Annotated in this window: 53 protein-coding genes and 1 pseudogene (2 of these 54 running past the window's edge); 27 read left to right on the top strand and 27 right to left on the bottom strand. The window is 72.9% G+C overall.

The window, feature by feature from the left end:
* The 3 genes from BM076_RS36810 to BM076_RS38330 form a co-directional block, all read right to left on the bottom strand.
* Window positions 1-525, bottom strand: the 5' portion of a protein-coding gene (locus BM076_RS36810; protein ID WP_177246633.1) for a glycoside hydrolase family 3 N-terminal domain-containing protein. The gene continues 300 nt to the left of window position 1, outside the view; 525 of the gene's 825 nt are visible here — the first part of the coding sequence; the start codon lies at window positions 523-525; its stop codon lies off the left edge, out of view.
* A 203-nt stretch (window positions 526-728) separates the two neighbouring features.
* A complete protein-coding gene (locus BM076_RS27145; protein WP_093716332.1) occupies window positions 729-1934 on the bottom strand; it encodes an LLM class flavin-dependent oxidoreductase in 1206 nt (401 codons plus the stop codon).
* Between the two features lie 155 nt (window positions 1935-2089).
* Window positions 2090-2173, bottom strand: coding sequence for a putative leader peptide (locus BM076_RS38330; protein ID WP_360721400.1), 84 nt, complete (start codon window positions 2171-2173; stop codon window positions 2090-2092).
* Between the two features lie 76 nt (window positions 2174-2249).
* Here BM076_RS38330 and BM076_RS27140 point away from each other — a divergent pair, with 76 nt between their 5' ends.
* Together BM076_RS27140 and BM076_RS27135 are read left to right on the top strand one after the other, a co-directional pair.
* Window positions 2250-2672 carry a YjbQ family protein gene (locus BM076_RS27140; protein WP_093716331.1) on the top strand — a complete coding sequence of 141 codons (423 nt, stop codon included), beginning with the start codon at window positions 2250-2252 and terminating at the stop codon, window positions 2670-2672.
* Window positions 2673-2929: 257 nt separating this feature from the next.
* A complete protein-coding gene (locus BM076_RS27135; RefSeq protein ID WP_093716330.1) occupies window positions 2930-4159 on the top strand; it encodes an extracellular solute-binding protein in 1230 nt (409 codons plus the stop codon).
* A gap of 69 nt (window positions 4160-4228) precedes the next feature.
* Here BM076_RS27135 and BM076_RS27130 read toward each other — a convergent pair whose 3' ends face one another.
* On the bottom strand, window positions 4229-5290 hold the full coding sequence (locus BM076_RS27130; protein WP_093716329.1) for an ATP-dependent DNA ligase: 1062 nt from the start codon (window positions 5288-5290) through the stop codon (window positions 4229-4231).
* A 77-nt stretch (window positions 5291-5367) separates the two neighbouring features.
* On the opposite strand from BM076_RS27130, the gene ligD reads away from it, so the two are divergent.
* Window positions 5368-6396, top strand: a complete 1029-nt coding sequence (ligD, locus tag BM076_RS27125) for a non-homologous end-joining DNA ligase (protein WP_093716328.1) — start codon at window positions 5368-5370, stop codon at window positions 6394-6396.
* Between the two features lie 198 nt (window positions 6397-6594).
* Here ligD and BM076_RS27120 read toward each other — a convergent pair whose 3' ends face one another.
* Entirely contained in the window at window positions 6595-8430 is a 1836-nt protein-coding gene (locus BM076_RS27120; protein WP_245796418.1) for a glycoside hydrolase family 35 protein, read from the bottom strand.
* A 155-nt stretch (window positions 8431-8585) separates the two neighbouring features.
* On the opposite strand from BM076_RS27120, the gene BM076_RS27115 reads away from it, so the two are divergent.
* Window positions 8586-9614: a LacI family DNA-binding transcriptional regulator gene (locus tag BM076_RS27115; RefSeq protein ID WP_093716327.1), complete on the top strand. Its 1029-nt coding sequence runs from the start codon at window positions 8586-8588 to the stop codon at window positions 9612-9614.
* A 140-nt stretch (window positions 9615-9754) separates the two neighbouring features.
* On the top strand, window positions 9755-14341 hold the full coding sequence (locus BM076_RS27110; protein ID WP_093716326.1) for an endo-alpha-N-acetylgalactosaminidase family protein: 4587 nt from the start codon (window positions 9755-9757) through the stop codon (window positions 14339-14341).
* A 94-nt stretch (window positions 14342-14435) separates the two neighbouring features.
* On the opposite strand, the gene BM076_RS27105 is transcribed toward BM076_RS27110, so the two are convergent.
* Genes BM076_RS27105 through BM076_RS27095 form a run of 3 tightly spaced genes read right to left on the bottom strand, consistent with a single transcriptional unit; the run spans window position 14436 to window position 16426 of the window.
* Window positions 14436-15341 carry a MauE/DoxX family redox-associated membrane protein gene (locus BM076_RS27105; RefSeq protein ID WP_093716325.1) on the bottom strand — a complete coding sequence of 302 codons (906 nt, stop codon included), beginning with the start codon at window positions 15339-15341 and terminating at the stop codon, window positions 14436-14438.
* A 9-nt stretch (window positions 15342-15350) separates the two neighbouring features.
* Entirely contained in the window at window positions 15351-15980 is a 630-nt protein-coding gene (locus BM076_RS27100) for a cell wall protein (RefSeq protein ID WP_093716324.1), read from the bottom strand.
* A gap of 23 nt (window positions 15981-16003) precedes the next feature.
* Complete coding sequence (locus BM076_RS27095) at window positions 16004-16426, bottom strand: RlpA-like double-psi beta-barrel domain-containing protein (protein ID WP_093716323.1); 423 nt, start codon at window positions 16424-16426, stop codon at window positions 16004-16006.
* A 347-nt stretch (window positions 16427-16773) separates the two neighbouring features.
* On the opposite strand from BM076_RS27095, the gene BM076_RS27090 reads away from it, so the two are divergent.
* Window positions 16774-17799 carry a GlxA family transcriptional regulator gene (locus tag BM076_RS27090; protein ID WP_245796416.1) on the top strand — a complete coding sequence of 342 codons (1026 nt, stop codon included), beginning with the start codon at window positions 16774-16776 and terminating at the stop codon, window positions 17797-17799.
* A gap of 99 nt (window positions 17800-17898) precedes the next feature.
* Window positions 17899-18513, top strand: a complete 615-nt coding sequence (locus BM076_RS27085) for a DJ-1/PfpI family protein (RefSeq protein WP_093716321.1) — start codon at window positions 17899-17901, stop codon at window positions 18511-18513.
* 39 nt (window positions 18514-18552) lie between these two features.
* Here the strand turns inward: BM076_RS27085 and BM076_RS27080 are convergent, their stop codons facing one another.
* Complete coding sequence (locus tag BM076_RS27080) at window positions 18553-19092, bottom strand: Lrp/AsnC family transcriptional regulator (RefSeq protein WP_093716320.1); 540 nt, start codon at window positions 19090-19092, stop codon at window positions 18553-18555.
* Window positions 19093-19303: 211 nt separating this feature from the next.
* On the opposite strand from BM076_RS27080, the gene BM076_RS27075 reads away from it, so the two are divergent.
* A complete protein-coding gene (locus tag BM076_RS27075) occupies window positions 19304-20803 on the top strand; it encodes an FUSC family protein (protein WP_093716319.1) in 1500 nt (499 codons plus the stop codon).
* 83 nt (window positions 20804-20886) lie between these two features.
* Window positions 20887-21927: a lactonase family protein gene (locus BM076_RS27070; protein ID WP_093716318.1), complete on the top strand. Its 1041-nt coding sequence runs from the start codon at window positions 20887-20889 to the stop codon at window positions 21925-21927.
* A gap of 110 nt (window positions 21928-22037) precedes the next feature.
* Here the strand turns inward: BM076_RS27070 and BM076_RS27065 are convergent, their stop codons facing one another.
* From BM076_RS27065 to BM076_RS27040, 6 genes are all read right to left on the bottom strand, one after another.
* Entirely contained in the window at window positions 22038-22925 is an 888-nt protein-coding gene (locus BM076_RS27065) for a sirohydrochlorin chelatase (protein WP_093716317.1), read from the bottom strand.
* A gap of 98 nt (window positions 22926-23023) precedes the next feature.
* Window positions 23024-24004, bottom strand: a complete 981-nt coding sequence (locus tag BM076_RS27060) for an N-acetylglucosamine kinase (protein ID WP_093716316.1) — start codon at window positions 24002-24004, stop codon at window positions 23024-23026.
* 2 nt (window positions 24005-24006) lie between these two features.
* A complete protein-coding gene (locus BM076_RS27055; RefSeq protein ID WP_093716315.1) occupies window positions 24007-24846 on the bottom strand; it encodes a phospholipid scramblase-related protein in 840 nt (279 codons plus the stop codon).
* Between the two features lie 26 nt (window positions 24847-24872).
* Complete coding sequence (locus BM076_RS27050; RefSeq protein ID WP_093716314.1) at window positions 24873-25550, bottom strand: uracil-DNA glycosylase; 678 nt, start codon at window positions 25548-25550, stop codon at window positions 24873-24875.
* Between the two features lie 93 nt (window positions 25551-25643).
* Window positions 25644-26756, bottom strand: a complete 1113-nt coding sequence (locus BM076_RS27045) for a WD40/YVTN/BNR-like repeat-containing protein (RefSeq protein ID WP_093716313.1) — start codon at window positions 26754-26756, stop codon at window positions 25644-25646.
* 192 nt (window positions 26757-26948) lie between these two features.
* Entirely contained in the window at window positions 26949-28043 is a 1095-nt protein-coding gene (locus BM076_RS27040) for an NADH:flavin oxidoreductase/NADH oxidase (protein ID WP_093716312.1), read from the bottom strand.
* 150 nt (window positions 28044-28193) lie between these two features.
* Here BM076_RS27040 and BM076_RS27035 point away from each other — a divergent pair, with 150 nt between their 5' ends.
* The 4 genes from BM076_RS27035 (at window position 28194) to sigJ (ending at window position 31250) form a co-directional block, all read left to right on the top strand.
* Window positions 28194-28559, top strand: a complete 366-nt coding sequence (locus BM076_RS27035; protein ID WP_093716360.1) for an ArsR/SmtB family transcription factor — start codon at window positions 28194-28196, stop codon at window positions 28557-28559.
* An 83-nt stretch (window positions 28560-28642) separates the two neighbouring features.
* Complete coding sequence (locus BM076_RS27030; protein WP_245796414.1) at window positions 28643-29119, top strand: hypothetical protein; 477 nt, start codon at window positions 28643-28645, stop codon at window positions 29117-29119.
* A 125-nt stretch (window positions 29120-29244) separates the two neighbouring features.
* A complete protein-coding gene (locus BM076_RS27025) occupies window positions 29245-30057 on the top strand; it encodes an SDR family oxidoreductase (protein WP_093716311.1) in 813 nt (270 codons plus the stop codon).
* A 17-nt stretch (window positions 30058-30074) separates the two neighbouring features.
* Window positions 30075-31250 (top strand): RNA polymerase sigma factor SigJ, encoded by a 1176-nt coding sequence (gene sigJ / locus BM076_RS27020; RefSeq protein ID WP_093716310.1) that lies wholly within the window; start codon window positions 30075-30077, stop codon window positions 31248-31250.
* Between the two features lie 39 nt (window positions 31251-31289).
* Here the strand turns inward: sigJ and BM076_RS27015 are convergent, their stop codons facing one another.
* The 6 genes and pseudogenes from BM076_RS27015 to BM076_RS26990 form a co-directional block, all read right to left on the bottom strand.
* Entirely contained in the window at window positions 31290-32684 is a 1395-nt protein-coding gene (locus BM076_RS27015) for an FAD-dependent oxidoreductase (RefSeq protein ID WP_093716358.1), read from the bottom strand.
* Between the two features lie 147 nt (window positions 32685-32831).
* Entirely contained in the window at window positions 32832-33491 is a 660-nt protein-coding gene (locus BM076_RS27010) for a TetR/AcrR family transcriptional regulator (RefSeq protein ID WP_093716309.1), read from the bottom strand.
* Between the two features lie 207 nt (window positions 33492-33698).
* Window positions 33699-34373 carry an HAD family hydrolase gene (locus BM076_RS27005; protein WP_093716357.1) on the bottom strand — a complete coding sequence of 225 codons (675 nt, stop codon included), beginning with the start codon at window positions 34371-34373 and terminating at the stop codon, window positions 33699-33701.
* Between the two features lie 128 nt (window positions 34374-34501).
* Complete coding sequence (locus BM076_RS27000; protein ID WP_093716308.1) at window positions 34502-35440, bottom strand: M56 family metallopeptidase; 939 nt, start codon at window positions 35438-35440, stop codon at window positions 34502-34504.
* Window positions 35441-35605: 165 nt separating this feature from the next.
* Window positions 35606-36205 (bottom strand): DUF5134 domain-containing protein, encoded by a 600-nt coding sequence (locus tag BM076_RS26995; protein ID WP_093716307.1) that lies wholly within the window; start codon window positions 36203-36205, stop codon window positions 35606-35608.
* A gap of 453 nt (window positions 36206-36658) precedes the next feature.
* Window positions 36659-37558 (bottom strand): annotated as a pseudogene (locus BM076_RS26990) (DMT family transporter); the annotation flags it as partial.
* Between BM076_RS26990 and BM076_RS26985 the strand changes: the two are divergent.
* On the top strand, window positions 37557-38984 hold the full coding sequence (locus BM076_RS26985; RefSeq protein WP_093716305.1) for an aminotransferase-like domain-containing protein: 1428 nt from the start codon (window positions 37557-37559) through the stop codon (window positions 38982-38984). The pseudogene BM076_RS26990 and the gene BM076_RS26985 sit on opposite strands and share 2 nt — an antisense overlap.
* Before the next feature lie 102 nt (window positions 38985-39086).
* Entirely contained in the window at window positions 39087-39620 is a 534-nt protein-coding gene (locus tag BM076_RS26980) for a GNAT family N-acetyltransferase (RefSeq protein ID WP_093716356.1), read from the top strand.
* Window positions 39621-39638: 18 nt separating this feature from the next.
* On the opposite strand, the gene BM076_RS26975 is transcribed toward BM076_RS26980, so the two are convergent.
* Entirely contained in the window at window positions 39639-40310 is a 672-nt protein-coding gene (locus tag BM076_RS26975; protein WP_093716304.1) for a glycerophosphodiester phosphodiesterase, read from the bottom strand.
* A gap of 264 nt (window positions 40311-40574) precedes the next feature.
* Between BM076_RS26975 and BM076_RS26970 the strand changes: the two genes are divergently transcribed.
* From BM076_RS26970 to BM076_RS26955, 4 genes are all read left to right on the top strand, one after another.
* Window positions 40575-41972, top strand: coding sequence for a DUF6421 family protein (locus tag BM076_RS26970; protein WP_093716303.1), 1398 nt, complete (start codon window positions 40575-40577; stop codon window positions 41970-41972).
* A 23-nt stretch (window positions 41973-41995) separates the two neighbouring features.
* Window positions 41996-42754: an SDR family oxidoreductase gene (locus BM076_RS26965; protein WP_093716302.1), complete on the top strand. Its 759-nt coding sequence runs from the start codon at window positions 41996-41998 to the stop codon at window positions 42752-42754.
* A complete protein-coding gene (locus BM076_RS26960) occupies window positions 42733-43848 on the top strand; it encodes a threonine aldolase family protein (protein WP_093716301.1) in 1116 nt (371 codons plus the stop codon). Before BM076_RS26965 ends, BM076_RS26960 begins: the two co-directional genes overlap by 22 nt.
* Before the next feature lie 86 nt (window positions 43849-43934).
* Window positions 43935-44540 (top strand): transglutaminase-like domain-containing protein, encoded by a 606-nt coding sequence (locus BM076_RS26955; RefSeq protein WP_093716300.1) that lies wholly within the window; start codon window positions 43935-43937, stop codon window positions 44538-44540.
* A gap of 64 nt (window positions 44541-44604) precedes the next feature.
* Here BM076_RS26955 and BM076_RS26950 read toward each other — a convergent pair whose 3' ends face one another.
* Window positions 44605-45354: a lysophospholipid acyltransferase family protein gene (locus tag BM076_RS26950; protein WP_093716299.1), complete on the bottom strand. Its 750-nt coding sequence runs from the start codon at window positions 45352-45354 to the stop codon at window positions 44605-44607.
* A 159-nt stretch (window positions 45355-45513) separates the two neighbouring features.
* Window positions 45514-45921, bottom strand: coding sequence for a DUF4395 domain-containing protein (locus BM076_RS26945; protein WP_093716355.1), 408 nt, complete (start codon window positions 45919-45921; stop codon window positions 45514-45516).
* Window positions 45922-46039: 118 nt separating this feature from the next.
* Between BM076_RS26945 and BM076_RS26940 the strand changes: the two genes are divergently transcribed.
* The 5 genes from BM076_RS26940 to BM076_RS26920 all read left to right on the top strand — a co-directional run bounded on the left by BM076_RS26940 (window position 46040) and on the right by BM076_RS26920 (window position 50689).
* Window positions 46040-46453 carry a thioredoxin family protein gene (locus tag BM076_RS26940; protein WP_093716298.1) on the top strand — a complete coding sequence of 138 codons (414 nt, stop codon included), beginning with the start codon at window positions 46040-46042 and terminating at the stop codon, window positions 46451-46453.
* 227 nt (window positions 46454-46680) lie between these two features.
* Window positions 46681-47220 carry a flavin reductase family protein gene (locus BM076_RS26935; RefSeq protein ID WP_407640719.1) on the top strand — a complete coding sequence of 180 codons (540 nt, stop codon included), beginning with the start codon at window positions 46681-46683 and terminating at the stop codon, window positions 47218-47220.
* 200 nt (window positions 47221-47420) lie between these two features.
* The gene (locus BM076_RS26930; RefSeq protein ID WP_093716297.1) at window positions 47421-48206 is read left to right on the top strand and encodes an electron transfer flavoprotein subunit beta/FixA family protein; all 786 of its coding nucleotides are present in this window, start codon (window positions 47421-47423) and stop codon (window positions 48204-48206) included.
* A gap of 75 nt (window positions 48207-48281) precedes the next feature.
* Window positions 48282-49244, top strand: coding sequence for an electron transfer flavoprotein subunit alpha/FixB family protein (locus tag BM076_RS26925; RefSeq protein WP_093716296.1), 963 nt, complete (start codon window positions 48282-48284; stop codon window positions 49242-49244).
* A 149-nt stretch (window positions 49245-49393) separates the two neighbouring features.
* The gene (locus tag BM076_RS26920) at window positions 49394-50689 is read left to right on the top strand and encodes a DUF6986 family protein (RefSeq protein ID WP_093716295.1); all 1296 of its coding nucleotides are present in this window, start codon (window positions 49394-49396) and stop codon (window positions 50687-50689) included.
* 143 nt (window positions 50690-50832) lie between these two features.
* On the opposite strand, the gene BM076_RS26915 is transcribed toward BM076_RS26920, so the two are convergent.
* Window positions 50833-51822, bottom strand: a complete 990-nt coding sequence (locus BM076_RS26915) for a LacI family DNA-binding transcriptional regulator (protein ID WP_093716294.1) — start codon at window positions 51820-51822, stop codon at window positions 50833-50835.
* 176 nt (window positions 51823-51998) lie between these two features.
* Here BM076_RS26915 and BM076_RS26910 point away from each other — a divergent pair, with 176 nt between their 5' ends.
* Window positions 51999-52967 carry an ROK family protein gene (locus BM076_RS26910; RefSeq protein ID WP_093716293.1) on the top strand — a complete coding sequence of 323 codons (969 nt, stop codon included), beginning with the start codon at window positions 51999-52001 and terminating at the stop codon, window positions 52965-52967.
* Window positions 52968-53317: 350 nt separating this feature from the next.
* On the opposite strand, the gene BM076_RS26905 is transcribed toward BM076_RS26910, so the two are convergent.
* Together BM076_RS26905 and BM076_RS26900 are read right to left on the bottom strand one after the other, a co-directional pair.
* A complete protein-coding gene (locus BM076_RS26905) occupies window positions 53318-53575 on the bottom strand; it encodes an NUDIX domain-containing protein (RefSeq protein WP_093716292.1) in 258 nt (85 codons plus the stop codon).
* A gap of 46 nt (window positions 53576-53621) precedes the next feature.
* The gene (locus BM076_RS26900; RefSeq protein WP_093716291.1) at window positions 53622-54206 is read right to left on the bottom strand and encodes a TetR/AcrR family transcriptional regulator; all 585 of its coding nucleotides are present in this window, start codon (window positions 54204-54206) and stop codon (window positions 53622-53624) included.
* A 155-nt stretch (window positions 54207-54361) separates the two neighbouring features.
* Here BM076_RS26900 and BM076_RS26895 point away from each other — a divergent pair, with 155 nt between their 5' ends.
* Window positions 54362-55894 carry an MDR family MFS transporter gene (locus BM076_RS26895; protein ID WP_093716290.1) on the top strand — a complete coding sequence of 511 codons (1533 nt, stop codon included), beginning with the start codon at window positions 54362-54364 and terminating at the stop codon, window positions 55892-55894.
* A 113-nt stretch (window positions 55895-56007) separates the two neighbouring features.
* Window positions 56008-56233, top strand: partial view of an NUDIX hydrolase gene (locus BM076_RS26890; RefSeq protein ID WP_093716289.1) — the beginning only. The gene runs 809 nt beyond the window's last position; the window shows 226 of its 1035 coding nt (coding positions 1-226); its start codon is at window positions 56008-56010; the stop codon falls past the right edge of the window.

Here is a 56233-nt window from a genome sequence, read left to right as displayed (position 1 = left end):
GTAGCCGAGTTCGCCGCGCAGGATGCCGGTGACGGCGGGGCCGCTGAGGGTGGCGGGCAGGCCGCCGTCGCCGGGGACGGGGGAGTGCCCCGCGGTGATCGCGCGGACCCCCGCCGCGGCGCCCTCGGCGAACGGCCGCAGGCTGCCGGTGCCGGTGAACGGCCCCAGGGCGGCGGCCACTCCATGCGTCTGGAGGTCGGTCACGAAGACCCGGGTCTCGTCGGCGCGCACGCCCGGGCGTACGGCCAGATGGAGATTGGCGCCCGCTTCCACGAGTTCGGCCGCCGCGGCGTTGCCGCCGCCCGGCCGGTGCGGGCCCGGGTGTCCGGTGAGCGCGTCGGGGACCGACGCGCGCAGCGTCTCGGACGCGGTGCGGGCCGCCTCGCCCCTGGCGTGCACGGCCACACCCGGGGTGCCGCGTTCCAGGCCGCGCAGGATCCAGTCGGGGAGTCTCCCGTCCGCGCTGTCGACGGCGGGCAGCAGGCACGAGTCGACGAGCACGGCGAGCCGGTGCGACGCGTTCACGCGGTGGTCCCCCTTCGGGGAGCGACAGTGGGAGATATCCCGAGGCCCGGTGAATGGTACAGACCAATGCCCCGGCCGGGCAATCACCCGTGGTCCGGCGGGCGTCGGGCGGCGCCCGCCAGGCCGGGCCAGGCCCGGCCTGGTCGGGGCCGATCGGTCACGGACCGACCGGCCCCGCCGTCCCCGCCGCTCCGGCCCGAGCCTCAGCGACCGCCGGACAGCAGCAGCGGCGCCCCGCCGGGAGCGGACGGCGGACGCCCGTTGGCCGCGGGCACACCGGCCAACGGCGACGTCCGCGCCTCCAGCAGGCCGCGCGCCGCCAGCTCCGGCATCACGCCCTCGCCGAACCAGTACGCCTCCTCCAGGTGCGGATAGCCGGACAGGATGAAGTGGTCGATGCCCAGCGCGTGATACTCCTCGATCCGGTCGGCGACATCCGCGTGACTGCCCACCAGGGCCGTACCGGCGCCGCCGCGCACCAGCCCGACGCCCGCCCACAGATTCGGCGAGATCTCCAGCTTGTCCCGCTGCCCGCCGTGCAGCGCCAGCATCCGCTGCTGGCCCACCGATTCGCTGCGGCCGAGCGCCTGCTGCGCGGCTGCCACGGTGTCCTCGTCGAGGTCGGCGAGCAGCCGCTCCGCCGTCGTCCACGCCTCGCCCGCCGAGTCCCGCGCGATCACGTGCAGCCGGATGCCGAACCGTACGGTCCTGCCCTCAGCCTCCGCGAGCGAGCGGATCCACTCGATCTTCTTCCGTACCTGCTCCGGCGGTTCGCCCCAGGTCAGATACACATCGGCGTGCCGGGCGGCGACCGGACCCGCGGCCGGCGACGAACCGCCGAAGAAGATCTCGGGGCGCGGTTCCGGCGGCAGCGCCACCAGACCGCCCGCCACCTGGAAGTGCTCGCCCTCGAAGTCGAACGGCTTGCCCTCCCACACCCCGCGCACCACCGAGAGGAATTCCGCGGTGCGGGCGTAGCGGCTGTCGTGGTCCAGGCGGTCGCCGTACCGCTTCTGTTCCGTGGAGTCGCCGCCGGTCACCACATTGAGCAGCAGCCGCCCCCGGCTGATCCGCTGGTACGTGGCCGCCATCTGGGCCGCGAGCACCGGCGAGATCACCCCGGGCCGGAAGGCGACCAGGAACTTCAGCCGCTCGGTGTGCTGGGTCAGCGCCAGCGTCGTCAGCCACGCGTCCTCGCACCAGGTGCCGGTCGGCGTGAGCACGCCCTCGAAGCCCAACTGGTCGGCGGCGCGGGCGATCTGGGCCAGGTATTCGATGTCGGGCGCGCGGATGCCGGAGACCGGGGTGATCCGGGAGCGCTTCACCCCGCCGTCGGTGTAGGCGTGCCGGTCGACCAGGGTGCGGCCGTCGCCGCCGGTGGGGAGGAACCAGTGCAGATGTACGGACATCGGTCGGACGCCTTTCGGTAGGCGCAGAAGGGCGCGGGGCGGGAACACCGCACGAAGCGGGGCGGGAACACCGCACGAAAAGGGAGCAATCGCTGAGAAAGCTGCGAGGAAGGGCGCGAGGGGTCAGCGGAGCGGGAGGACGCGGCGCGAAGCCGTCAGCGGCCGCGGCAACACGCGGCCGAGGCCACCCGCAGCAGGTCGATGTGACCACGCGAGGTGAGCAGACAGGGTCGCGGCATACCGGCGACGGTAGCCACGCGTCCGCCGGACGGTCAATGCCGTCTCACGTCGCGGATGGTGAGTGACCATGGACGTATGGCCGACCACCTCACCTCACGTGTCCTCGACATCGCCACCGGCTCCACCGAGACCGTCCACGACCTGACGGACGCCTGCGCGTCCTTCCTGCGCGAGGCCGCCGCGGGCCGTGACGGGCTGCTCAACGTCTTCGTCCCGCACGCCACCGCCGGAGTCGCCGTCATCGAGACCGGCGCGGGCAGCGACGACGACCTGCTCGCCGCGCTGCGCGACCTGCTCCCCGCCGACGACCGCTGGCGGCACCGGCACGGCAGCCGCGGTCACGGCCGTGACCACGTGCTTCCCGCCTTCGTGCCGCCGCACGCCACACTGCCGGTGCTGGCCGGCCGGCTGGAGCTGGGCACCTGGCAGTCGGTCGTCCTGGTGGACACCAACGTCGACAATCCGCACCGGCAGGTCAGACTGAGCTTTCTGGGCTGACCGGAATTTCCCGAGAAGTATCGTCCGCACCACTCATATCCGCCGTAAAAGGTGGATATGAGGGGTGCGGTTTCTCGTATACGAGATGATTCCGAGGCGCCGTCGCTCGTTGTTGTGCCGCCCTCACCTGGGGTGTTGACCTTTGGTCAGGTAATGGTGAAAACTCAGGGCGCTAATACGGGGCAAGTAATATACGAGGGCGGTAAAACGCGGTGCGGCGGCGACGATTCCTGGGCTTAGCGGCGTTCGGCGGCTCGATGGCACTGGCGGTGTCCACACTCGGCGGGTGCGGCACCACCTCGCCGTCGAACAAGGACATCACCTTGCACGTGGTCGCCACCGACTACAGCGGCTTGAAGACCGCGAGTCCGGTGGCCCAGACCTGGAACAGCCTGGCCCGTTCCTTCGAGGAGCGGAATCCGCACATCACGATCGATGTGCAGTTCGTACCTGTGGTGAGCGCGGACACCGAGGTCGCGACCATGGTCAGGGACGGCAGGGCGCCCGACCTCGCACAGCTGGACTCCTACAGTCCCTTCATCGCGGACAACGACCTGTACAGCGCGGACGACCTGTTCCCGATCAGCATGCAGTCGGCGTTCATCCCGTCGCTGGTCGACGCCGGTTCCGTGGACCGGGTCCAGTACGGCATCCCGTGGGTCGCCTCCACCCGCATGTTCTTCTACAACAAGAAGCTCTTCGCCCAGGCGGGGATCAAGCACGCCCCGGAGAGCTGGGACGACGTGCGGCGGGACGCGGTCAAGCTCAAGGACAACGGCGTCAAGGTCCCGGTGGGACTGCCGCTCGGCCCGCAGGAGGCCGAGGCCGAGACGATGATGTGGATGCTCGGGGACGACGGCGGCTACACCGACAGCGTCGGCTCCTACAGCCTGGACTCGGTGCGCAATGTGGACGCCTTCAGCTGGCTGAAGAAGAATCTCGTCGAACCCGGGCTCGTCGGGCCCAAGGACCCGGCGAAGACCAGTGTCAGCGACGCTTTCAGCGACTTCCTCGCCGGCCGGACCGGCATGCTCGACGGCCATCTGACGCTGCTTCCCTCGGCGAAGGCGGCCGGTATCGACGTCGGAGTGGTGCCGCTGCCCGGCAAGACGGGTCCCAGCTCGCAGGCGCTCGCCAACGCCGACTGGATGATGGCGTTCCGGCAGAACGGCCACCGCGACGCGGACGCCAAGTTCCTGCAGTACATATACAGCGAAGCGAATTTGTTGAAATTCCAACAGGAGTACAAGCTGCTCCCGGTCACCGTGGAAGTCGCCGAAGCGGTGCGCACCAATCCGGAGTACCGCGATCTGGTTCCCTTCCTGGACCTGCTGTCGGACGCGGCCTTCTATCCGGTCGACAAACCGTCCTGGGGTCCGGTCAGCGCCGCGCTCAAGAAGGCCATAGGGCAGGCCGTGCACGGCGATCCGAAGGCGATACTCGTCGGCCTCCAGCGTGACGCCCAGATGCGCGACAAGCAGCACTGAGCGCGGTTACCGGCACTGAGCGCGGTTACCGGCACTGATCCGGCCACCGGCGCCGACCCCGGTCACGGGTCACGCCCCGAGGACCTCCGCCAGGTCGTAGCCCACCGGCTCCTCCAACTGCGCGTACGTGCAGCCGTCGGGCTCGCGGTCCGGCCGCCAGCGGCGGAACTGCGCGGTGTGCCGGAACCGGTCGCCCTGCATGTGGTCGTAGGCCACCTCGACCACCCGCTCGGGGCGCAGCGGGAGCCACGAAAGATCCTTCTTGCCCGTCCACCGGCTCGGGCCGCCGGGCAGCCGCCCCTCGGCCTGCGCCTCCTGGCTGGTCCACTCCTGCCACGGGTGGCCCTCGACGGAGTCCATCCGCAGCGGCGCCAGCTCCGTCATCAGCTCCTCGCGGCGCCGCATCGGGAAGGACGCGCAGACGCCGACGTGCTGCAGACGCCCGTCGGCGTCGTACAGGCCGAGCAGCAGCGAACCCACCACCGGGCCGCTCTTGTGCAGCCGCATCCCGGCCAGCACGCAGTCCGCGGTGCGCTCGTGCTTGACCTTGACCATGACGCGTTCGTTCGGCCGGTACGGCAGATCGAGGGGTTTGGCGACGACGCCGTCCAGACCCGCGCCCTCGAACCGGCCGAACCACTCCTTGGCCGTCTCGATGTCCAGCGTCGCCGGCGCCGTGTGCACCGGGGCGCCCGCCCCGCGCAGCGCCGCCACCAGCGCCTCCCGCCGCTCGCGCTGCGGCACGTCGAGCAGCGAGGCGTCCCCCAGCGCCAGCAGGTCGAAGGCCACGAAGGACGCGGGCGTCACCTCCGCCAGATGGCGCACCCGCGAATCGGCCGGGTGAATACGTTCCAGCAGCGCGTCGAAGTCCAGCCGGCCGTCCCGCGCGATGACGATCTCGCCGTCCAGGACGCAGCGCTGCGGGATCCGCTCCCGCAGCGCCGCGACCACCTCGGGGAAGTACCGGGTCAGCGGCTTGCCCGAGCGGCTGCCCAGCTCGATCTCGTCGCCGTCGCGGAAGACGATCGCGCGGAAACCGTCCCACTTGGCCTCGTAGAGCATGCCGGGCGGGACGGCGGCTGCGGACTTCGCCAGCATCGGCCGCACAGGGGGCATCACCGGAAGGTCCATGCGGCAAATTGTGCTCGGCCCGGGCCCGGCGCGCCCGCCGACGGGCGGCGCCGGTCCGTACGGCCTAGCGTGGACGCATGGCCGAGACGCTGGAACTGACCGTCGGCGAGCGGGTCGTGCGGGTGTCCCATCCGGACAAGGTGTACTTCCCGCGGCGCGGATTCACCAAGGCCGACCTGGTCACCTACTACCTGACCGTCGGCGACGGCATCCTGCGCGCGGTCCGCGACCGGCCGACCACCCTGGAGCGCTACATCCACGGCGTGGAGGGCGACTCCTTCTTCCAGAAGCGGGCGCCGAAGAATCTGCCCGACTGGATCCCGACCGCGCGGATCGCCTTCCCCAGCGGCCGCTACGCCGACGAGATCTGCCCCACCGAGACCGCTGCCGTGCTGTGGGCGGCGAATCTCGGCACCTTCACCTTCCACCCCTGGCCGGTGCGGCGCGCCGACACCGACAGCCCCGACGAGCTGCGCATCGACCTCGACCCGCAGCCGGGCACCGACTACGCCGACGCGGTGCACGCGGCGCAGGTGCTGCGCGAGGTCCTGGACGGGCTCGGCCTGACGGGCTGGCCGAAGACCTCCGGCGGACGCGGCCTGCACGTCTTCGTGCCCATCGCCCCCGAGTGGACCTTCACCCAGGTGCGGCGCGCGGCCATCGCCATCGGGCGCGAGCTGGAACGGCGGGAGCCGGACCGGATCACCACCGCCTGGTGGAAGGAGGAGCGCGGCGAGCGGATCTTCGTCGACTACAACCAGACCGCCCGCGACCGCACGATCGCCAGCGCCTACTCCGTACGGCCCTTCCCGCACGCACCCGTCTCCGCGCCGCTGCGCTGGGACGAGGTGGGCAGCGCGGTCCCCGAGGACTTCGACCTGGGCACCATGCCCGGGCGCTACGCCGAGGTCGGCGATGTGCACGCCGACATGGACGAGCACGCCTTCCGGCTGGAGGCCGCGCTGGAACTCGCCGACCGCGACGAGCGCGAGCACGGCCTCGGAGACCTGCCCTACCCGCCGGAGCACCCCAAGATGGCGGGCGAGCCGAAGCGGGTGCAGCCCAGCCGCGCGAAGAAGGAGACGGCGGCCGGCGAGGACGCCTAGGGCGTGTCCGCAATGTCGCGCCTGGCCGGCGGCGCCTGGCACGCACGCTCGCTGCGTTGTCGGGCTCGTCCGAGTAGGCCCACTACGAGGACGACCCTCCGCCTTGCGATCGCACGCACCAGACACCGTCGGCCCCGCCCTGCGGGCGGACGCCGCGACATCGCGGACACGCCCTAGCCCGGGGAAAGCAGCCGCGGCTCAGTCGAAGGTCTCCACGTACTCCTCGGTCGGCCCCAGCTCCGGCCGGTCGCGCAGCTCGATCCGCTCGCCGAAGCGCTCCAGCTCCAGCACGGTGACGGTGTTGTCGCCGGCGGCCAGCAGCGGGGCGGGCACATACAGCGTGACCTGCGGGCCGATCTCCCAATAACGGCCGAGCAGGGAGCCGTTGACCCAGACGAAGCCCTTGGCGAAGCCGGGGAGGGCGAGGAACGTGTCGGCGGGGGAGTCGACGGTGAAGCCCGCCGTCGCGAAACCCGCCTCGCCGGAGGGCGCGGCGCGGGACGGCGCACGGGCGACGTCCGCGGCGGACCACAGGTCCAGCGGCAGGCCGTGCGCGGTCCAGGTGTGCACCAGGCGGCGCTCGACACGGACCCCGCCGAGGATGCCCTTGCCCTGGCCGAGCAGCGGACCGTAATTGATCCGGCCCTGGTTCTCCACCAGCAGATCGAGCCCGACGGGCGCGCCCTCGCCCTGGACGGTCAGCACGCCGTCCTCCCGGTCGAGCACGCCCGCAGGCACACCGTCGAGGAACACCTGAGCCCGGTCGTGCAGCCCGGTGACGGTCAACTCCTGCGGCCCGCGCGGCAGTCGGGGCCGCGCTCGGTACAGCACCAGGCCGGACGGCTGCTCCAGCTCCTCGAAGGTCGGCGGATGCGGCGAGGCGACCGGCGGCGCCATCGCGGTCAGCGCGCCGAGCAGCCCGGCACCCCTGACCACCCGAAGCGACCGGGGCGCGAGCATCGGCGCGGCCGCGGGCAGCGGCCGTACGCGGGAGGCGTCGCGGCCGTCCGCCGCGAGCAGCCGGTCGCGCAGCGCGAAGAACTTCGGTGTGGGCGCGCCGTGTTCGGCGATCGGCGCGTCCGAGTCGTAGCTGGTCACCGTCGGCTGGAGCCGGTCGCCGTCGTGGTTGGCGCCCGCCCACAGACCGGAATTGCTGCCGCCGTGCGCCATGTAGATGCTCACCGAGCCGCCCGCGTCCAGGATCTCGCCGAGTGTCTGCGCCGCGCTGTCGACACCGCGGACATGGTGCCGCTCGCCCCAGTGGTCGAACCAGCCGTTCCAGAACTCGGCGCACATGAACGGCTCGTCCGGCCTGCGCGAGCGCAGCAGCGCCGCCGCGTCCGCCGCCCGGGAGCCGAAGGTCGCGGTGGTCAGCGTGCCGGGCAGGGTGCCGCCGTCGAGCATCAGCTCGGTGGGTCCGTCGGCGGTGTAGAGCAGTTCGGTGATGCCCCGCCGCCGCAGCGCCTCCCGCACCCACGCCACATACGCGTGGTCGTCGCCGTAACTGCCGTACTCGTTCTCCACCTGCACCGCGACGACCGGCCCGCCGTGCGCGGCCTGGAGCGGGGCGAGCCGGGGCAGCAACACGTCGAACCAGCGCGCCACTTCGTCCAGGAACGGCCGGTGCGAGGAGCGCGGGCGCATACCGGGCATGCCGGTCAGCCAGGCGGGCAGACCGCCGTTGTCCCACTCGGCGCAGATGTACGGGCCGGGCCGCACGATCACGTCGAGGCCGGTGTCCTGGGCGAGCGCGAGAAAGCGCCCGAGGTCGCGGGGGCCGTCGAAGCGCGGCTCCGCGCGCAGCGGCTGGTGGAAATTCCACGGCACATACGTGTCGACGGTGTTGAGCCCCATCGCCGCCAGGCGCTGGAGACGGTCGGCCCACAGCTCGGGATGGACCCGGAAGTAGTGCAGCGACCCGGCCAGGACGCGGTGCGGTCGGCCGCCACGCAGAAAGGAGCCGTCCGCGTACGACAGCAGGGGCGCGGGCCGGCCGGTGCCGTCCGCAGGTGCGGTGGTGCTCGTCAGGGTCACAGCACCGAACTGTGGCACACAATGTTATCGATGCCAATGCTCGGGCCGGCGGTGATACGGGGGCACCCGGCGATCGTCGTGCGGGTCTCGGACCGTCCCCTTTGGGCGGGTGCGACCGCTATCATCGGCGGCAGCTGACCGGCCGGAAGGGACCCATGAAGAACCAGAGCGTGCGCGACGCCTCCCGTCCGCCCGGCATGGCCGATGTCGCCCGGGTCGCCGGGGTCTCCGCACAGACCGTCTCGCGGGCGCTGGCCGGACACCCCAATGTGCAGGAGAAGACCCGCGCCAAGGTGCTCGCCGCCGTCGACCAGCTCGGCTACCGCAAGAACAACGCGGCACGGATGCTGTCCTCCGGCCGCAGCCGCACCATCGGTGTGGTCACGCTCCAGACCAGCTTCTACTCGCGCACCGCCCTGACCCTGGGCATCGAACGCGCCGCCCAGGAAGCCGGATACGCGGTCTCCACCGCCACCACCGCGTCGCTGGACACCTCCGCCATCGAGGCGTCGATGCTGCGGCTGGCCGACCAGCACGTCGAGGGGCTGGTGCTGGCCGTCCCGCTCATCCATGTCAGCCGGCAGATCGAGCAGCTGACCCGCGCGGTGCCCACCATCACCATCGACGGCTCCCGCACCCCGACCACCGAGGTGGTGGCCGTCGACCAGTCGCTCGCTGCGCGGCTGGCCACCCGGCACCTGCTGGACCTCGGGCACGAGACGGTCTGGCACGTCGCGGGGCCCGGCGAGTGGCTGGACGCCGCCAGCCGGGCGCAGGGCTGGCGCGCGGTGCTCGAGGCCGAGGGCCGTACGGTCCCGCCGGAGCTCAAGGGCGACTGGTCGCCCGCCTCCGGCTACCGCAACGGCCTGATCCTGGGCCGGATCCCGGACGTCACCGCCGTGTTCGTGGCCAGTGACGAAATGGCGTTCGGCGTGATCCGGGCCCTGCACGAACTGGGCCGCCGGGTGCCCGAGGACATCTCCGTCGTCGGCGTGGACGACATCGCGCTCGCCGAATACTGCTCGCCGTCGCTGACCACGGTCGCGCAGCCCTTCGCCGAGATGGGCGCGCTCGCGGTGTCGCACCTCATGCGGTACATCGCGGACCCGGACGCGTCACCCGAGCCGGCCTCGGTGGAGCCCACCCTCGTGGTCCGCGCCAGCACCGCGCCCGCCCGCCGCTGACCGGCGGCGATCCCGTACATCTCGCTTGTCGGCCGCTATCACGCGGTCCACACCACGACGTAGGGCCCTGGTGTTATCGATGCCATCGCCGCTACAGTCTCCACCACTCCCGGCTCTCCAAGGCCCTAGGTGGTACAGCAATGACCTCGCGCTCGCCCCGATCACCCCGGCGCGGAAGGCGGCGGCAGCGGTCCGCGACCGCCGCCGCGCTGCTCGCCTCACTCGCCCTGCTGTCGGTCGGCGTCACCCCCGCCCTCGCAGCCGCGCCGCACATCGCGTCGGCCGCCACGGCCGCCGACGCCGGCACCCCGATCGACCCGGCCCAGTACACCCTGGTCCAGGCCGACTCCGAGTCGCCCGCCTACCCCGCGCCGCCGGCCCTGGACGGTACGGCACTCGCCGCGTTCGACAACGACACGGCGACGCAGTGGACGGTCGCCTACGACGTGGTCGGCGGCGTCGGTGTCGCCAAGACCCCGATGCCGCACTGGATCACCCTCGACGTCGGCGGCTCCTTCACCCTCACCGGCCTCGACTACTCGGTGAAGAACCAGGCCAACGGCCCGGTCAAGGACTACCGGGTGTTCGTCACCGACGACGCGGCCACCGCCCGCGACCCCAAGGGCGACTGGGGCGCCCCGGCCGCGACCGGCTCCTTCCACCAGCCGGCCGCCAACGCCGATGTGCAGACCGTCGTCTTCGACAAGCCGGTCACCGGCCGCTATGTGAAGTTCGAGGCCGACAGCGCCGTCAACGGCACCGACAACGCCTCCGCCTCCGAGATACGGGTCCGCGCCACCGGTGACACCACCCCCGCCCCCGTCGACCCGCCGCCCCCGGCCGACCCCGCCACCCCGGTCGAACTGCGGCACGGCGCGCTCACGGTGCGGGTCGCCAAGGAATTCCCGCAGGTCATCTCGTACACGATGAACGGCGGCACGCTCACGGGCCAGGCCGAAGCCCTGCACACCTTCGACATCAACGGCACGGCGCACACCGCGACCACGACGATGTCCGCGCACCGCGACACCGCCACCTACACCTCGACCTTCGCGGACCTGCCCGGCGTCACGATCAGCTCCACGATCGAGGTCACCGCCAAGAAGACCGTCGTCTTCGCGATCCGGAAGATCACCGGCAGCGCCGCCCGCAGCGTCGACCAGCTCTCGGTCCCCGGCCAGTCGCTGCTGTCCGTCGACTCCTCCGACCCGCACGCGAGCCTGGCCCGCACGAAGATCTCCACGGACTCCACGACCACCGCCGACCAGTTCCTGACGATCAGCGCGGCGGCCACGCCCGACAAGGCGTCCGTCGGCACCCCGTACGGCTTCGTCAGCAATTCCACGCTCGCCGGCGGTCTGATCACCGACGCGACCGACGACGCCGCGCAGGACAACAACGACAACGGCAACACCCGGCTCCAGTCGCGGATCGTGGACGCCGGCGGCGGCGCCCGCCGCGCCGAACTGTCCGTCGGCAACTACACCTACGCGCCCAAGGGCGCGACCGACCGGCGGGTCGCCACGTACACGCTGCCGAAGACCACCGTCGTGCTGTCGGGCGACGCCAACGGCGACGGAAAGGTGACATGGGAGGACGGCGCGATCGCCTACCGCGCCGCGATGACGCACCCGCTCGGCGCCGACCGGGTACCCGAACGCGTCGTGCAGCACATCCCGTTCAACTTCGCCAGCCAGGCCACCAACCCGTTCCTGAAGACCCTCGACAACGTCAAGCGGATCTCACTGGCCACCGACGACCTCGGGCAGTGGGTGCTGGAGAAGGGCTACGCCAACGAGGGCCACGACTCGGGGCACCCGGACTACGGCGGCGACTACAACGTACGGGCCGGCGGCCTCACCGACCTCAACAAGCTCGCCTCGGTGGGCGCGGACTACAACTCCGACATCGCCGTCCACGTCAATGTGACCGAGGCGTACCCGCAGGCGAAGCACTTCAGCTCCGGCCTCGTCCAGGGCCAGGTCAACGGCTGGGACTGGCTCAACCAGTCGTACCACATCGACCAGCGCACCGACCTCGGCAGCGGCGCCGTCCTCGACCGGTTCAAGGAGCTGCGCAAGGAAGCGCCCGGCATCAGGACCGTCTACATCGACGCCTACTACTCCAGCGGCTGGCTCGCCGACGAACTGGCCGACCAGCTGCACAAGATGGGCTTCGAGGTCGCCAGCGAGTGGGCCTACAAATTCGAGGGCGACTCCATCTGGTCGCACTGGGCGAGCGACAAGAACTACGGCGGCGCCACCAACAAGGGCATCAACTCCAACATCGTCCGCTTCATCGCCAACTCCGACCGCGACGTGTGGAACGTCGACCCGCTGCTCGGCGGCTCCGACATCAAGGAGTTCGAGGGCTGGACCGGCCAGGACGACTACAACGCCTTCTACCGGAACATCTGGACCGACAATCTGCCGACCAAATTCCTCCAGCACTACCAGCTGACGAACTGGGACTTCGGCAAGAGCGCGGACCTCACCGGCGGCGTCCGGGTCGCGATGGCCGACGGCACCCGGCAGGTCACCATGGGCGGCGCGCTCGTCCTGAACGGCGACAGCTATCTGCTGCCGTGGGGCGAGGCCAAGCACGGCAACGGCACGTCCTCGCCGGGCGACGCCGACAAGATGTACTACTTCAGCGCCTCCGGCGGAGCGCACACCTTCGACCTGACCCGGCAGTTCGGCGGTGAGCGCGACTTCACGCTCTACAGGCTGACCGACCAGGGCCGGGTGAAGGCCGCCGACATCACCGCCACGGGCGGCAAGGTCACCATCAGCGGCGACAAGAACCAGCCGTACGTGCTCGCGCCCCGGCACGGCAGGGCGCCGCACACCGACGTCGACTTCGGGCAGGGCACCGGGCTGGACGACCCCGGCTTCAACGCGGGCGACCTCACCGCCTGGCACCCGACCGGCGGCGCGGCCGTCACCCGCACGGCCATCGGCGACAATGTCGCCCGCCTCGGCACCGCGGCCTCCGGTATCTCCCAGCAGGTCAAGGGGCTCAAGGGCGGAAAGACCTACACCCTGAGCGCCAACGTCGAGATCGCCAAGGGGCAGCGGCGCACCACCACGCTCGCCGTCACCGGTGCCAAGCAGCCCGCGGCGAACAGCTTCGACACCACGCCCGCCGCCAACACGATGGCCTCCGACGCCAAGCAGGGCACGTACTCGCAGCGCGCGTCGGTGACCTTCACCGCGCCGAGCAACGGCAAGGTGACCGTCGCCATCGGCGCCGCCGCGGGCAGCGCGGCCGTCACCCTCGACGACGTCCGCCTCATGGCCGACGCGAAGGTGCCGCTGCCGAAGAAGGCACCCAAGGGAACGGGCACCGTGATCGCCGCCGACGACTTCGAGGGCAATCAGCCCGGCTGGGGCCCCTTCGTCAAGGGCGACGCGGGCGGCAGCACCGACCCGCGCACCAGCATCAGCGACCTGCACGCGCCGTACAGCCAGAAGACCTGGAAGAACACCTACGCGCCCTACAACTCCGGTTCCCTCAAGGGCCAGGCGGTGGACGACGTCATCGGCGGCGACCACTCGCTGAAGGCCCACGAGGAGAATTCGGGCCTGGTGTACCGGACGGTGCCGGCCACCGTGCCCTTCGTGGCGGGCCACCGTTACGCGGTGTCCTTCCGCTACCAGACCAATGTCGAGGGTCAGTGGGCGTGGGTGACCGGCGCCGATGTCGTCGGTGGCGGCAAGGTCACCTCGCGGGACGTGACGCGCGACGTGCTCGCGCCCGCGCTCGACACGACCACCTACTCCAAGGAGATCGTCGCGGGCTGCGGCGACACCTGGGTGGGGCTGCGCAAGCTCGGCGGCGCCAATGGCACCGACTTCGTGCTGGACGACTTCACGGTCACCGACCTGGGCCCGGCCCCGGCGGGACCGGCGTGCGCGAGCGTGACGACGCCGCCGACCGCGGAGCTGAGCCCCGGGGTGGCGAGCGAGTACGTGACGACCTTCACCAACAGCGAGCTGACGGACGCCACCGATGTCGTCCAGCACCTCGACGGTCTGCCCGCCGGGTGGACGGCGACGGTCAAGAGCGAGCACGGCAACAGCTTCGCGACGGTGAGGCCCGGCGCGTCGGTGAGCACCACCTGGCTGCTGACGGCGCCCGCGGGCGCCGCCGGGACGTCGGCCTCGTGGAAGGTCACGGCCGGCTACACCAACGGCGGCGCCGCCAAGTCGGTCTCCGCCGACGCCAAGGCGACCGTCGCCACTCGCGCGGTGCTCTCGCCGGGCTCGATGACGGCCACCGCCGATTCGGAGAATCTCTCCTCCGGCGCGGCGGAAGGCCCGGTCTCCAACGTCCTGGACGGCGACCCCGGCACCATCTGGCACACCGACTACACCGATTCCGAGGCGCCCTACCCGCACTGGGTGACGCTCAAGCTGGGCGGCCCGGCCGACCTCGACGGATTCGGCTACCTCGACCGCCAGACCGGCGGGCCCAACGGCCGGGTGGGCGGCTATGAGGTCGCCGTCTCCGACGACGGCACGACCTGGACGACCGTCGCCCACGGCACCCTGGTCGACTCCCCGTCGGTGCAGGCGATCTCCTTCGGCACGGTCCGCGCCTCCTACGTCCGCTTCACCGCGCTGAACGCGCTCAACGGTCTGCCGTTCGCGGCGGCGGCCGAGATGCGCGCCTACGGAACGTACGCCGACGCGCCGGTGGGCTATCCGCCGGATCCGGCGCGCTGACGTCACGGGGGCCCGCCCTCCGCACCGGGGATCCGGGTGCGGAGGGCGGGCCCCGCCCGTGGGGGGATCAGACCGCCGGGGACAGACGGGGGTGTCAGCCGGCCAGCGGGAGCACCGGGCGCAGGACGGGTGTGAGGTGTCCGACGTCGATCGGCTCCTCGGTAATGTCGTCGACGACCGAGACCCGGACGGCGGGCGCCGGCGCGTTGTCGATGGTCGCGGTCAGGTCGAGGGCGAAGAGCACGTTGACCGGCCGGGCGCCGCGCTTGTCCTCGTAGACGCCGGTGAAGCGCAGGATGCGCCAGCCCTCGTCGTCCCAGTGGTCCAGCAGGGCCGAGCGGACGACGGGGGACGCCGCCTGCCAGGCGAGCGAATTCTCCAGCAGCTCCACCGACGCGGCGACCGGCACCCGCGCGTCACCGCCGCGCGGCGGACGGCCGAGCGGTGTGCCGAACAGCCGCAGCCGGAGCTTGCGCAACGGCACCAGCCACCGCTGGTCGAGGTCGGAGGAGAGCGCGAGCAGCACGGCCGCCGCCACGACCACGACGACGGCCGACGGCAGCGGATCCCCGTCGATCCGCGACCACCACGTACGGTCGGCGGCCACGGCCGCGAGGCCGCCGAGCACGACGAGCCCGGCCCGGGTGAAGGACCGCCAGCCGATCGGCCCCTCGTCGCGGGCGCTGCACCCGCAGGAGGACTCGGGCGCCGTCGCCCGCGCATAGGCCAGATAACCGGTGAAGCCCGCGCCGAGCAGGGCGGTCGCGACGCCCGGCGCGGCTGCCTCGGGCGCGGCCAGCAGCGCCGCCGCGATCAGCACCTCGGCCGCGCCGACCGTCCGCAGCGCGGCGGTGGCCCGGTGACCGTTGCCGAGCACCCGCACCAGCACGGTGTTGGCGGCCAGTTGGGCGGTCCTGCGGCCGAACAGCTTGGCGGCGCCGGTCACGGCGAGCAGTCCGCCGCACAGCAGCGGCGCGAGACTCGTGAGGACGGAGATCATCGCGCCCCCTCAGTGGCCGACGGTCACGCGGGCGATGTCGACGGTGTCGTCGTCCGGCCGCCAGGCGCCGAGCACCTGGGCCGACTGGCCGATCCGCACCCGCGACAGGTCCGAGGTGAGCGCGCCGCCCAGATACGAGGCGGTGGTCGTCTCGGCGACGATCCGGCCCACGACGGCATGGTTGTTGCCGTGCGTGAGATGCAGCCGGTCCTTGGCGATGCCCTGGACCGTGCAGAAGAGATTGACGATGTTGACCCACACCGCGTCGGCCGCGATGGTGCCGTCGGGCATGTCGACGCCGCGCGCGTACAGGCCGTCGCCGACCTTGATCTCCTCGGCGGTGGTGGGGCGCAGCTTCCACACGCTGGTGGCGTTGGTGAGCTGGATCAGGTGCTGGTCGCCGTAGGAACCGGCGACCTCCAGCACGCTGCCGTTGATCGCGGTGATCCGGCCCTCGGCGAACGCCGACTTGGAGATCGCCGGGTCCAGCGACGGCATCGGCGCGGCGAAGGCGGCGTCCGCGTCGATCCCGCCGAGCGCGGTGGCGCCGACGATCGTGGCACCGCCGAGCGCGGCCGTGGTGAGGAAGCGGCGGCGGTCCAGCCGCCCGCGGCCCGCGGATTCGTGGTCGTGGCTCATGTCGGTCCTCCTCCCGTGTGGGGTCACTCGTAGATGTAGACGGGGAGCTTGCCGGAGCTGAGATTGCCGATCGCGGAAAACGCGGCCGGGGTCAGGTCGATGACCCGGTTGGTGCGGCAGGCGCCGTTGCAGCAGGTGGACTCGCCGCAGAAGCTTTTCGTCCGGGGTCCGCAGTCGGAGACGGTGACGCAGACGGTCGCGCCGGAGCACTGGTGCTTGACGTTCATCACCGAGCCGCAGCCGCGGCGGGCGATGGACTCGCCGCACAGGTCGGGGCGGGTGATGTTGAAGCACGCCTGGGAGGCGTTGGGCCAGGCCGCCTGGTGGGCGTTGGACTGGCAGGTGCCGCAGGCGCCGGTTCCGGTGCTGCCGCAGGGACCCCAGGCGCTGCCGCAGCAGAACCAGGTGGTCTCACCCGCCCAGAGGCTGGTCGATCCGCAAGCCATGTCGGTTCCCTTCACTCGCACGCAGGTATATGACCTGCTCATGACAATCCGCGCGCCGGCTGCGCCACGGACGACGTGCTGTGCTCGGTGGGGTGATCGGGATGTTCGGGGTGTGCGGGGTTGTGCGTGGTGCGCGGGGGTGCCGAGGGAATTGCATGCCCATGACAAGAGAGGAGTCGCATGGGTCGGCTGTGACGGTGGAACAAGGGCCATGATGCGCGCTTCTACGCGCGTCCGCCAGAGGGCGGGCGGCGCGGAGCCGGGCGCGGGCACCCGGGTGTGGCATGGCGGAAATCGTCAGAGGCGTGTCCTTGCCGCCATCGGCCCGCCGCGCGGACGATGGACGGGTGAGCAGCCGCCGTATCGTCTTCGCCGTCTTCCCGGGCTTCCAGATCCTCGACCTGACCGGGCCCCACGAGGTGTTCACACAGGCCGGGCGGCTGCTGGGCGGTACGGACGCCGGGCCCGCCGTCGTCGTGGAGACCGTGGCCGCGCGGCCCGGCCCCGTGGCGTCGAGCGGCGGACTCGCGGTGTGCCCGACGCTCACACCCGAGGAGGTCACAGGGCCGCTGGACGCGCTGATCGCGGTCGGCGGCAAGGGAGTCCAAGAGGCGTGCGAGGACCGCGACTTCGTCGACTGGCTCGCCCGTACGTCGCGACGTGCCCGACGCACCGCGTCCGTGTGCAGCGGCGCCTTCCTGCTCGGGGCCGCCGGCCTGCTCGAGGGCCGTCGCGCCGTCACCCACTGGTCGCGCTGCGCCGAACTGGCCGAGCGATTCCCCGGCGTCACCGTCGACCCCGCCCCGATCTTCGTCCGCGACACCGGCGGGGACAGCGCCGCCGGCGACGGACACGGTGGCGCGGGCGGCGAGGTCTGGACGTCGGCGGGCATCACCGCCGGGATCGACCTGGCGCTCGCCATGGTCGAGGCCGACCACGGCGCCGCGACCGCGCGCGCCATCGCCCGGCAGATGGTGATGTTCGTGCAACGGCCCGGTGGGCAGGCCCAGTTCAGCACCCAACTGTCCGCCCAGCGCCCCGGCAGGCCACCGCTGCGGGACGTCCTGGACTGGATCGCCGATCATCTCAACGGCGACCTCGCGGTCCCCGCGCTCGCCGCCCGCGCGGGCATGAGCGAACGCAACTTCACCCGGGTCTTCCGCGCCGAGGTCGGCAGGACCCCGGCCGCGTACGTGGAGAGCGCCCGGATCGAGGCCGCCCGCCGGCTGATCGAGTCCACCGACGGCACGGTGGAGGCGATCGCGCGGGCCTGCGGATTCGGCACCGCCGAGACCCTGCACCGCAGCTTCAAGCGGACCGTCCGCGTCACACCGGGGGAGTACCGCAGGCACTTCGCCCCGCACTCCGCCTGACCATCGCACCGTCCCGCCTGTACCGCCCCAACCGCACCGTCCCATCCGCCCACGCAACGCCCGCCCCGCCCACGCAACGCCCACCGAAAGGCCGCCGCCATGCGCATCGTGATCCCGCTCTTCGACGCCTTCACCTCGCTGGACGCCATCGGCCCCTACGAGGTCCTGAAGATGCTCCCCGACGCCGAGGTCGTCTTCGCCGCGCAGCGGCCGGGGCCGGTCCCCGACGGCGCCGCCCTCACCGTCGCCGTGGACGCCGCGCTCACCGACGTCGACAGCGCCGACGTCCTGGTCGTCCCCGGCGGACGCGGCGCCCGGCAGAACGTGGCCAACGAGGAACTGCTGGCCTGGCTCCGCCGGATCCACGCCACCACCACCTGGACGACCTCGGTCTGCACCGGATCGCTGCTGCTCGGCGCCGCGGGCCTGCTGGACGGCCTGGCGGCCACCACCCACTGGAGCGCCGTGCGCGAACTGGAGTCGTACGGCGCCACGTACACCCCGCGGCGGGTCGTCGAGCAGGGCAGGATCATCACCTCGGCGGGCGTCTCGTCCGGGATCGACATGGCACTGCGGCTCGCGGAGCTGATCGCGGGCCGCACCGCCGCCGAGGCGTTCCAGCTCGTCATCGAGTACGACCCGCAGCCGCCGTTCGACTCCGGCTCGGTCGCCAAGGCGTCGCAGGCGGCCAAGGACTACCTGGCGGCCCGCTGACGGCCGAGAACTCCCCGGCGTCCCGCTGACCGTCGCGGCCTATCCGGCGGCCCGCTTACCGCCGCCCGCATCGCCGGTTCGCCCTCCCGGCCGCTCCGGGCGGCGCGCCGCCGCACTGCGGCCGACCGCCTCCACCAGCGGCAGCACCCGGTACGGCACCCGCTCGCGCAGCGCGATCTCGGTACGGGTGCGGACCACGCCCGGCAGCTGGATCAGCCGCTGGATGACGTCCTCGAGATGGGCGTTGTCGCGGGCCGCGACGCGGGTGAGCAGATCGCCGCCGCCGGTGATCGACAGGGCCTCGATGATCTCGGGGACGGCCGCCAGCGCCTCGCCGACGTCGTCGAGCCGCCCCTGCGTCACCTCGATCCGCACGAAGGCCAGCACCGGGTGGCCCAGCGCGGCGGGGGAGACCCGCGGCCCCGCCACGGTGATCACCCCGTCCCGCTCCAGCCGGTCGAGCCGCGCCTGGAGGGTGCCGCGGGCCACGCCGAGGAGCCGGGCGTATTCACGGACACTCGTGCGCGGCTGCTCCAGCAGCAGCCGGAGGATCCGGGTGTCGAGCGCGTCGACGGCCATGGGCCACTGGCCTCCTCGTGGTCGCTGGCAGGACTCCTCCACCGTACCAATGGCACAGTCCCAGGCGACCGGTTTGAGCCACTGCCCGCCCGGGTGCTTTCCTGGTGGTGACGATGGCGTTGCGGTCCTCCGCAACGCCTTTGCCATGCCCGGCGCCGACCGCCGCCGGGCACCGACCGCGAACAGGGGTGGGACCGCACAGGTGAAGAGGATGTTCGTCGCACCGGATCCGGGGCGGGCGCGGCTGCGCCACGCCACCCGCGCCGTCCTCGGCATCGCGTTCGCCGTGGCCGCCGCCGGCCTGGCCGGATTTCCGCTGCCCGCGATGTGCGGCGGCGGCCTCGCCGCGCTGCTCGCCTTCTTCGTCGTCGCCGACGCCCGGGTCGGCGGGCAGGCGGTCACCACGCTCCTGCTGCCCGTCACGGGACTGCCGGTGCTCACCGCCGCGGCCTTCCTGCACCCCTACCCGCTCGCCCGGGACGCCGCCTTCGTCGCGGTCGTCCTCGCCGGCGTCTACGCCCGGCGGTGGGGCGCCCGCGGCCACGCGCTGGGCGTCTTCGCCTTCATGATGTTCTTCATCGCCCAGTTCCTGCACGCCGTCCCCGCCGATCTGCCGCAGCTGTACGCGGCGATCGGCCTGTGCCTGGCCGTCGCCGCGCTGATCCGCTTCGGCGTGTGGTGCTACGAACGCGGCGCCGCGCCCGCGCCCACCGTCGCCCTCGCCCAGCCGCCGGGGCTGCGCAGGCCGACCACCCGGCAGGCGGTGCAGGCCGCGACCGCCGCCGCGGGCGCCCTCGCCGTCGGCCAGGCACTGTCCCAGGACCGCTGGTACTGGGCCGTCGCCACCTCCTGGTGGATCTTCGTCAACACCGCGTCGCGCGGCGAGACGCTCGTGCGGGGTTTTCGCCGGGTACTCGGCACCGCGACCGGCATCGTGGCCGGATTCGCCCTGGCGCTGCCGCTGCACGGCGCCCCCGTGCCGTCCGCCCTCCTGGTCGCGCTCTGCGTCTTCGGCATCTTCTACAGCGCGCCCGTCTCGTACTCCTGGATGACCTTCTTCGTCACGGTCATGGCCGGAACGCTCTACGGACTGCTTGGAGTGCTGCACCCCGCGCTGCTCGTGCTGCGCCTGGAGGAGACCGGCGCGGGCGCGCTGTGGGCGGCACTCGCGGTGCTGCTGGTGCTGCCGGTCACCACCCACGCCGCCACCGACGCGTGGATCCAGCGCGCGCTGGAATCCGTACGGGACTTCACCGCGCGGGCCGCCCGGCACCCGGCCGGGGACGACGGCGCCGACCTGGCCGTGCGCGCCGCCGAACTCGACCTCGTACTCGGCCGGGTACGGGCGTCGGTGGCACCGCTGGTGCATCCGCTGAGCCCGCTGCGGGCCCGCCGGGAGCGGGCCGGGCACGTGCTGCGGCTGCTCGACGCCTGCGCCCACCAGATCCGCGGCCTCGCCGAGGTCGTCGCCCATCCGGAAGCGGGCCACGACGAACGGCTGACGGCGGCCTGCCGCCGCGTCGAGGACGCGGTGCACCGCCTCGTCGCCCCCGGCGCGGAGCAGCCGCGGCCGGAACCCGAGGCCGTCCCGGACAGCGCGGCACACCCGCACACCGAGCGGGCGCTCGGCCATCTGCGGGTGCTGGAAACCGCGCTCGCCGACCTCGCCGCCCCGCTGCACGCCGACCCGCGGGCCCCGCTCGCCGCCTGACCGGTGGGCCCCGGGGGCGACGTGGCCGCCGCCAGGTACTAATCTCAGCCGCCGTACAGACATCAGGCGGAAGAGGTACGGCAGTGGCCGGGCACGTTTACATCGGGTCGTTCACTTCGGCGGGTGGGCGCGGGCTCACCACGGCCGCCGTCGACCCGGACACGGGAGCGCTCACCGCGCTCGGCGACAACGCCGACGTGGACAATCCGTCCTTCCTCGCCCTGTCCGACGACGGCCGGACCCTCTACGCCGTCGGTGAGACCGAACCGGAGGGCACCGCCGCCGCCTTCTCGCTCGCCGACCCGGCCGCGCCCAAACTGCTCGGCGCCCCCGTACCGGTGCGCGGCGGCTCACCCACCCACCTCGCCGTCCACCACGGGCACCTGCTCACCGCCAACTACGCGGAGCCCGGCAGCGTCAGCGTGCTGGCGCTCGCCGAGGACGGCGCGCTCGGCGGACTGCGCTCGGTGCTCGAGCACGAGGGCGACGGCCCCGACCGGGACCGGCAGACCGGCCCGCACGCCCACGCGGTCCTCACCGACCCGAGCGGGCGCTGGGCGGTCAGCGTCGACCTCGGCACCGACTCGGTACGGGTCTGCGAACTGGACGCCGACAGCGGCGAGCTGGAGATCGAGCGGGAGCTGGGCCTGCGCTCCGGCATCGGCCCGCGTCACCTCACCTTCCACCCGGCCGGCGGCCACGCCTATGTGATGAACGAACTGGACTCCGTGGTCACCGTCTGCCGCTGGGACGCCGCCATCGGCAGCCTGCGCCCGCTCGCCGAAGTCCGGGTGCTGCCCGAGGGCGCCGAGGGCGTCAACTACCCCTCGGAACTGGTGCTCTCGCACGACGGGCGGTTCGCCTGGGCCGCCAACCGCGGGCACAACAGCATCGCGGTGCTCGCCCTCGACGAGACCGGCGAGCGGCTCGAACTCGTCGACACCGTCAGCTGCGGCGGCGACTGGCCGCGCCATCTGACCCTCGACCCCTCCGGCACCCGGCTCTACGCGGCCAACGAGCGCTCCGGCGACGTGACCTGGTTCGACGTCGACACCGCGACCGGCATCCCCAAGCAGGCCGGATCGCTGGAGCTGCCCGCCGTGTCCTGCGTGCTCTTCGGCTGAGGCGAGCCTTATCCGGGAACGACGATTCCCGCAGCGACGAACGGCGCGGGTGGGCGGTCCTGGTCAGGACCGCCCACCCGCGCCGTTCGCCTGTGTGCCGTGCGTGCCGCTCAGTTGGAGGGCGCGCTCTCCTGCTGCTGCATCGCCATGCCCAGCGCCCCCGCGTAATGCGTGACGACGAGCTTGCCGACCGCCGGATACGGGCCGAGCGCGTCGGCGCCCGAGCAGCCGGCCTCGGCGGCCGCGGTGTGCAGCAACTGCGGCGCGATCTCCGGGCCGATCAGGCACGGCGCGAGCGCGAGCCGGCCGGAGCCGGAGGTGCGCAGCTGCTCCGCGGCCCGCGCGATGGCGCCGTCCTCGTCGAGCGCTGCGGCCAGCACCGGTACGGCGAGCCGCGCGGCCAGCAGCAGGCCCGTGACGCCCGCGGCCTGCGCCGCCTCCTCGCCGCCGACTGTCGCCAGGATGATGCCGTCGGCGGCGGTCGCCACCGTGAACAGCCGGGCCCGGTCGGCGCGCGCCAGACCCGCCTCGGACAGCCGTACGTGCAGCGCCTCGGCGAGCAGCGGGTGCGGACCGAGCACATCGGTCAGCTCCACCTGCGCCTTGCTGTCGGCGATGGCCTGCCGGATCCTGCGCAGCACCGACGCCTCGGGCCCGGCCAGCAGCGGGACGACGACGGCCGCGGTGTCCTCACCGGACCGCTCGTCGGCGACGGCGTCCAGGACACCGCGCAGCGCCGGGAATTCGGTGTCCTCCGCGTCGTCACCGTCGACGAAGCCGATCCGGGGGTCGAGGCCCGACAGCTCCGAGCGGGCGATGCTCACCACTTCCTCGGCCAGGCTGAGCGCGGCGGAGGTGGGGTTGCCGGGAACGGCGAGGACCAGCACCGGCGCGCCCTCGGGCGCGGCCAGCGCCTCCGGTCGGCGGTGACGTCCCGGCTGGCGCGGACGCGGCATTCGGACGGGAAGGCCGGAGGCGGGCCCTGTGGCAGTGCTCATGGCGACGCATGCTAACGCCTTGAGGCGCCCGGATGTTCGGGTGGGTCGAAGGCCGGTCAGACCTGTCCCGATCTGTCCGTTTCACCGGTCACGTTCGGTCATCGAACGAGTCTGAGCAGTGCCGGATCCGCCGGAAGCGGCAACGCGTCGCGCCGCAGCGCGCCCGCGATCAGCAGCGCGCCGTCCAGCGGATCGCCGGCCGCCGGGACCAGCCTGGCCCCCGGCAGCAGCCGCCCTGCCCGCTCCCGCACCGGGCCGAGCAGCGGCTCGCCCATCTTGAACAGCCCGCCGGTGAGCGCCACGTCGACCGGCCCGGGGCCCGGCCGTACCGCGGCGGCCGCCTCCAGGATGTGCTCGGCCGCGGCACGCAGGATGCCGACCGCGACCTCGTCCCGCCGCGCGGCGCAGGCCGCCACCTCGGGGGCGAACGACGCCAGCACCGCGGGCCGGTCGGGCCGCGGGTAGAGCTGGGCGGGCAGCGTGTCCAGCGGGCCGAAGCGGTCCTCGGCGCGGGCGCGCAGCGCGGCCGAACCGCCGGCCCGGCCGTCGTACGCGCGCAGCGCGGCGTCCAGACCCGCCCGGCCGATCCACGCGCCGCCGCCCGCGTCGCCCAGCAGATGGCCCCAGCCGTCCGCGCGCAGCCAGCCCCGGTCGTCCGCCGCCGTGCCGAGCGCGATCATGCCGGTGCCCGCGGCCACGACGACGCCCGGCCGCAGACCCAGCGCGCCCGCGTACGCCGTCACCGCGTCGCCGGCCAGTGCCAGCGACCGCACGCCGAAGGCGTCCGCGAGTGCGCCCGGCAGCACGGCCCGCAGATCCGCCCCGAGCGAGGCCATCCCGGCCGCGCCGACGCATGCGGCGGCCAGGGTGCCGGCTCCGACGGTACGCAGCAGGCCGTCCGCCAGCGGCAGCACCCGGTCGAGCATGCTCGCGGCGTCGATGCCGTGCTCGCCGACCACGGCGGGCCGGGCCGAGACCGCGGGCTCCGACGCCTCCGTGCCGTCGGAGCGGGCCACGGCCACCCGGACGCCGGAGCCGCCGGAGTCGATCCCGAGCACCCAGTCGGCGGTCTCCGGCACCGTCAGCCGAGCCCGCGCGAGTCCTGCTTGAGCGCGGTGTCCACGGTGAGGGCCGAGGCGACGACCATGCTCAGCAGCGGGTCCGCCAGCGGCCGGTGGATCTGCAGGACGTAGTTGTCCGCCGTGGTGAACATCGTCTTCGCGAGACCTTCCCAGGTCTTGGTGATCCGGCCGATCTCGGTCTCGGTGTGGTCCACGATCGCGAAGTTCCAGGCCCGCCAGTTCTCGGCCTTGATGGCGCCGATCTGCTGGCCGTTGTACATGAACCCGAACTTGATCTTGCCGAAGGCGTTCTGCTGCACGATCTCGCCGAGCGGCTCGCCGTTGGCGCGCTCCACGACCACCTTGGACTTGATGAACTTCGCGGGCCGCGTGAGCACCAGCTGCGGCTGCCCGTGCGCGTCCCTGACCTCCAGCTTGTGGGTCAGGAACTGGTCCACGCTGGAGACGAAGCGCAGCACCTTCTTCGCGGTGCTCTGTCCGACCTCGACGACCGAGCCGAGCGTCTGGCCGTTCTGGTCGAAGACGCTGTACTCATTGACCAGTTCGATCAGCTTGGCCTTCTGGTTCACCACCAGGACCGGCTCGGTGAACAGGGTGCCGCCGCCGAAGCCGGTCGGCGACACTCCCGCCTGCTGCTGCACCTGGCGCTGCACCTTGGACGGGTCCGGGGCGCCGCTGACGTTCAGCTCCCAGGCGCTGCCGCCCTGCTGTTGCTGCTGCGGCACCTGGCCGGGGTTCGTGTGCTCGGTCCACTGGGTGCCGTCCCAGTAGCGGAGCAGGTTCGGCTTGCCTTGCGGGTCGGCGTACCAGCCCGCCGGAGTATTCGAATGCGTCGTCACCCGGGCAGAGTACCGTCATGCCCCGCTCATGGGAGCTGCCAGTCCACCGGCTGTGCACCTTGCCGGACCAGCAGGTCGTTGGCGCGGCTGAACGGCCGCGAGCCGAAGAAGCCGCGGTCGGCAGACATCGGCGAGGGATGCGAGGACTCGATCGCCGGCAACTGGCCGAGCAGCGGCCGCAGATTGCGCGCGTCACGGCCCCACAGGATGGACACCAGCGGCCGGCCGCGGGCGGCGAGCGCCCTGATCGCCTGCTCGGTGACCTCCTCCCAGCCCTTGCCACGGTGCGCGGCGGGACGCCGGGGCGCGGTGGTCAGCGCCCTGTTGAGCAGCAGCACACCCTGCCGGGTCCACGGGGTGAGGTCGCCATTGGACGGCCGGGGCAGCCCGAGGTCGCTGTGCAGCTCGCGGTAGATGTTCTCCAGGCTGCCGGGCAGCGGCCGGACGTCGGGCGCGACGGAGAAGCTGAGGCCCACCGCGTGCCCGGGCGTCGGATACGGGTCCTGCCCGACGATCAGCACCCGTACGTCGTCGAAGGGCTGCTGGAAGGCGCGCAGGACGTTCGGTCCCGACGGCAGGTACGTACGCCCCGCGGCGATTTCGGCCCGGAGGAAGTCCCCCATCGCCGCGATCCGGTCCGCCACGGGTTCGAGCGCCTTCGCCCAGCCCGCCTCGACGATCTCGTTCAATGGTCGCGCTGTCACGGTCCGTCACTCTACTGGCTCAACGGCGGTGCCGCGGACGGGGATCGGCCCCGGCGGCCGTCGCGGAGCCGCGGACCGCCGCGCGCCGTGCCGTCACCCCACGACGGCCGCCCGTACGCACAGCACGTCGGGCAGGTGCGAGACCGCGAGCCGCCAGGAATCGCCCTGGTCCGCGCTGGCGTACACCTCGCCGTTGCGATTGCCGAAATACACCCCGCCCGGCTCCGCGTCGTCGGTGCACATCGCGTCCCGCAGCACCACGCCGTACGACGGGGCGTCGGGCAGGCCCTCGGACAGCGGCGACCACGACGCGCCCGCGTCCTCGGTGCGGAAGACCCGGCAGCGGTAGTCGGGCGGCATCCGGTGGGCATCCGCGCTGAGCGGGAAGACGTACGCCACGTCCCCGCGGTGCTTGTGGGCGGCGACGGCGAAGCCGAAGTCGGCGGGCAGGCCGCCGCCGATGCCGGTCCAGCGGGCGCCGCTGTCGTCGGAGCGGTAGACCCCGCCGTGATTCTGCAGATAGAGCCGGTCCGGATCGGCGGCGTCCTGGGCGATCTTGTGCACGCACTGGCCGAATTCGGGGAAGCGCTGCTCCTCGGGCAGGAAGGTCGCCTGCACACCGGCGTTGGCCGGCGCCCAGCTCGCGCCGCCGTCCCGGGAGCGGTAGACGCCACCGGTGGAGACCGCGACGGTGACCGTGTCCGCGTCCTCGGGGTGGGTCACCACGGTGTGCACGGCCTGGCCGCCGAAGCCGGCCTCCCACTCCGGGCGCTGCGGGTGGTCCCAGAGGCTGCGCACCAGGGTGAAGGTCTCGCCGTCGTCCTCGGAGCGGAACAGGGCGCCGGGCTGGGTACCCGCGTAGACCACGCCGGGCGCGGCCGGTCCCGCCGGGTGCAGCTGCCACACCCGCTCCAGCGAGGTGCCGGTGTCCTCGGGGAAGCGGACCGCGGGTCTGGGCGGCTCGTGCCAGCTCCCGCCGAGGTCGTCCGAGCGGAAGACCGACGGGCCCCAGTGCGAGCTGTCCGCGCCGACCAGCAGCCGCGGCACGTCCCGCCGGGTGTCGATGCCGACCGAGTACACCGCCTGCATCGGGAAGTGCGGTCCGGTGAACTCCCAGCGCCGACCGCCGGAGCCGCCGCTCGCGGGCTGACGTCTGCCCAGGAACAGCCCCTTCTGTGTGCCCACCGCGAGCAGTACGTCGTCCATGGCGCTCGACCTCCGCTGTGCCTCCGGAATGACGGATGAGACCTGCATCACAGAGTCTGCACCCGGCCACTGACAACGGCCGCTCCGCTGCGGGAACGGCCGTGTCGCGGATCGCGCGGTGCGCACGCCCGCCGACGCCGGGCGCCGGGCGCCGGGCGCCGGACGACGGGCGAGGGCGAGGAGTCGTACGGGTCAGACGGCGGGCCGGGCGAAGGCCCGCCCGTACTGCTGCGGCACCGGCACCTGGACGCCCAGCTCGCGGGCCGCGTGCAGCGGCCAGCTCGGCGAGCGCAGCAGCTCGCGGCCGAGCAGAACGGCGTCGGCCTGGCCGGTGGAGAGGATCGTCTCGGCCTGCCGCGGGTGGGTGATCTCGCCGACGGCCGCCACGGGCAGCTCGGTCTCGGCCTTCACCCGCGCGGCGAACGGCACCTGATAGCCGGGGCCGAGCGGGATCCGTACCCCGGCCGCGTTCCCGCCGGTCGAGACGTCGAGCAGATCGACGCCGCGGACGAGGAGTTCCTTGGCGAAGCGCACCGTCTCGTCGGCGGTCCAGCCGTCGCGCTCCAGCCAGTCCGTGGCCGAGATGCGGAAGAACAGCGGCAGCTCCTGCGGCCAGACCTCGCGCACCGCGTCCACGGTCTCCAGCGCGAAGCGGATCCGGTTCTCGAAGCTGCCGCCGTATCCGTCGGTGCGGTGATTGCTGTGCGGCGACAGGAATTCGCCGATCAGATAGCCGTGCGCGCCGTGCAGTTCGACGACCTCGAAGCCCGCGTCGAGCGCCCGCCGGGCCCCGGCCACGAACTGTCCGACGATCTCGCCGATCTCGGCCACGGACAGCTCGGTCGGCACTTTGTACTGCTCGGCGAAGGCCACCGGGCTCGGCCCCACCGGCTGCCAGCCCAGCTCGTCCTCGCCCAGCGCGACGCCGCCCGCCCACGGCCGGTCGACCGACGCCTTGCGCCCCGCGTGACCGAGCTGGATCCCGGGCACGGTGCCGTGGTCCTTGAGGAAGCGGGTGATCCGGCGGAAGGCCGCCACCTGGTGGTCGTTCCAGATCCCGAGGTCGGCGGGGCTGATCCGGCCCTCGGGGCTGACCGCGGTGGCCTCCATGAGGATCAGTCCCGCGCCGCCGACGGCCCGGGAGGCGTAGTGCGCGAAGTGCCAGTCGCCGGGCGCACCCTCGTCGGGGCCCTCGGTGGCGGCCGAGTACTGGCACATCGGTGCCATCCAGGCCCGGTTGGGAATGGTCAGCGACCGCAGGGTGAAGGGCTCGAACAGTGCGCTCACGGCACTCTCCTCGTTGTCTGGCTTGTGGGCACTCCGTCGCGGCACTCCACCCGAGCGGGCCGGCCACCGCGCACCGCCGTTACGGTTTCTACGATAGACACCGTAGTACGGCAGGTGTCAAACTACGAGAGGTCTCGTAATATGGCGTTCATGACCCTCCCGACCCCGGCCTCCGTACCGTCGGCCGCGCGCGACCTGCCGCACCCCGCGACCGCGGAGATCCGGCTGGAAGAGGTGCTGCACGCGCTGTCCGACCCCATGCGGCTGATCGTCGTGCGCAATCTGGCCGCCGCGGCGACCGAGGTCGCCTGCTCCGAGGTGCCGCTGCCGGTCAGCAAGTCCACCACGACCCACCACTTCCGGGTGCTGCGTGAGGCGGGCGTCATCAGCCAGATCTACCGCGGCACCTCCAAGATGAACGCGCTGCGCCGCGCCGACCTCGAAGCGCTCTTCCCCGGTCTGCTCGACCGCGTCCTGGACGCCGCCGAGCGCCAGGCCGTCCGCCTCGGCGGCTGACCGGCGGCGGGTGACCGCCGACCGCCGACGGCCGACCGGCGGGGCCGATGTCACGCGCCGGGCCGCGGTCTCGTCAAGCCGGTATGAACAGCACGAAAAGTGACGCGCGCGCGGCCGACGGGCCGGGCGACAGCGGCCGGACACCGTTCCCGTACGGCCGCGCCCTGCTGCTCCTGCTGGCCCTGACGGCGCTCTACGTCGGCATGTGGGCGGCCTTCATGCCGACGTCCTGGTACGGCTCCTTCCCCGGTCTCGGGCGGCACTGGCTGCCGGTGCTCGGGCCGTACAACGAGCACCTGTCCAGGGACGTCGGCGCGCTCTATCTGGCGCTCGCGGCGCAGAGCGCGGGCGCCGCGCGACGGACCGCCGACACGTACACCGTCCGGCTGACCGGGGTGGTGTGGCTGGTGTTCAGCGTGCCGCACCTGATCTACCACCTGCGGCACCTGGACATGTACAGCGGCTCCGACCGGCCGCTGAACGTGCTCTCGCTCGGCGCGTTCGTCGTGGCGGGCGCCGTCCTGCTGATGCTGCCGGGCACGCGGCCCGGCCGCCGGTAGTCCGCCGTCCCGGCGACCGTGACCCGCGCCGCCCGGACGGATGTCACGTATCGGGCGGCTGTCCCGTCAGACACCGGCGGCCGCCGCAGGGCGCGGCCGATACGCGGCGAAGGGATGCTGGACCCATGCGAGTGGCGGTGGCGGGCGGAACAGGGACGACCGGGCGACGGCTGGTGACGGCCCTGACGGCCGCGGGGCACGAACCGGTCGTGCTGGCGCGGTCGGCCGGGGCGGATCTGGTGACCGGTGACGGCCTCGACGACCTGCTCAAGGGCGTCGACGCCGTGATCGACGCCAGCAATGTGACGACGACCGGCCGCAAGAAGTCCAGGGCGTTCTTCGACGCCGCCGGGCGCAATCTGCTGGCCGCGGAGGAACGGGCCGGCGTCGGCCACCATGTGGCGCTGTCGATCGTCGGCATCGACAAGGTCGACTTCGGCTACTACGAGGGCAAGCGCCGCCAGGAGGAGTTGGTACGGGCCGGCTCGGTGCCGTGGACCGTGCTGCGCGCCACCCAGTTCCACGAATTCACCCCGCAGACGCTCGGGCAGGTGCCGGGGCCGGTCGCGGTGGTGCCGCGGATGCTCTGCCGGCCGGTCGCCGTGGCCGAGGTCGCGCAGGCCCTGGTACGCCTGGCCGAGGCGCCTCCCGCGGGCATGGCGCCCGAGCTGGCGGGCCCCAGGGACGAGCTGCTCGTCGACCAGGCCAGGCGCTATCTGCGGGCCGCGGGCAGGCGCCGCCTCGTGCTTCCCGTGCGGCTGCCCGGCGCGGCGGGCAGCGAAATGGCCGCCGGAGGGCTGCTGCCCGAGGGCGCCGGCCCGCGCGGCACCCAGACCTTCGACGAATGGCTGGCGGCCGAGGTCGGCCCGGGCCGTGACGGGCTCGGGACGGCGGACGGCGCGGCGGCCCGCCCGGCGCCGGGGCACGGCCGGGCGTGAGGGAGGACGCGGACCGGATGAGGGACGACGCGGACGGGACGAGCGGGGAAGCGGACGGCGTGACCGGGCCCGAGGGTGGCGCGGACGGCGCGGACCGGACCGAGACCGGCGACGGCGGCGCGGCGTACCCCGGAGCCGTCGAACTCGCCGCCGCCTACGCCCGCGCCCGACCCCGCCTGATCCGGCTCGCGTACGCGGTGCTCGGCAGCCATGCCGAGGCCGAGGACGTGGTCTCCGACTGCTGGCTGCGGCTGGCCGAGGCGCACGCCCGCGAGCCCGTCCGGGACGTGGACGCCTGGGCGACGGTCGCCGTCGCCCGGCGCGCGGTGGACACGCTGCGCTCGGCCCGGGCGCGCCGCGAGACCTATGTCGGCCCCTGGCTGCCCGAGCCCGTGCTCGGGTGGGCCGCCTCGCCCGCGGACCCCGCCGACCGCGTCACCCTGGACGAGTCGGTCAGCTTCGCGCTCCTGGTCGTCCTGGAGACGCTGAGTCCGGCCGAGCGCACCGCGTGGGTGCTGCACGACCTGTTCGGCGTGGAGTTCACCGACGTGGGACGGGTGGTCGGGCGCAGTACGGCGGCCGTCAGGCAGCTCGCGGCGCGGGCCCGCAAGCACATCGCGGACGGTGCCCCGCGGACAGTGGTCGACGCGCACGAGCACGAAGCCGCGGTGGCCGCCTTCGCGCGGGCGGCGGGCGAGGGAGATCTCGCCGCGCTCACGGCGGTGCTCGACCCGCGGGTCACCCTCACCAGCGACGGCGGCGGTCTGGTGACGGCCGCCCGTAAACCCGTACACGGCGCCGATCGGGTGGGCCGCTTCCTCCTGGGCACCGCGTCCCGGATGGACGCGGGGCAGCGGCTGGTGGCCACCACCGTCAACGGCGCGCCCGGCCTCGTCGTCCTCGCCGCGCCGCCGGACTCCGCGCCGCCGAACGTCGTGCCGCCGAATGCCGGGCCGCCGGATTCCGTGCGGCCCGTTGCGCAACGGCGTACCTCGGAACCCTCCTCCGGACAGGGCGGCGAAGGGACCGCGACCGCCGGGCCGCCCGGGCAGCGGCTGATCGCGGCGATCTCGCTGACCTTCGGCGACGACCACCGGATCGTCCGCGTCGATCTCGTGCTGACCCCCGACAAGCTGCCCACGGATGTGGCAGCGCTGACCGACGAAGGGATGGAACCGCGGGACGGTCGGTGAAGAGGGCTGCGGAACGGGGCCGTTGGGTGCCGCGCCCGGTCAGCCCGCCCGGTCCGGGGGCGGCGGCGCGGCACCCGCAGCCGTCAGCAATTCGTCCCACTGGGGGAGTTTGACGGTGCCCCGCCCCAGAGAGCGGCCCCATGCCGCCTCGGCGGTCTCGATCGCCAGCCAGCCCTGCCACGGGACCGGCCGCAGCCCGGCCGCCCGCAGCACCGTCAGCGGGTCGAGGAGCGCGCCGGTGAGCCGGTCCGCGGGCAGCGCGCGGGTGAGCAGCGCCGGGGCGTCGGCGATCAGCGCCGCCGCGGTCTCCTTCGCGCACGGCCTGTTGGTGCCGATGACGCCGGTCGGACCGCGCTTGATCCAGCCCGCCACGTATTCGCCGGGGGAGGGTCGGCCGTCCCGCAGCACCCGGCCGCCGGCGTTGGGCACCACGGTGCCGCGCGCGTCGAAGGGCAGACCGGGCAGCGCCACCCCCTGGTAGCCGACCGAGCGCAGGACGAGCCCGGCGGGAATCTCCTCGACGCCGCCGGTGTCGGTCACACCACCTCGCCCGTCGGGGCCGGTACGGGCGAAGCGCACGGCGCGTACCCGCCCCGCGCCGTCGGCGGCCAGCTCCAACGGGCGCAGGAAGAACCGCAGATGGAGCCTGCGCGCATGGCCCGCGGGCGGACGGGCGGCCCACGCCCGCAGCACCTCCACATTGCGGCGGGCGGCCGACGGCAGCCCCGAGGGGTCGGCGTAGCCGGGGTCGAGCGCCAGCTCGTCCTCGTCCACCAGCACATCGGTGCCGGACAGCGCGCCCAGCTCGCGCAGCTCCTTGGTGGTGAACTTCGCCTGCGAGGGCCCGCGCCGCCCCACCATGTGGATGTCGGTGACCCGGCTGTCGGCGAGCGCCCGCAGGGCGGCCCGCGGCACATCGGTGCCGCTCAGGTCGGCCGCGCTGCGGGCCAGCACCCGCGCCACGTCGACCGCGACATTGCCCACCCCGATCACCACGGCGGCCCGGGCACCGAGCGCGAAACCGTCCGGCGGCTCGTCGGGATGCGCGCTGTACCAGGACACGAAACGGGTCGCGGAGAAGCTGCCGGGCAGCTCCTCGCCCGGTACGCCGAGCCTGCGGTCGGCCGCGGCGCCCACGCAGTAGACCACCGCGTGGTAGAGCCCGAGCAGCCGCCGCGGGGTCAGCGGCGGCGGCCCGACGGCGACATTGCCCAGGAAGCGGACCCGCGGGTCCTCCAGCACCTTGCGCAGGCTGCCCTGGAGGGACTTGATCTTCTCGTGGTCGGGCGCGACGCCGTACCGCACCAGGCCGTACGGGCACGGCAGCCGGTCGAGCACGTCAACCGTGACATCCGGTACCGACGTCTGACGAGTGAGCGCTTCGGCGGTGTAGACACCGCTCGGACCCGAACCGACGACTGCGACGCGTAGCACGGCGGTGCTCCCTTCGGCGGGTACCACCAGCATGCGCCCGCGAGGCCCGCGGCGGCAGGGCGCTGCACCCGCCGGTCGGCGCGGGCACCGCGTCCGTACGTCAGGGCGACGCCCTCACGGACCGCCCGGCACTGCGGGCCGCCTGCCTCAGCGGGCGGTCCGACGGCTCGCCGTCGTCGGGCCGATCCCGTCGTCGGCCGGCGGATCGCCCGCCGACCACTCCAGGCCGTAGCGCTCGAAGAGTTCGGCGCGCAGCCGCGCCAGCGGCATCGGTGCGCCGGGCAGCAGCAGCGCCACGGTCGCGCCCATCAGCAGCGCGCGCAGCAGCCGGTACTCCTGCTCGGCGTCCTCGAAGTCCTCCGGCTCCACGGCGGCGAGCCAGTCCGCCATCGTGCCGCCGAGCAGCGAGGCCAGCCTCTGCTGCTCGGGACACTGGATGAAGCCCTCCGCCTGGAGGATCGACGCCATGTGCGTGCGCATCAAGGTGGTGTGCCGCTGGGTGAGCCCGAGGATCCCGTCGATGGCCCGTGCCAGCCGCTCCTGGGCGTTGTCCGTGCGCGGTTCGCGCTCCAGCGCGGCGGCCAGCTCCATGTGCATCAGCCGGTGCACGGCGGACTGCAACAGTTCGCGCTTACCCGCGAAGTAGTACGAGACCAGGCCGCGTGCCGTGCCCGCCCGTCGCGTGATGTCCGCGAGCGTGGTGGCCTCGTAGCCGCGTTCCTCGACGAGTTCCACCGTCGCCTGCAGCAGCCGCTCCCGGGAACGCCGACGCATGGCTTCATTGACCGATGCGCTCCGAGGGGACATGATTTACTCCTGCGTTGACTGGCTGCGAGCCAATATACTCAGCGCGTCCCGGCGCGCCTCTGGCGCGTCCGGGAAACGGGGGATGGCGCCGTGCCCGGCGACGCGGGGGATCGCCGGGCACGGCGTCGATCCGGAAAGCGCTTGTCACCCCCACGACCCCGTCCCGGTCCGGTACGCGGACGAGCCCGAGGGGTGCGGGACGGCGCATCAGCCGATCAGGTCCAGCACGCCGAGCAGCGCGTCGGGCCGGGACGCGACCGGCAGATGGTCCACCAGCAGCAGCGGGCAGCCCAGCGCGGCGGCGGCGCCGTCGGCGACCCGATTGTCGCCCACCATCGCGACCTCCCCGGGCGGCAGCCCGAGCGCCTCGCAGGCGGTGCGGAACAGCAGGGGATCGGGCTTCCCCGTGCCGAGTTCGTAACTCAGCACGAAGACGTCCACCAGGCCGTCCAGTCCGTGCGCCCGGAAGACCGGCCGCAGATCCCAGCCGATGTTGCTCACGACCGCCACCGGCACACCCCGCTCGCGCAGCGCCCCCAGCACCCGTTCGGTGTCGGGATACGGCTGCCACGCCTCGGGCACCAGGTGCCGGTCGTGCAGCGCGTCGTGCACGTCCCAGGGCAGCGCGACCGTACGGGACAGGCCGAGGTAGGCCGCGCGGTACTCGGCGGCGCTGTTGTCACGGCGGGCCCACAGAGGCGCCACGTGCGGTGGTACGGGGTCGGGCTGGGTGCTGCCCGGCAGTGCGCCGGCCGCTTCCAATCGCCGCGCGTACGCCGCGATGTCCTCGTCGGTGGCCCGGACGCCCTCGGCGGTGAGCGCGGCGCGCAGCCAGGTCTCGGCGGGCTCGACCCGCATCAGGGTGCCGGAGAAGTCGAACATGACGCCCTTGACCGTCTGTGCTCCCGCGTCCGCCGCACCGGTCACCGTGTCCCTGTCCCGCTGCTCGTGAAGTCCGCCCGTCGCGCCGGACGGCCGCCCGTCCTCCCGCGTCGCCCGCCCGTCGCCGTTCAGGTCAGCGCGCCGAGGCCGGGGCCGAAGGCGATCAGCAGCGGCACCGCGGGGACCATCAGGGCGAAGGCCGTCATCCGCACCCGGCGGGCCAGCGGCAGCCGGGGCGACGGGTCGAGCAGCCGGTTGACCCGGCCGGGCAGCACCGCGAGCGGCGTCGGGCAGGGCCCGAAGACACCGCGTTCCTCGTTCAGTTCGACCAGCGCGAGTGCGGTGGTCAGCCGTCCGAAGCGGCGGGAGGCGGTGTCGTCCGCGGCCAGCTCCACCAGGTGGTGCACCTGGTCGCGGAAGGCGGCGAAGACCGGCACCTGCGGGAATCCGCCGGCCAGCGCTCCCGAGCAGTGCAGCAGTACGTCGTGCCGGGCCCGTACGTGGCCCTGCTCGTGCGCCAGTACGGCGTCGAGCTGGCGGCCCTTCAGACGGCTCAGCGCGGCCGTGGTGATGACCAGTTGGGGCTCGGCGCCCGACAGCCACCAGGCGTCGGACCGCGCGTCCTCCAGCACCACCAGGCGCTCGCCGGGCGTGACGGCCTCACCGGGCAGCCGCGGCGCGCGCTCGCGCAGCTCCGCGCGGCGCTGCCTGCGCCGGGCCCGGGTGCCGCGCACCTCGCGGGTGAGCATCGCCGCCGTCCACACCCCGCCGAGGGCGAGCACGACGGCCAGGACGCCGGCCCAGCGCCCGTACTCCGGCAGCGCGTAGGCGTCGACGACACCGCTCGGGGCGAAGGCGAAGAGATTGCCGCGGACCGCCGTCCAGGCGGCGGACGCGGACAGTGCCATGGCGAGCACGCAGCACAGCAGTACGGCGGCGACCACACACTGCCAGACCCACAGGGCCAGCACCGGTTCGCGTTCCGGCCACTTGGCACGGGACAGCAGACGCGGCGCCGTCGCCGCCGCAAGTGCGCCGAGAATCAGCAGCACGAACGGGACCGTCATGGTGATCACCCTAGGAGGCGCGGCGGGTGCCCGGTACGGAGCACGACCCGATGTGACGCATCACTCACAGGAACGGGGCCGTCACAGTGGCGGCCGGGTCTGTGAGGGCCGCCCCGCGCGTCGGTTCCGCGCCTGTTTCCGGGGACGGGTGCGGCGGCCCGGCCGTCACAGCGTGAGCAGCATCGCGAACATGCCCAGCGCCATGGACACCCGGCAGGCCACGGCGACTTCCGGCGCGTGCCGCAGCGGCACGCGGGCCGGCCCCGCCACGGAGGGCCCCGCGGATATCAGCGGGCCGGACGCCGCGCCGTGCGCGTGCGCGGGAGCCGCGACCAGGGTGGTGCCGGCGCGCAGCACGTAACCGGCGAAATACAGCAGCAGCGCGCCCGTGAGCAGCGGGAGGCCCGCGCCGGAATGCGCCATGTGCCCGGCGTGGCCGCCGTGCGCCGACGCCGCGCCGCCCATCGCCACGGCCATGTAGACCATCGCGGCCGAGCACACGCAGTGGTGCAGATGGTGTCCCGGCCGCCGGACCAGCAGCAGCGCCCGGACGCCGGCCAGCGCGAAGACCACGGCGAAGACGACCGGGAGCAGCGGCGTACCCCAGGGGCGCGGGTCGAGGACGGACATCGGCACGGCCATCACCGCCATCCCGGCGCCCATCAGCGCCTCGTCACGTGCCGCCTCGCGGCGCAGCAGGCACGCCACGGCGGCGACGGTGCTCAGCGTCACGAGCGACCAGGCCACCAGCGGTGGTCCGTGCATGCCGTCCTCCCCCTTCCCCTCGGTCCCGGCGCGACGCGCCGGGGCCCGCCCCTCGTGGTGACCGCACCGCCGGATACCGGCCGGGTCCACCGGTGGGCCGGCGCGCCGGCCGATCAGCGGTCCCTAGAGACCTGCCCGTGCCGGAGGGCGCACACCCGAGCGCATCGGGGTGACCGGGGGAGCGTGTCACCGCGGCGCGCGCCGTCGCGGACCGTCGTCCGCCACTCTTCCGTGCGGTCCGGCGGGCGGCAATGCCTCGGAGGGGGTCTTCGTCTGCGTGGACGCGGGTGCTTCGGCGGGTGCCGTACGGGCGGGCACCCGCGGTCCGGCGGGGGACAGGGGCGCCGTACGCGCGGGCGCGGGCGTTCCGGTTTCCGGCCGCGCGCGCCGCGGCACGCAGGCGGTGGCCGAGGAGCCGGTCACCGGCGTTCCCGGCCGCCGGGCGCCCGACCCCGACCGCTGGGTGACGGCCACGCACACCAGGACGGCGAGCGCCGCCGGGAGCGTCGCGCGGCCCAGGTGCTCGCCGAGCAGCGCGGCCGACCACACCAAGGTCAGGACGGGCTGCGCGAGTTGCAGCTGGCTGGCCCTGGCCACGCCGATCGCCGCCATGCCGCGGTACCAGACCACCATGCCGAGGAATTGCGAGACCACCGCGACCCACACCAGACCGCCGACCGACTCCCCGGTCAGCCGTACCGGCTCCAGGCACAGGGACACGGCCGCGGCGGGCAGCGTCAGCGGCAGGACGGCGACCAGGGCCCAGCCGATCACCTGCCAGCCGGGCAGCACCGCGGCCAGCCGTCCGCCCTCCACGTAACCGGCCGCGCAGACCAGCAGCGAGGCGAAGAGCAGTCCGTCCCCCGCGGTCGGCGCGCCACCGCTCTCGCCCAGCGAGAAGGCGGTGACCACGGCCGCGCCCGCGACCGCCGCGGCCCAGAACGTACGCGACGGCCGCGCGCCGGTGCGCAGCGCCGCGAGCACCGCCGTGCACAGCGGGAGCGCGCCGACCACGACGGCGGCGTGCGAGGTGTCGGTGCTGCGCAGCGCGAGCGTGGTGAGCAGCGGGAAGCCGATGACGACGCCGCAGGCGACCACGGCGATGCCCGCCCAGTGCTCGCGTTCGGGGAACCGTGCCCGGCCGGCCGCCAGGAACGCCCCGGCGACCGCGGTGGCCAGGACGGCCCTGACCGTCACCGTCGACCAGGCGCCGAAGCCGGTCAGCGCCCAGTGGGTGGAGGGGAAGGTGAGGGAGAAGGCGGCCACTCCGAGGGCGGCGAGTGCGGTACCGGCGAGTGCGGTGCCGCCGACCGCTATCCGGGTGGGCGCGATAGCGCTATTCTTATCTGTCATGAATGACGATAGCAGTGCCGGTGCGCTGGCAGAATCCCTGCGCGGGGAGCTGAAGCGCTTCTCTCCGGGTGAGAAGCTGCCGTCCAGCCGGGCGCTCGTGGAACGGTTCGGGGTCAGCCCGGTCACTGTCTCCAGGGCGCTGGCCGCGCTCGCCGCCCAGGGACTCGTCGTCACCCGGCCGGGCGCCGGCACCTTCCGGGCCGACGGGGCCGCACCGCCCGCCGCCACCGTCGACACCTCCTGGCAGCAGGTGGCGCTCACCGCCGAGGACGCAGACGCGGCGCCCCGCGTGGTGGACGCCTCCGGGGTGCTGGCCTGCCTGGCCGGGCCGCCGCCGGGCGTCATCGCGTTCAACGGCGGCTATCTGCATCCCGACATGCAGCCGGAACAGGCACTGGGCGCCGCCCTAGCGCGCGCCGCCCGCAGGCCCGGCGCGTGGGAACGGCCGCCGCTCGAAGGGCTCACCGCCCTGCGCGGCTGGTTCGGCCGGGCGGCAGGCGTCGGTCCCGCGCAGGTGCTGATCACCTCCGGTGGCCAGGCGGCACTGACCACCGCACTGCGCGCCCTGGCCGCGCCAGGCTCCGCCGTCCTCGTCGAATCACCGACCTATCCGGGCGCGCTCGCCGTCGCCCGCGCCGCCGGACTGCGGCCCGTCCCCGTCCCCGTGGACTCCGGCGGCGTCCGTCCCGAACTCCTCGCCGACGCCTTCGACGCCAGCGGCGCCCGCGTCTTCCTCTGCCAGCCGCTCTTCCAGAATCCGACCGGCACCGTGCTCGCCGCCGGACGCCGCCGCCAGGTGCTGGACATCGCGCACGCGGCGGGCGCCTTCGTCATCGAGGACGACTTCGCGCGGCGGCTCGGCCACGGCGACGACCTGCCGCCGACCCTGGTCGCGGAGGACCCGTACGGCACGGTCGTCCATGTCGCGTCCCTGACCAAGCCGACCTCGCCCAGCCTGCGGGTCGGCGCTCTCATCGCCCGCGGCCCGGTGATGGAGCGGCTGCGCGCGATCCAGGTGGTCGACAGTTTCTTCGTGCCGCGGCCGCTCCAGGAGGCCACCCTCGAACTCGTCGGCGCCCCCGCCTGGCCGCGCCATCTGCGGGCCGTCGCCGCCGGGCTGCGCGAACGGCGCGACGCCATGCTCGCCGCGATCCGGCACCGGCTTCCCGCCCTCGCGCCCGACCCGGTACCGACCGGCGGCTACCACCTGTGGCTCCGCCTGCCCGACGGCACCGACGAAACCGCCCTGACCGGCGCCGCCCTCCGCGCCGGCGTCGCCGTGGCCCCCGGCCGCCCGTACTTCCCCGCGGAACCCCCCGCCCCCCACCTGCGCGTCACCTTCGCCTACACCACAGGCCCGTCCGAAATCACCGAAGGCGTCCAACGCCTGTCCCGCGCCCTCGACGAGACTTCTCCGGCCGCCTGAACCGGCCTGAACCGCCGCACATCGGGAGGCGTTTGGCGCCCGGCCGGGGGAGTCCTCCGGGACCGGTGAGCGGTGTCGGAGCCCCGGGTTAGCCTTGGGCGCATGGATACCGCCGCGCCCAGTTTCCGTGCCGCCACGCCCGACGATGTGCCCGTGCTTGTGGGGCTCATCGAGTCCGCCTATCGGGGGGCCGCGAGCCGGGAGGGGTGGACCACCGAGGCGGACATCCTGGAGGGGCAGCGCACCGATGCCGAGGGAGTGCTCGCGGTCATCGAGGGAGCGGACAGTCGGCTGACGGTGGTGGAGTCCGGGGGCGAGACCGTGGCGTGCTGCCAGCTCGAACACCGCGGCGACCACGCGTACTTCGGGATGTTCGCGGTACGGCCCGCGCTCCAGGGGGCCGGGCTCGGCCGGCTGGTCCTCGCCGAGGCCGAGCGTTTCGCGCGCGACGAGTGGGACGTCGCCGAGCTGCACATGACGGTGATCTCGGTCCGCGAGGACCTGATCGCCTGGTACGTGCGCCGCGGCTACCAGCGCACCGGACAGACCAGCCCCTTCCCGTACGGCGAGGAGCGCTTCGGGCTGCCGACGAGGGACGACCTGGAGTTCGAGCTGCTGACGAAGAAGCTGGTCTGACCCGGTCCCCGCGTCGCGTCACGCCGCGGGCGGTTCCTCCGGCAGGTCGGTCGCCGCGCCGTCCAGGCCGAGGGCGCGGGCCAGCGCCCAGTCCTGCGCGGAGTTGACGGCCCAGGCCATGACGGCGATGCCCGCGGCCTGGCAGCGCTCGACGACGTCCAGATTCAGCTGCCGCAGCTCCAGGCTGACCAGCCGGGCACCGACCGCCTTGGCGCGGGTGACGATCTCCGGCCCGAGGTCGCTGGCGACCAGCACCGTGCGGACGTCCGGCAGCAGCGCGTGGATCTCCGCGAGCGCCTCGTCGTGGAAGGAGAGCACGCTGACCCGGCCGGTCGCGCCGTGCGTCCGCAGCGCCTCGGCCAGCACCCGGGCCGCGGCCACATCCTTGATCTCGGCCTGAATGGGCCGGCCGACCGCTTCCAGCACGTCCTCGAAGACCGGCACGCGCTCGCCGAGCCCGGCGTCCAAGCCCCGGATCTCGTCCAGGGTGAGGTCGCGGATCAGCCCGCTGCCGTCGGTGGTGCGGTCGACCGACGGGTCGTGCATCACGATCAGCGCGCCGTCCTTGCTGAGGTGCAGGTCGAGTTCGATCTGGTCCAGACCCGCCTGCTCGGCGCGGCGGAAGGAACGCAGGGTGTTCTCCGGCTCGACGCCCATGACCCCGCGGTGACCGACAGTGAGGAAGCTCATACCGGCACCCTAGCGAGACCCGGCGACGGCGGGCCGAACACGCCGTGACGTCCAGGTGCCGCGTGTCAGAGCCCTTCCGGCGCCTCCAGCAGGCCCCGCCCACAGCCGCATCCGCAACTTTTCATGAGCCATCCCGGATGCCGACAGGAAAAACGGCGGCCTGTCAGGCTTCACGCAGGACAATCTGCGCAGACTCCCCTTGATGCGGCACCAAAGTCATGGATACGGTGGCGGCACGACATTTTCTTTCGTGGAGGAGGGGTCATGAGCGAAGTTCTTTCGCCGAAGGCGGCGGACAACGGCGGTACGTCCGGCGTGAGCGTCGTCGGCCACCCGGCGTGGGCGGTGCTGAAGCAGGCCGTCGAAGCCATCAGGCCCTGGCAGCGGAAGGACGGCTCCATCGATTTCGAGGCGGACGGCGCGCCCAGCCGCGACGACGCCGAGCGCACCCTGCGCAGGGTCACCGAATCGGTCGAGCAGCTCTCCGCGCTCCTCCCGCACGACGCCGCCTACCACCGCGCCCTGGTCGCCGACCTGAACCGCTGGTCCGACGAGGGCTTCGGCGTCCCCGACTTCCTCGACTCGCTGCTCGCCTTCCAGCCCGCGGCCGACCGCCGCGACGGCCTGCCGCACCTGGTCGTCTTCCCGATGTACACGCAGAACGGCAATCCCGACCGCAATCTGGAGGCCGTCGCGCTGCGCGTCGTATGGCCCGAGTGGCTGGCCGAACTGGAGCGGACACGGTACGACAACCCGCTGTTCGTCCCGATCACCTTCGAGGACTTCACCCCGGGCTACGACACCAACTCCGCCGTGCTCTTCCCGGAGACCGTCGCCGTCCGCGAGGCCCCCGAGCGCTGGACGTGGGGCGCGATCTTCTGCGACCGCGAGGCCGCCCGCTTCCGCGCGGTGACCGCCGCCGCCGTCGACACCCTCGGCCTCGACCTGCCCGAGGACGCGGCCCGGCTGATCGCCGACCAGGACCTGGCGCAGCAGACGTACGTGCTCTGGGACATGATCCACGACCGCACGCACAGCCACGGCGACCTGCCGTTCGACCCGTTCATGATCAAGCAGCGCGCGCCGTTCTGGATGTACGGCCTGGAGGAGCTGCGCTGCGACCTGACGACCTTCAAGGAGGCCGTCAAGCTCCAGGCCGAGGGCCACCCGATGGGCCTGGGCGTGCAGTACGCGATCCTCTTCGACCGGCTCTTCCGCTTCCCGGTCACCGGTGAGCGGGTCCGCAACTACGACGGGCTCGGCGGCCAGCTGCTTTTCGCCTACCTGCACAAGCACGACGCCGTGCGGTGGACCGACAACACCCTGCACATCGACTGGGAGCGCGCGCCGCAGGTCACCAACCAGCTCTGCGCCGAGATCGAGACGCTCTACCGGGACGGCATCGACCGCCCCAAGCTCGTGCACTGGTTCGCCGCGTACGACCTGGTCGCGACCTATCTCTCGCCGCACCCGGGATCGGTGTGGGCCAAGGGCCCCGAGGCCCTTGACCTGACGCTGCCGCCGCGCAAACTCGTGGACAACGTGCTGGCGGACGAATTTCCGCTCAGCATGTTCTATGAGGCCCTGGCGAAGAAGCTGCGTACGGTGATCACCTCGACCAAGGGCATCACCGGCGACAGCTCGCTTCGGGGCGCCGCATGACCGGTGCTGCGGAGGAGGCGGAGATGACGACCGACACATATACGGGTGGTCTCGACGGGGCGGTGATCGCCGTGGCGGGAGCGGGTGGCCCCGCGGGGCGCGCCGTCCTGCAACGGCTGGCCCGCGAGGGCGGCCATGTGATCGCGGCGGACGCCGACCCGGAGCGGCTGGCCGAGGCCGTGGACGCGGCACGGTACGACGCGGGCGGCGCCGACATCACCGGCGAGATCGTCGACCTGCTCGACCTGGAGGCCAGCCAGGACTGGGCGGGCCGGATCGAGAAGGACCACGGCCGGGTCGACGGCCTGGTGCACCTCGTGGGCGGCTGGCGCGGCTCCGCGTCCTTCCCCGAGACCGACCTCGCCGACTGGGACGTGCTGCACAAGCTGCTGATCCGCACCGTGCAGCACACCTCGCTCGCCTTCCACGACGGCCTGATGCGCAGCCCCGGCGGCCGGTACGTCCTGATCAGCGCGTCCGGTGCCACGGCGCCGACCGCGGGCAACGCCGCGTACGCCGCCGCCAAGGCCGCCGCCGAGGCGTGGACGCTCGCGCTGGGCGACTCCTTCCGCAAGCTCGGCGGTGACGACGGCCCCACCGCGGCGGCCACCGTCCTGGTGATCAAGGCGCTGGTGCACGATGAGATGCGGGCCCAGCGCCCGAACGCCAAATTCGCCGGCTTCACCGACGTGCGCGACCTGGCCGACGCCATCGCGGAGGTCTGGGACCGGAGCCCCAACGATGTGAACGGGACGCGACAGTGGCTGACGCCCCAACCGTGACAGAACAGCTCGCCAGCGACGCCGTACGCCGGCACGACCCGCAGGTGCGCGGCTTCGCCAGCGACAATTACGCCGGGGTGCACCCCGAGATCCTCACCGCGCTCGCCCTCGCCAACGGCGGCCACCAGCCGGCCTACGGCGCGGACGTCTACACCGCGCACCTCCAGGAGGTCTTCCGCGCCCACTTCGGCCCGCGCGCCGAGGTCTTCCCGGTGTTCAACGGCACCGGCGCCAATGTGACGGCACTCCAGGCCGTCACCGAACGCTGGGGCGCGGTGATCTGCGCCGAGTCCGCGCACATCCAGGTCGACGAGTGCGGCGCACCCGAGCGGGTGGGCGGCCTCAAGCTGCTCACCGTCCCGACCCCGGACGGCAAGCTCACCCCCGAGCTGATCGACCGGCAGGCGTACGGCTTCGACGACGAGCACCGCGCGCAGCCGCAGGTGGTCTCGATCACCCAGACCACGGAACTGGGCACCTGCTACACGCCCGAGGAGATCAAGGCGATCTGCGACCACGCCCACCAACTGGGCATGGCCGTGCACCTGGACGGGGCGCGAATCGCCAACGCGGCGGCGAGCCTTGACGTGCCGCTGGCCCGCTTCACCACCGAGGCGGGTATCGACATCCTGTCCTTCGGCGGCACCAAGAACGGTCTGCTGCTCGGCGAATGCGTCGTCGTGCTCAGCCCGGAGCGGGTGCGGGCGATCGACTATCTGCGCAAGCTGTCGATGCAGCTCGCCTCCAAGATGCGGTTCGTCTCGGTGCAGTTCGAGGCGCTGCTCAGCGGCGACCTGTGGCTGCGCGGCGCCTCGCACGCCAACGCCATGGCCCGCCGCCTGGAACACGCCGTACGCGGCGTCGAGGGCGTCAGCGTGCTGCGGCCGGTGCAGTCCAACGCCGTCTTCGCGCTGCTGCCGCGCGAGGTCAGCGAACGGCTGCAGAAGCGCTACCGCTTCTACTTCTGGGACGAGTCGACCGGCGAGGTCCGCTGGATGTGCTCCTTCGACACCACGGAGGCTGACGTGGACGCCTTCGCCGCGGCGCTGGAGGAGGAGATGCGGGTCCATGACCACGGGCCCGCGGCCGGCTGACGGGACGGATCCGAACGGCCGCATGAATATGTGGTTGTGCGTAATTCGATTGATCGAGAGGTCGGCGGTTTCCTAGGCTCCCGCATATGGAGCTGATCCTTGAAACCGCCGACCTCTCGGCGTATCTGGCGGCCGATGACGTCATCGACCACACTCACCCGACGGTACGCGGCACCGCCGCCGCGCTGTCGGCCGACGCCAGCGATCCGCATGATTATGCGCGGGCGGCCTTTGAATTTGTCCGCGACACCATCCCGCACTCCTTCGACGCGGGCGACGACCGCGTCACCTGGCGCGCCTCCGACGTGCTGGAGTGGCGCACCGGCATCTGCCACGCCAAGGCGCACGCGCTCACCGCGCTGCTGCGCGCCGGATCCGTCCCGGCCGGTCTGTGCTACCAGCGGCTGACCGAGGACGACGGTTCGGAACCCGTGGTGCACGGCCTGGTCGCACTGCTGCTGCCGGGGCGCGAGCGCTGGTCACGGATCGACGCGCGCGGCAACAAACCGGGCGTGGACGCCCGCTTCAGCCTCGACGAGGAACGCCTGGCGTGGCCGGTGCGGCCGGAACTCGGCGAGGCCGACTACCCGCTGATCCGCGCGACCCCGCCCGTGCCGGTCCTGGCGAGTCTGCGCGGCGCCCGGGACCGGTCAGAACTCGCCGCCCTGCTGCCCACGGAACTGCCCGGCTGAGAGCGCCGGGCGCCCACCGCCTGCCTGCCGCGCCGGTCGCGTATCCCGCGTCCCGTACCCGTACTCAGCCGGTCGTGAGCGGCTGCTGCTCGCGCTCGCGCGCCGCCGCTTCCTCGGCGGTCGGAGCGCCGCCCCCGAGGTGGGCGGGCTGCCACCAGTGGTCGGCCGGACCCGAGGGCTTGGCCGGATACGCGCGCTGCGCGTCCTCCAGCAGTTCCTGCACGCGCAGCCGCAGCCGACGGGTGAGGGCGCCCGCCTTCTCGTTCTCGTGCGGGCGCATCTGCTCGCCGACCCGCAGCGTGATCGGGAGTTTGCTGCGGCCCAGATTGCGCGGGTGCCCCTTGGTCCACAGCCGCTGCGTGCCCCACAGCGCCATCGGCAGCAGCGGCACACCCGCCTCCATGGCGAGCCGGGCCGCACCCGATTTGAACGACTTCAAAGTGAACGACTGCGAGATCGTCGCCTCGGGGAACACCCCGATGATCTCGCCGCCGCGCAGCGCGTCCAGGGCGTGCCCGTAGGCGTGCATGCCCTCGGCGCGGTCGACGGGAATGTGCTTCATGGCGCGCATCAGCGGACCCGACACCTTGTGCCGGAAAACGGATTCCTTCGCCATGAACCGCACCAGGCGCTTGGAGGGCAGCGCCGTCAGACCGCAGAAGACGAAGTCCAGATAGCCGATGTGATTGCTGACCAGCAGGGCGCCGCCCTGGCGCGGGACGTGCTCGGTGCCGCGGATGTCGAACTTGAGCCCCTGCACCTTGAACATGGAGCGCGCGAAGGCGATCACCGGTGGGTACACGAAGTCGGCCATGGCCGGGCACCTGCTCTCTCCGGGGCGGCGCACCCGGCGGAAGTTACGCGCCCGTAGGTTGGTCGGCCGCTGAGCGATGGTGCCCCGCCGACGGGGCCGCTGTCATCCCGCGGGCGCCTGCCGGGGCGAGATTCTTCTCACCACCTGCCCCGGAACTCTTCAGACTCCCACCCTTTTGAGCAACAGATACATCTCGCAGCCCAGGCAATAGGCGAAAACGGCGTTCAGGAAGGCGGCGGCCAGCGCGCATCCGGTGGCCGCCATCCCCAGCCACTGCGGGCCCACCAGATAGCCGACGACACCGACGACGGAGAAGGCGAGACCGACGGTCTGCGCGAACCGCGGCGGGGCCGCGTCCTCGGTGGCCGGCGGCGGCCCGAGCCTGGGCCGCACCAGGGTGCGGAAAACCCAGCCGTACGGCGAATTCTGCACGCCGGCCGCCGCGCCCACGGCGAAGAACACCGCCTGCGCAAGCAGCAGCCAGCCGCTTCCGGTGATCAGCACGACCGCCAGCACCACCGAGGTGAGGGCGGCGCCGAAACGGGGCCCGCGTACATCGATCCGCATGACTGCCATGATTGCCGACGTACGGCGGAACGCGCCCGCGGGAATCATTGCGGTCCCGTGAACGCTGCACGCGAGGCGACATCGACAGGTCCGGGTGTCCAAGGCGGAAGGAACGGCGTTGACGGGACTGGTGGTCTGCCTGGCCGTTCTGCTGGCCGCGAGCGCGTACGGGCTCGTGCACCGGCGCAGGGACGGGAGGGTCCGGGTGCGGACGAAGGACGGCGACGAACGGCTGACGGCCGGCGATCTCGGCGGGCCGCTGGGGGAGCGCGCCACCCTGGTGCAGTTCTCCAGCGCCTTCTGCGCGCCCTGCCGCGCCACCCGGCGGGTGCTGGACGACGTGGCGGGCATGGTCGAAGGCGTCCGGCACGTCGAGATCGACGCCGAGGCGCACCTCGACCTGGTGCGGCGGCTGAACGTGCTCAAGACCCCCACCGTGCTCGTCCTCGACGCCGACGGCGCGATCGTCCGCCGGGCCGCGGGCCAACCGCGCAAGGCCGACGTCATCGCCGCGCTGGGCACCGCCGTCTGACGGACCGGCAGCCGCGATGTGACGGAAATTCCATATTCCGGGCGGGTCTTGACGTGACCCCGCCCGAATCGTCACTCTGACGTTATGTCGCGAGACCACTTCCAGGAGGCGTACCTGTATGCGCGCGCCGATGTCGACCTCGGTCGGCACTCCAGCGCGCGCTGTCCGAGCCGCTGAGCGCCCACGACCCGCACTCCGCCGCTCGACCGCCTCAGAAGGACCATGCCGTGACCGCTATCAGCGACCACCCCGCCTCGCTCGACTCCTCGGCCTTCGACCCCGATCCCGGGCCCGCACTCGACCCGGCCGTCTTCCGTTCCGTGTTCCGCCGGCACGCCGCGGGCGTCGCCGTGATCACCGCCGCGGGCCCCGATCCCGTCGGCTTCACCGCCACCTCACTGACCTCGGTGTCCGCGGAGCCCCCGCTGCTGTCCTTCGGCATCAGCCTCGGCTCGTCGAGTTGGCCGACGGTCTCCCGCACCCCGTACGTCGGCGTGCACATACTCGGCGACCACCAGGAGGTCCTGGCCGGCACCTTCGCGCGCAGCGGCGCCGACCGCTTCGGCCCCGCCACCGACTGGGCGCCGGGGCCGCACGGCGTGCCGGTACTGGGCGAGGTGTCCGCGTGGCTGGTCTGCCGGGTCGTCGCCCGGATCCCGGCCGGCGACCACCGGATCGTCGTCGCGCAGGCCGTCGCGGGCGATCCGCAGGGGCCCGGCGGCCCGCTGCTGTACCACCGGGGCGGGTTCAACGCGCTCGGCCGCTGACGGCGTCGGGCACGTCACAGTTCAAGGTGCTTGCGGTTGGGGAACCAGCTCTGTGTACTGACGAGTAATATTTCCGTCGGGACAGTTGCTGCGTCCCGGCGGGGAGCCGCCGCCGCAGGCGCCTATGCTGCCATTCCGGGGCGGACTCCGGGGCAGTCGACGATGACGTGCAGGACGATGCAGTAGGTAGGAGAGCAGGCGTGAGTTTGAGGATCGTAGTCGCAGTGAAGTACGTGCCCGACGCCACGGGCGACCGTCACTTCGCCGAAGACCTGACCACTGACCGCGACGCGGTGGACGGCCTGCTGTCCGAGCTCGACGAATACGCCGTCGAGCAGGCGCTGCAGATCGCCGACGCCGCGGACGACGCCGAGATCACCGTGCTGACGGTGGGCCCGGAGGACGCGAAGGACGCGCTGCGCAAGGCGTTGTCGATGGGCGCGGACAAGGCGATCCACGTCGAGGACGACGATCTGCACGGCACCGACGCCATCGGTACGTCGCTGGTGCTCGCCAAGGCGATCGAGCACGCGGGCTTCGACCTGGTCGTGACCGGCATGGCGTCCACCGACGGCACCATGGGCGTGGTCCCGGCGCTGCTGGCCGAGCGGCTCGGCGTGCCGCAGGTGACGCTGCTGTCCGAGGTCAAGGTCGAGGACGGCAAGGTGACCGGCCGCCGCGACGGCGACACGGCCAGCGAGCAGTTGGAGGCGTCGCTGCCGGCGCTGGTGTCGGTGACCGACCAGTCGGGCGAGGCCCGCTACCCGTCGTTCAAGGGCATCATGGCGGCGAAGAAGAAGCCGGTGGAGTCGCTGGACCTCTCCGACCTCGGCCTGGACGCGGCCGAGGTGGGTCTGGGCGGCGCCTGGACCGCCGTCGAGGACGCCAAGCAGCGCCCGCCGCGCACGGCGGGCACGATCGTGAAGGACGAGGGCGAGGGCGGCAAGCAGCTCGCGGAGTTCTTGGTGAGCCAGAAGTTCATCTGACCGGACACCGGGCCCACGGCCCGGGCGCACCGGTCCGCGTCCGCCCCCTCAAACTTTCCGTAGGAGTGCATTCCCATGGCTGAAGTCCTCGTCTATGTCGACCACGTGGACGGTGCCGTCCGCAAGCCGACCCTCGAACTGCTGACGCTGGCCCGCCGGATCGGCGAGCCCGTCGCGGTCCACCTCGGCCCCGGCGCCGACGCCGCCGCGACCGTGCTCGGCGAGCACGGCGCGACCCGTGTACTGGCCGCCGACGCGCCGGAGTTCGCCGACTACCTCGTCGTACCGAAGGTGGACGCTCTCCAGGCTGCCGCCGCTGCCGTCTCGCCGGTCGCGGTCCTGGTGCCGTCCTCCGCCGAGGGCAAGGAGATCGCCGCGCGCCTGGCGCTGCGCCTGGGCTCGGGCATCATCACCGACGCCACCGACCTGGAGGCCGGTGACGAGGGCCCGGTGGCCACCCAGTCCGCGTTCGCCGCCGCGTTCACCACCCGGTCCCGGGTCAGCCACGGCGTCCCGGTCATCACGGTCAAGCCGAACTCGGCCCCGGTCGAGGCCGCCCCGGCCACCGGCACCGTCGAGCAGCTCCAGGTCACCTTCGGCGAGCTGGCCACCGGCACGAAGATCGTCTCGCGCACCCCGCGCGAGTCCACCGGCCGCCCCGAGCTGACCGAGGCCGCGATCGTGGTCTCCGGCGGACGCGGCGTCAACGGTGCCGAGAACTTCTCGATCATCGAGGCGCTGGCCGACTCCCTCGGCGCCGCCGTCGGCGCCTCCCGCGCCGCCGTCGACGCGGGCTGGTACCCGCACACCAACCAGGTCGGCCAGACCGGCAAGTCGGTCAGCCCGCAGCTCTACATCGCCAACGGCATCTCCGGCGCCATCCAGCACCGGGCCGGCATGCAGACGTCCAAGACCATCGTCGCGGTCAACAAGGACGCGGAAGCGCCGATCTTCGACCTCGTCGACTACGGCGTGGTCGGCGACCTCTTCCAGGTCGTGCCGCAGCTCACCGAGGAGATCAAGACCCGCAAGGGCTGACTCGTCCTCTTGTCCCCGACCGACGGCCCCCGCACGCCACGCGCGTACGGGGGCCGTCGGCGTACCCGTCGCCCGGACGGGTGTTGACCCCGGACCGGGGCGCGGCTAGCTTCGCTTCAACGATTTGTTGAATTCCGGGAGGGTGGCACATGGCGCAGGGATCGTCGCGGGCGGCGGACACGGCCGGTACGACACTGGCCGACGCGGTACGGGCGGACATCGGCGCGTCGCTGGCCGCCACCGACTCCGAACTGGCCCGCCGCTACCCCGGCGACCCCGGCACCCGCCAGCCGGTGCACACCGTCTACGTACCCGCCGACGCCTTCACCGCGCGGACCGTACGGGACTGGGGCGACCAGGCGCTCGCGGCGCTCGACGCGCACGCCCCGGACGCCGCCGCGCTCGCCGCCGTCGTCGGCCTGCCCGCGGGCCCGCCCACCGGCCTCGCCGCCGAGGTGCACGACCGGGTCAGGGCCAAGCTCGTCCGCGAACCGGTGGAGGACCTGCGGATCGACTTCGAGGACGGCTACGGGCCGCGCCCGGACGCCGAGGAGGACGCGGCGGCCGTCGCCGCCGCCCGCACCGTGTCCGCCGCGGTCGCCGACGGCAGCGCGCCGCCGTATCTCGGCATCCGGATGAAGTGCATGGAAGCGGCCGTCCGCGACCGCGGCATCCGCACCCTCGACCTGTTCCTGACCACCCTGCTGGACGGCGGCGGCCTGCCCGGCGGGCTGCTGCTGACACTGCCGAAGGTCACCTTCCCGGCGCAGGTGACCGCCATGGTGCGGCTGTGCGAGGAATTCGAGAAGGCCGCGGGACTGCCGGCGGGACGGCTCGGCTTCGAGATCCAGATCGAGACCACCCAGGCCATCCTCGGCCCGGACGGCACCGCCACCGTGCCGCGGCTGATCGACGCCGCGCAGGGGCGCGCCACCGGACTGCACTACGGCACCTTCGACTACAGCGCCGCCTGCGGGGTCAGCGCCGCCCACCAGTCGATGGACCACCCGGTGGCCGACCACGCCAAGGCGGTCATGCAGGTCGCGGCGGCCGGCACGGGCGTACGGCTGTCCGACGGCTCCACCAATGTGCTGCCCGTCGGCCCCGCCGAGCAGGTGCACGACGCCTGGCGGCTGCACTACGGCCTGGTCCGCCGCTCCCTGGCCCGCGCGTACTACCAGGGCTGGGACATGCACCCCGCCCATCTGCCGACGCGTTACGCGGCCGTCTACGCCTTCTACCGCGAGGGCCTTGACGCCTCCGCCACCCGGCTGGCGTCCTACGTCGCCAAGGCGGGCGGCGACGTCATGGACGAGCCCGCCACCGCCCGCGCGCTCAGCGGCTACCTACTGCGCGGCCTCGACTGCGGCGCCGTGGACGCCGAGGAGGTCACCGAGCGGACCGGCCTCGGCCGCGCGGATCTGGACGCCTTGGCCGGTCGCTGAGCCGCCAACGAGAGGCCCTGGCCGGGCGCCGCCCCGACACCCGGCTCGGTTGCCGCGCCGCCGATCCGACGAGCCGACGCCCGGTCCTGGCGTTGAGCTGGTGACCGGACGCCCTGGGTGCGTACGTGCCGTCCGCCTGCGGCTCAGGGTGCGGGCGGGATCTCGCCGGAACCGCGGGCGATCAGCCGGGCGGGCAGCTCCAGGCGTTCCGGGGCGGCGTCGGCGCCGCCTTCGAGTCGGCGGAAGAGCAGTTGCGCCGCGCTGCGGCCGAGGCCCGGCGAATCCTGCGCCACCACCGTGACCGGCGGGTCGAGCAGATCGGCGAGTTCGAAGTCGTCGAAGCCGACGAGCGCCACCGGCCGCGGATGGTGCGACAGCACCCGTACGGCCGTGACCGTGACGCGGTTGTTGCCCGCGAAGAGCGCGGTCACCGGCTCGGGCCCGGACAGCAGTGAGGCCAGGACGGCGCGCACCCGCTCGGGATTGGTCGGGCCCATCGAATACCACTCGGGGCGGATCGGCAGCCCCGCGTCGGCCATCGCCTCGCGGTAGCCGCGCAGCCGCTCGGCGGCCGTGTGGATGCCCGGCTGGTCGCCGATGAAGCCGATCCTGCGGTGCCCATGCGCGATCAGGTGGGCGACGCCGTCGCGGGTGCCGCCCGCGTTGTCGGTCAGCACCATGTCCGCGTCGATCCGCCCGGCGGGGCGGTCCACGAACACCGTGGCCACGCCCGCCTCGATCTCCGGGATCAGATACCGGTGGTCGTCGCCGGCGGGCACCACGATCAGCCCGTCCACCCGGCGCGCGCAGAAGGCCAGTACCAATTCCTGCTCGCGGCGCGGATCCTCGGCGCTCGACCCCGTGAAGAGCAGCGCGCCATTGGCCCGCGCCACATCCTCCACCGCCCTGCTGAGCGGCGCGTAGAAGGGGTCGGCGAGGTCTTCGAGCACCAGGCCGACGCTGGCCGTGCGGCGGGTGCGCAGCAGCCGCGCGCTGTCGTTGCGCCGGAAGCCCAGGGCATCGATCGCCGCCTGGACGCGGGCAACCGTGTCCGGGGTGACGCCGGGCTCCTCGTTCACCACCCGGGACACCGTCTTGAGGCCGACGCCCGCTCGGGCGGCGACATCTTTCATGGTGGGCCGGGGAACTCGTCCAGAACTGTGGGTCACGATCGTAGTATTCCCTGCGGGAAGAGTTGGACAACGTTGTCAGAGTTAGTGGAGACTATCTCTGGTGCCGTTTGCGCGGAACCCCGGGCGATTCGCCAGGATATTCAGCAGGAAGTCAGGAAAGAGGAGACCCCCGAGCGATGCACCCCCAAGGCGCTACCGGTCCGTTCGTGGCCGCAATCGACATCGGCGGTACGAAGATCGCCGGGGCGCTCGTCGACGCGGAGGGGAGACTGTCGGCGCGGGCGCTGCGGCCGACGCCCGCGGGGGAGGACGACGAGACCGTGCTGCGCGCGGTCCTCGACGTGGTGGGCGAGCTGCGCGCCGCCCCGGGCTGGGCCGCGGTCGCGGCCGTCGGTATCGGCAGCGCCGGGCCGGTGGACGCCGCGCACGGCACCGTCAGCCCGGTCAACGTGCCCGGCTGGCGGGACTTCCCGCTCGTCGCCCGCGTCACCGAGGCCGTCGACGGGCTGCCCGTCGTCCTCACCGGGGACGGGGTCGCGATGACTGCGGCCGAACACTGGCAGGGCGCGGCCCGCGGCTACGACAACGCGCTGTGCATGGTCGTGTCCACCGGGGTCGGTGGCGGCCTCGTGCTCGGCGGCGCGCTGCTGCCCGGGCCGACCGGCAACGCCGGGCACATCGGGCACATCAGTGTCGACCTCGACGGGGATCTGTGCCCGTGCGGGTCGCGCGGCTGCGTCGAGCGGATCGCCAGCGGTCCCAACATCGCGCGGCGCGCGCTCGACGGGGGCTGGGTGCCGCCGGTCGGCACCGCGCCGACGGCCGCCGCCGTGGCCGAGGCGGCGCGCGCCGGCGATGCGGTCGCGCTCGCGTCCTTCGATCGGGCCGCTCAGGCGCTGGCCGCTGGGATCGCGGCGACGGCGACGCTCGTCGAGATCCATGTCGCCGTCATCGGCGGCGGTGTCGCCGGGGCGGGGCCTATTCTCTTCGACCCGCTCCGTGAGCACCTCACTCGCTACGCGACGCTTTCTTTTGCCGCCGGGGTGGAGGTCGTCCCCGCCAAGCTCGGGACCGACGCCGGTCTTGTCGGGGCGGCGGCGGCCGCCGCCCAGGCTTTGCGCTTGTCGGCGTTCACCCCGGCGTAGCCGGTCCACTGGGGTGCGCCTGTCTTGACCTCGGGCTCGACGGAGTCCGCCACGGTGCCTCTGCGGACGAGGGTGCTCTTCTGGGGGCGCGGGGAACTGCGCGCTCAGCCCGCGTGCGCGTTCAGACGAAAAGCCGCCCCCAGTGGGGCAGATGCTGTTGTTTTTGCGACCACCGGCCCGGTGGGGGCGGGCCGCGCAGTTCCCCGCGCCCCTAAAGAACCTGGTCCTCCGCATGCGCGGGTACAGGAGGCGCGCCCCTACGGGGCATCCCTCTCCGCATGGTGCGGGCAAGGGGCCGCGCCCCCGACAGGGCACCCCCCTCCGCATGGTGCGGGGACGGGGCTGCGCCCCTATCGGGTGTCCTCCCCGGAGGACCAGGTGGCACCGCCGTCCTCGGTGAGGGTGAGCACCTCGGTGGCGGGGCCGAGCGTGGCGCCGATCTCCTCCAGGGCCTCGCGGCGCAGCGCCGCCTCGATGTCGGCGTCGCCCGGCTCGACGCTGCCGCCCACGGCGGTGCAGTACGGCTCGCCGCCCGGCCGGCCGCGGCGCAACCGCAGGAGTTCGTCGCGGTGGACGAGGAAGCCGCGCGCTTTGTGACGCACCTTCATGGGCGTCAAGCTAGCGCGTACGGCGGGTGGTTCCGACCAGAACGGGTCACTCCGGATGGACGGCGGCCCAGCCCGCGGCGAGCAGGTTGAAAGTCTCGTTGATCATGTGCCGGGGGTCGGGGTGGTCCCGGGTCAGGGCGCGGGCCTGGAGGGCGAAGAAGGCCAGTGCCGCGCTGCTCGCGTCGTCCGCGGGGGCGCCGATCTCCGCGGCGATCGCGTGCGCGAGCGCGTCCCGGTGGCGGATCCACATCCGGTCGGAATACTCCCGCAGCGCCGGCGTGCTCTCCACGAGGTCGAGGAATCGGCGCAGTTCCGGGTTGGCGCCGTAGGCGAACCGTGAGACCAGGATGTGGTCCCGCAGGGCGTCCGGGACGGACCGGCCCGCGGGCCGGTCCCTGACCGCGGCGACGAGCGCGGCCTCCTTGTCGGCGTCCTGGTCGAAGACCAGCGCCTCCTTGCTGCCGAAGTGCTTGAAGAGTGTCGTGACGGAGACGTCGGCGGCGTCCGCGATCTCCTTGACGCCGACCTGCTCGTAGCCGCGCTCCAGGAACAGCTTCAGGGCCGCGTCGGCCAGTGCCTGGCGGGTGGCGGCCTTCTTGCGCTCGCGGCGCCCCATCGTCGTCTCGGTCATGGGCGCCAGTCTACCCGTCGGGTTGTTCCACTGCGAAAGTGTAGTGATTGCACTTTTGAATCGGATGTGCTCTTCTTGGGGTGCCGGCCGCTGCGGCGCCGCCCCGGACCGGCTCCTCTCCCGTTCCCCTGATCTCCGTGAAGGAGTGATCAGCCATGTCCACGCACACTCCCGGCCCGCCGTCCGGCGGTCCCGCCGCCGGGCCGTCCGGCGCCGCGGAACCGACCGAGGTCCCGCGCAACATACGGCTCACGCTGCTCGGCGTCATGCTCGCGATGCTGCTCGGCATGCTCGACAACATGGTCGTCGGCACCTCCATGCCGACGATCGTCGGCGACCTCGGCGGTCTCGCGCACATCTCCTGGGTGGTGACCGCCTACACGCTGGCGACCGCCGCCGCGACGCCCGTATGGGGCAAATTCGGCGATCTCTACGGCCGCAAGCACGTCTTCCTGGCCTCGATCGTGGTGTTCCTGATCGGCTCGGCGCTCTCCGGCGCCGCCCAGTCGATGAACGCGTTGATCGCCTTCCGGGCCCTGCAGGGCCTGGGCGCGGGTGGCCTCGCGGCCGGCGCCTTCGCACTGATCGGCGCCCTGGTGCCGCCCCGCGAACGCGGTCGTTACCAGGGCATGACCGCCTCGGTGATGGCGATCGGCACCATCGGCGGACCGCTGCTCGGCGGCTTCGTCACCGGCCACCTCGGCTGGCGCTGGGCCTTCTACATCAATCTGCCGCTCGGCCTGCTCGCCCTGGTGTGGTGCCAGGTGATGCTGCGGCTGCCGGCCACCCGCAGCAAGGCGCGGATCGACTGGCTCGGCATCGCGCTGATGACCTTCACCATCTCCTCGGTGGTGCTCGCGGGCACCTGGGCCGGAGTCCGGTACGCGTGGGGCTCCTGGCAGATCGGCGCACTCGCCGTCGCGGCGGTGGTCGGACTCGCCGCCTTCATCGCCTCGCAGCGCCGCGCGGCCGAACCCGTCCTGCCACTGCGGGTGTTCGAGACCCGCAACTTCCGGCTCTCCTCGCTGATGATCTTCGCCGTGGGGGCCGCGATGTTCGGCGCCACGCTCTATCTGCCGCTGTACCAGCAGAGCGTCCAGGGCGCCTCGGCCACCTCCTCCGGCCTGCTGTTGCTGCCGATGATGCTGCCGGTCGTGGTGCTCTCGCAGGTCGCGGGCAAGGTGATGTCGCGGACCGGGCGCTACAAGGTCTTCCCGATCGCCGGCGCCGCGCTGATGACCGCGGGCATGCTGCTGCTCGCGACCATGGACGCGCACACCTCGCGTGCGGTGACCAGCTGCTGGATGGTGGTGGCGGGCGCGGGACTCGGGCTGCTGATGCAGATGCCGACGACCATCGCGCAGAACAGCGTCGGGATGCGGGACATGGGCGCGGCCTCCGCCGGTGTCACCCTCTTCCGTACGATCGGCGGCTCGCTCGGCGTCGCGGTGTTCGGCTCGCTGTTCACCCGGGCCACCGAGCAGCACCAGGCGGGCGCCGGGGGAGCGGCCCGGGAGGCGTATCTGCGCGCGGTCGCCTCCGGGACGCACCAGATCTTCCTGGCCGCCGCGGCGGTCTGCGCCACCGCCCTCGTGGCCGCGCTGTTCGTCAAGGAGGTGCCGCTGCGCGGCAAGCCCGCCGCCGCACCGGCCGCCGCCACCGAAACCCCGGTGGCACCGGCCCGTTGACCCCTGCGCGTACGGTGCTCCCGGCGGCTCCGGCGCGGCGTCGCCGGGCGCCGCGCGTTTGCCGGTGCCGATGATCCGGGCAATTCGTAGGGGTCTACGGAAAAGGGGGCACCGTGATCATCTGGGTGAACGGGGCGTTCGGCGCCGGCAAGACCAGCGCCGCACTGGAGATGCTGGAGCTGATACCGGAAAGCACCCTGTACGACCCCGAGGTACTCGGCGGCTGTCTGCGCCAACTGCTGCCGGAGAAAAGGCTCCAGGAGGTCACCGACTATCAGGATCTGTCCATCTGGCGGCGGTTGGTGGTCGAGACGGCCGCGGCGCTGCTCAACGAGGTGG

The sequence above is a fragment of the Actinacidiphila alni genome (assembly GCF_900112845.1).
GTDB classification, from domain to species: Bacteria; Actinomycetota; Actinomycetes; order Streptomycetales; family Streptomycetaceae; genus Actinacidiphila; species Actinacidiphila alni.
The sequence above is the reverse complement of the archived record's forward strand: the minus strand, read 5'-3'. Positions and strand labels throughout refer to the sequence as shown.

What these genes read in the sequence shown, in the direction of transcription:
- BM076_RS27145 (WP_093716332.1), bottom strand. Translation starts at nt 1,934, where the DNA reads ATGTCCGTACATCTGCACTGGTTCCTCCCCACCGGCGGCGACGGCCGC.
- BM076_RS38330 (WP_360721400.1), bottom strand. Translation starts at nt 2,173, where the DNA reads ATGCCGCGACCCTGTCTGCTCACCTCGCGTGGTCACATCGACCTGCTG.
- BM076_RS27140 (WP_093716331.1), top strand. Translation starts at nt 2,250, where the DNA reads ATGGCCGACCACCTCACCTCACGTGTCCTCGACATCGCCACCGGCTCC.
- BM076_RS27135 (WP_093716330.1), top strand. Translation starts at nt 2,930, where the DNA reads ATGGCACTGGCGGTGTCCACACTCGGCGGGTGCGGCACCACCTCGCCG.
- BM076_RS27130 (WP_093716329.1), bottom strand. Translation starts at nt 5,290, where the DNA reads ATGGACCTTCCGGTGATGCCCCCTGTGCGGCCGATGCTGGCGAAGTCC.
- ligD (WP_093716328.1), top strand. Translation starts at nt 5,368, where the DNA reads ATGGCCGAGACGCTGGAACTGACCGTCGGCGAGCGGGTCGTGCGGGTG.
- BM076_RS27115 (WP_093716327.1), top strand. Translation starts at nt 8,586, where the DNA reads ATGAAGAACCAGAGCGTGCGCGACGCCTCCCGTCCGCCCGGCATGGCC.
- BM076_RS27110 (WP_093716326.1), top strand. Translation starts at nt 9,755, where the DNA reads ATGACCTCGCGCTCGCCCCGATCACCCCGGCGCGGAAGGCGGCGGCAG.
- BM076_RS27105 (WP_093716325.1), bottom strand. Translation starts at nt 15,341, where the DNA reads ATGATCTCCGTCCTCACGAGTCTCGCGCCGCTGCTGTGCGGCGGACTG.
- BM076_RS27100 (WP_093716324.1), bottom strand. Translation starts at nt 15,980, where the DNA reads ATGAGCCACGACCACGAATCCGCGGGCCGCGGGCGGCTGGACCGCCGC.
- BM076_RS27095 (WP_093716323.1), bottom strand. Translation starts at nt 16,426, where the DNA reads ATGGCTTGCGGATCGACCAGCCTCTGGGCGGGTGAGACCACCTGGTTC.
- BM076_RS27085 (WP_093716321.1), top strand. Translation starts at nt 17,899, where the DNA reads ATGCGCATCGTGATCCCGCTCTTCGACGCCTTCACCTCGCTGGACGCC.
- BM076_RS27080 (WP_093716320.1), bottom strand. Translation starts at nt 19,092, where the DNA reads ATGGCCGTCGACGCGCTCGACACCCGGATCCTCCGGCTGCTGCTGGAG.
- BM076_RS27075 (WP_093716319.1), top strand. Translation starts at nt 19,304, where the DNA reads ATGTTCGTCGCACCGGATCCGGGGCGGGCGCGGCTGCGCCACGCCACC.
- BM076_RS27065 (WP_093716317.1), bottom strand. Translation starts at nt 22,925, where the DNA reads ATGAGCACTGCCACAGGGCCCGCCTCCGGCCTTCCCGTCCGAATGCCG.
- BM076_RS27045 (WP_093716313.1), bottom strand. Translation starts at nt 26,756, where the DNA reads ATGGACGACGTACTGCTCGCGGTGGGCACACAGAAGGGGCTGTTCCTG.
- BM076_RS27035 (WP_093716360.1), top strand. Translation starts at nt 28,194, where the DNA reads ATGACCCTCCCGACCCCGGCCTCCGTACCGTCGGCCGCGCGCGACCTG.
- BM076_RS27030 (WP_245796414.1), top strand. Translation starts at nt 28,643, where the DNA reads ATGAACAGCACGAAAAGTGACGCGCGCGCGGCCGACGGGCCGGGCGAC.
- BM076_RS27025 (WP_093716311.1), top strand. Translation starts at nt 29,245, where the DNA reads ATGCGAGTGGCGGTGGCGGGCGGAACAGGGACGACCGGGCGACGGCTG.
- sigJ (WP_093716310.1), top strand. Translation starts at nt 30,075, where the DNA reads ATGAGGGACGACGCGGACGGGACGAGCGGGGAAGCGGACGGCGTGACC.
- BM076_RS27010 (WP_093716309.1), bottom strand. Translation starts at nt 33,491, where the DNA reads ATGTCCCCTCGGAGCGCATCGGTCAATGAAGCCATGCGTCGGCGTTCC.
- BM076_RS27005 (WP_093716357.1), bottom strand. Translation starts at nt 34,373, where the DNA reads ATGTTCGACTTCTCCGGCACCCTGATGCGGGTCGAGCCCGCCGAGACC.
- BM076_RS27000 (WP_093716308.1), bottom strand. Translation starts at nt 35,440, where the DNA reads ATGACGGTCCCGTTCGTGCTGCTGATTCTCGGCGCACTTGCGGCGGCG.
- BM076_RS26995 (WP_093716307.1), bottom strand. Translation starts at nt 36,205, where the DNA reads ATGCACGGACCACCGCTGGTGGCCTGGTCGCTCGTGACGCTGAGCACC.
- BM076_RS26985 (WP_093716305.1), top strand. Translation starts at nt 37,557, where the DNA reads ATGAATGACGATAGCAGTGCCGGTGCGCTGGCAGAATCCCTGCGCGGG.
- BM076_RS26980 (WP_093716356.1), top strand. Translation starts at nt 39,087, where the DNA reads ATGGATACCGCCGCGCCCAGTTTCCGTGCCGCCACGCCCGACGATGTG.
- BM076_RS26975 (WP_093716304.1), bottom strand. Translation starts at nt 40,310, where the DNA reads ATGAGCTTCCTCACTGTCGGTCACCGCGGGGTCATGGGCGTCGAGCCG.
- BM076_RS26970 (WP_093716303.1), top strand. Translation starts at nt 40,575, where the DNA reads ATGAGCGAAGTTCTTTCGCCGAAGGCGGCGGACAACGGCGGTACGTCC.
- BM076_RS26965 (WP_093716302.1), top strand. Translation starts at nt 41,996, where the DNA reads ATGACGACCGACACATATACGGGTGGTCTCGACGGGGCGGTGATCGCC.
- BM076_RS26955 (WP_093716300.1), top strand. Translation starts at nt 43,935, where the DNA reads ATGGAGCTGATCCTTGAAACCGCCGACCTCTCGGCGTATCTGGCGGCC.
- BM076_RS26950 (WP_093716299.1), bottom strand. Translation starts at nt 45,354, where the DNA reads ATGGCCGACTTCGTGTACCCACCGGTGATCGCCTTCGCGCGCTCCATG.
- BM076_RS26945 (WP_093716355.1), bottom strand. Translation starts at nt 45,921, where the DNA reads ATGCGGATCGATGTACGCGGGCCCCGTTTCGGCGCCGCCCTCACCTCG.
- BM076_RS26925 (WP_093716296.1), top strand. Translation starts at nt 48,282, where the DNA reads ATGGCTGAAGTCCTCGTCTATGTCGACCACGTGGACGGTGCCGTCCGC.
- BM076_RS26920 (WP_093716295.1), top strand. Translation starts at nt 49,394, where the DNA reads ATGGCGCAGGGATCGTCGCGGGCGGCGGACACGGCCGGTACGACACTG.
- BM076_RS26915 (WP_093716294.1), bottom strand. Translation starts at nt 51,822, where the DNA reads ATGAAAGATGTCGCCGCCCGAGCGGGCGTCGGCCTCAAGACGGTGTCC.
- BM076_RS26910 (WP_093716293.1), top strand. Translation starts at nt 51,999, where the DNA reads ATGCACCCCCAAGGCGCTACCGGTCCGTTCGTGGCCGCAATCGACATC.
- BM076_RS26905 (WP_093716292.1), bottom strand. Translation starts at nt 53,575, where the DNA reads ATGAAGGTGCGTCACAAAGCGCGCGGCTTCCTCGTCCACCGCGACGAA.
- BM076_RS26900 (WP_093716291.1), bottom strand. Translation starts at nt 54,206, where the DNA reads ATGACCGAGACGACGATGGGGCGCCGCGAGCGCAAGAAGGCCGCCACC.
- BM076_RS26895 (WP_093716290.1), top strand. Translation starts at nt 54,362, where the DNA reads ATGTCCACGCACACTCCCGGCCCGCCGTCCGGCGGTCCCGCCGCCGGG.